Annotated in this window: 58 protein-coding genes and 2 other annotated features (1 of these 60 running past the window's edge); of the genes, 8 read left to right on the forward strand and 50 right to left on the reverse strand. The window is 42.9% G+C overall.

The features are described from left to right. Positions 1-32: 32 nt before the first annotated feature. The 3 genes from aspS to ACY8D0_RS20540 form a co-directional block, all read right to left on the reverse strand. Positions 33-1,802, reverse strand: a complete 1,770-nt coding sequence (aspS, locus tag ACY8D0_RS20530) for an aspartate--tRNA ligase (RefSeq protein WP_462412528.1) — start codon at positions 1,800-1,802, stop codon at positions 33-35. Between the two features lie 14 nt (positions 1,803-1,816). Then, complete coding sequence (hisS, locus tag ACY8D0_RS20535) at positions 1,817-3,088, reverse strand: histidine--tRNA ligase (RefSeq protein ID WP_462412340.1); 1,272 nt, start codon at positions 3,086-3,088, stop codon at positions 1,817-1,819. Between the two features lie 125 nt (positions 3,089-3,213). Beyond that, positions 3,214-3,455 (reverse strand) — a binding site (T-box leader). A gap of 60 nt (positions 3,456-3,515) precedes the next feature. Next, a complete protein-coding gene (locus ACY8D0_RS20540) occupies positions 3,516-3,692 on the reverse strand; it encodes a hypothetical protein (protein WP_462412341.1) in 177 nt (58 codons plus the stop codon). Positions 3,693-3,869: 177 nt separating this feature from the next. On the opposite strand from ACY8D0_RS20540, the gene ACY8D0_RS20545 reads away from it, so the two are divergent. Next, positions 3,870-5,615, forward strand: coding sequence for an N-acetylmuramoyl-L-alanine amidase family protein (locus tag ACY8D0_RS20545; RefSeq protein ID WP_462412342.1), 1,746 nt, complete (start codon positions 3,870-3,872; stop codon positions 5,613-5,615). A 32-nt stretch (positions 5,616-5,647) separates the two neighbouring features. Here the strand turns inward: ACY8D0_RS20545 and dtd are convergent, their stop codons facing one another. The 6 genes from dtd to ACY8D0_RS20575 all read right to left on the reverse strand — a co-directional run bounded on the left by dtd (position 5,648) and on the right by ACY8D0_RS20575 (position 14,315). Continuing rightward, positions 5,648-6,091 (reverse strand): D-aminoacyl-tRNA deacylase, encoded by a 444-nt coding sequence (dtd, locus tag ACY8D0_RS20550; protein ID WP_462412343.1) that lies wholly within the window; start codon positions 6,089-6,091, stop codon positions 5,648-5,650. A gap of 12 nt (positions 6,092-6,103) precedes the next feature. Then, a complete protein-coding gene (locus tag ACY8D0_RS20555; RefSeq protein ID WP_462412344.1) occupies positions 6,104-8,302 on the reverse strand; it encodes a RelA/SpoT family protein in 2,199 nt (732 codons plus the stop codon). Between the two features lie 294 nt (positions 8,303-8,596). After that, a complete protein-coding gene (locus ACY8D0_RS20560; RefSeq protein ID WP_462412345.1) occupies positions 8,597-9,109 on the reverse strand; it encodes an adenine phosphoribosyltransferase in 513 nt (170 codons plus the stop codon). 2 nt (positions 9,110-9,111) lie between these two features. Next, positions 9,112-11,463: a single-stranded-DNA-specific exonuclease RecJ gene (gene recJ / locus ACY8D0_RS20565; RefSeq protein ID WP_462412346.1), complete on the reverse strand. Its 2,352-nt coding sequence runs from the start codon at positions 11,461-11,463 to the stop codon at positions 9,112-9,114. Between the two features lie 103 nt (positions 11,464-11,566). Continuing rightward, positions 11,567-13,825, reverse strand: coding sequence for a protein translocase subunit SecDF (secDF, locus tag ACY8D0_RS20570; RefSeq protein WP_462412347.1), 2,259 nt, complete (start codon positions 13,823-13,825; stop codon positions 11,567-11,569). Between the two features lie 193 nt (positions 13,826-14,018). After that, a complete protein-coding gene (locus tag ACY8D0_RS20575; RefSeq protein WP_462412348.1) occupies positions 14,019-14,315 on the reverse strand; it encodes a post-transcriptional regulator in 297 nt (98 codons plus the stop codon). Positions 14,316-14,444: 129 nt separating this feature from the next. Between ACY8D0_RS20575 and spoVB the strand changes: the two genes are divergently transcribed. Next, complete coding sequence (gene spoVB / locus ACY8D0_RS20580) at positions 14,445-15,995, forward strand: stage V sporulation protein B (protein WP_462412349.1); 1,551 nt, start codon at positions 14,445-14,447, stop codon at positions 15,993-15,995. A 251-nt stretch (positions 15,996-16,246) separates the two neighbouring features. On the opposite strand, the gene ACY8D0_RS20585 is transcribed toward spoVB, so the two are convergent. Further along, complete coding sequence (locus ACY8D0_RS20585) at positions 16,247-16,906, reverse strand: DUF421 domain-containing protein (protein WP_462412350.1); 660 nt, start codon at positions 16,904-16,906, stop codon at positions 16,247-16,249. Positions 16,907-17,147: 241 nt separating this feature from the next. Between ACY8D0_RS20585 and ACY8D0_RS20590 the strand changes: the two genes are divergently transcribed. Further along, a complete protein-coding gene (locus tag ACY8D0_RS20590) occupies positions 17,148-17,516 on the forward strand; it encodes a TIGR04086 family membrane protein (RefSeq protein WP_462412351.1) in 369 nt (122 codons plus the stop codon). A 32-nt stretch (positions 17,517-17,548) separates the two neighbouring features. On the opposite strand, the gene yajC is transcribed toward ACY8D0_RS20590, so the two are convergent. From yajC to safA, 10 genes are all read right to left on the reverse strand, one after another. Continuing rightward, complete coding sequence (gene yajC / locus ACY8D0_RS20595) at positions 17,549-17,881, reverse strand: preprotein translocase subunit YajC (protein ID WP_462412352.1); 333 nt, start codon at positions 17,879-17,881, stop codon at positions 17,549-17,551. 32 nt (positions 17,882-17,913) lie between these two features. Beyond that, a complete protein-coding gene (tgt, locus tag ACY8D0_RS20600; protein WP_462412353.1) occupies positions 17,914-19,053 on the reverse strand; it encodes a tRNA guanosine(34) transglycosylase Tgt in 1,140 nt (379 codons plus the stop codon). Positions 19,054-19,082: 29 nt separating this feature from the next. After that, complete coding sequence (queA, locus tag ACY8D0_RS20605) at positions 19,083-20,111, reverse strand: tRNA preQ1(34) S-adenosylmethionine ribosyltransferase-isomerase QueA (RefSeq protein WP_462412354.1); 1,029 nt, start codon at positions 20,109-20,111, stop codon at positions 19,083-19,085. Positions 20,112-20,129: 18 nt separating this feature from the next. Then, positions 20,130-20,336, reverse strand: a complete 207-nt coding sequence (locus ACY8D0_RS20610; RefSeq protein WP_462412355.1) for a DUF2905 domain-containing protein — start codon at positions 20,334-20,336, stop codon at positions 20,130-20,132. After that, the gene (gene ruvB / locus ACY8D0_RS20615; protein WP_462412356.1) at positions 20,333-21,334 is read right to left on the reverse strand and encodes a Holliday junction branch migration DNA helicase RuvB; all 1,002 of its coding nucleotides are present in this window, start codon (positions 21,332-21,334) and stop codon (positions 20,333-20,335) included. The genes ACY8D0_RS20610 and ruvB overlap by 4 nt, the downstream gene beginning before the upstream one ends. Positions 21,335-21,343: 9 nt before the next feature. Beyond that, positions 21,344-21,958: a Holliday junction branch migration protein RuvA gene (gene ruvA / locus ACY8D0_RS20620; protein WP_462412357.1), complete on the reverse strand. Its 615-nt coding sequence runs from the start codon at positions 21,956-21,958 to the stop codon at positions 21,344-21,346. Between the two features lie 290 nt (positions 21,959-22,248). Further along, on the reverse strand, positions 22,249-22,788 hold the full coding sequence (locus ACY8D0_RS20625) for a BofC C-terminal domain-containing protein (protein WP_462412358.1): 540 nt from the start codon (positions 22,786-22,788) through the stop codon (positions 22,249-22,251). A gap of 118 nt (positions 22,789-22,906) precedes the next feature. Beyond that, positions 22,907-23,593 carry a YhcN/YlaJ family sporulation lipoprotein gene (locus ACY8D0_RS20630; RefSeq protein ID WP_462412359.1) on the reverse strand — a complete coding sequence of 229 codons (687 nt, stop codon included), beginning with the start codon at positions 23,591-23,593 and terminating at the stop codon, positions 22,907-22,909. A gap of 100 nt (positions 23,594-23,693) precedes the next feature. Next, the gene (locus ACY8D0_RS20635; RefSeq protein ID WP_462412360.1) at positions 23,694-24,677 is read right to left on the reverse strand and encodes a phosphotransferase; all 984 of its coding nucleotides are present in this window, start codon (positions 24,675-24,677) and stop codon (positions 23,694-23,696) included. Next, on the reverse strand, positions 24,661-26,415 hold the full coding sequence (gene safA / locus ACY8D0_RS20640; RefSeq protein WP_462412361.1) for a SafA/ExsA family spore coat assembly protein: 1,755 nt from the start codon (positions 26,413-26,415) through the stop codon (positions 24,661-24,663). The genes ACY8D0_RS20635 and safA overlap by 17 nt, the downstream gene beginning before the upstream one ends. Positions 26,416-26,623: 208 nt before the next feature. Here safA and ACY8D0_RS20645 point away from each other — a divergent pair, with 208 nt between their 5' ends. Beyond that, complete coding sequence (locus ACY8D0_RS20645) at positions 26,624-27,160, forward strand: transcription repressor NadR (protein WP_462412362.1); 537 nt, start codon at positions 26,624-26,626, stop codon at positions 27,158-27,160. Between the two features lie 453 nt (positions 27,161-27,613). Here the strand turns inward: ACY8D0_RS20645 and pheA are convergent, their stop codons facing one another. The 28 genes from pheA to ACY8D0_RS20785 form a co-directional block, all read right to left on the reverse strand. After that, positions 27,614-28,468, reverse strand: coding sequence for a prephenate dehydratase (gene pheA / locus ACY8D0_RS20650; protein WP_462412363.1), 855 nt, complete (start codon positions 28,466-28,468; stop codon positions 27,614-27,616). Between the two features lie 58 nt (positions 28,469-28,526). Further along, positions 28,527-28,976 (reverse strand): ACT domain-containing protein, encoded by a 450-nt coding sequence (locus tag ACY8D0_RS20655; protein WP_462412364.1) that lies wholly within the window; start codon positions 28,974-28,976, stop codon positions 28,527-28,529. Positions 28,977-29,005: 29 nt separating this feature from the next. Continuing rightward, on the reverse strand, positions 29,006-30,298 hold the full coding sequence (gene obgE, locus ACY8D0_RS20660) for a GTPase ObgE (RefSeq protein WP_462412365.1): 1,293 nt from the start codon (positions 30,296-30,298) through the stop codon (positions 29,006-29,008). A gap of 64 nt (positions 30,299-30,362) precedes the next feature. Next, positions 30,363-30,899 carry a Spo0B C-terminal domain-containing protein gene (locus ACY8D0_RS20665; RefSeq protein WP_462412366.1) on the reverse strand — a complete coding sequence of 179 codons (537 nt, stop codon included), beginning with the start codon at positions 30,897-30,899 and terminating at the stop codon, positions 30,363-30,365. A 189-nt stretch (positions 30,900-31,088) separates the two neighbouring features. Further along, positions 31,089-31,391 carry a 50S ribosomal protein L27 gene (gene rpmA / locus ACY8D0_RS20670; RefSeq protein ID WP_462412367.1) on the reverse strand — a complete coding sequence of 101 codons (303 nt, stop codon included), beginning with the start codon at positions 31,389-31,391 and terminating at the stop codon, positions 31,089-31,091. Between the two features lie 16 nt (positions 31,392-31,407). After that, entirely contained in the window at positions 31,408-31,737 is a 330-nt protein-coding gene (locus ACY8D0_RS20675) for a ribosomal-processing cysteine protease Prp (RefSeq protein WP_462412368.1), read from the reverse strand. A gap of 15 nt (positions 31,738-31,752) precedes the next feature. Beyond that, positions 31,753-32,061, reverse strand: coding sequence for a 50S ribosomal protein L21 (gene rplU / locus ACY8D0_RS20680; protein WP_251549362.1), 309 nt, complete (start codon positions 32,059-32,061; stop codon positions 31,753-31,755). Positions 32,062-32,075: 14 nt separating this feature from the next. Continuing rightward, positions 32,076-32,158: a sequence feature (ribosomal protein L21 leader region), on the reverse strand. 46 nt (positions 32,159-32,204) lie between these two features. Beyond that, the gene (locus ACY8D0_RS20685) at positions 32,205-33,668 is read right to left on the reverse strand and encodes an Rne/Rng family ribonuclease (RefSeq protein ID WP_462412369.1); all 1,464 of its coding nucleotides are present in this window, start codon (positions 33,666-33,668) and stop codon (positions 32,205-32,207) included. 49 nt (positions 33,669-33,717) lie between these two features. Beyond that, the gene (locus ACY8D0_RS20690) at positions 33,718-34,584 is read right to left on the reverse strand and encodes a M50 family metallopeptidase (RefSeq protein WP_462412370.1); all 867 of its coding nucleotides are present in this window, start codon (positions 34,582-34,584) and stop codon (positions 33,718-33,720) included. Beyond that, positions 34,577-35,365 (reverse strand): peptidoglycan DD-metalloendopeptidase family protein, encoded by a 789-nt coding sequence (locus ACY8D0_RS20695; RefSeq protein WP_462412371.1) that lies wholly within the window; start codon positions 35,363-35,365, stop codon positions 34,577-34,579. Before ACY8D0_RS20695 ends, ACY8D0_RS20690 begins: the two co-directional genes overlap by 8 nt. Positions 35,366-35,495: 130 nt before the next feature. Next, positions 35,496-36,299, reverse strand: coding sequence for a septum site-determining protein MinD (gene minD / locus ACY8D0_RS20700; protein WP_462412372.1), 804 nt, complete (start codon positions 36,297-36,299; stop codon positions 35,496-35,498). 1 nt (position 36,300) lies between these two features. Next, complete coding sequence (gene minC, locus ACY8D0_RS20705) at positions 36,301-36,981, reverse strand: septum site-determining protein MinC (protein WP_462412373.1); 681 nt, start codon at positions 36,979-36,981, stop codon at positions 36,301-36,303. A 127-nt stretch (positions 36,982-37,108) separates the two neighbouring features. After that, positions 37,109-37,627 carry a rod shape-determining protein MreD gene (gene mreD / locus ACY8D0_RS20710; protein ID WP_462412374.1) on the reverse strand — a complete coding sequence of 173 codons (519 nt, stop codon included), beginning with the start codon at positions 37,625-37,627 and terminating at the stop codon, positions 37,109-37,111. Next, a complete protein-coding gene (gene mreC / locus ACY8D0_RS20715) occupies positions 37,624-38,505 on the reverse strand; it encodes a rod shape-determining protein MreC (protein ID WP_462412375.1) in 882 nt (293 codons plus the stop codon). The genes mreD and mreC overlap by 4 nt, the downstream gene beginning before the upstream one ends. A 100-nt stretch (positions 38,506-38,605) precedes the next feature. Next, the gene (locus ACY8D0_RS20720; RefSeq protein WP_462412376.1) at positions 38,606-39,628 is read right to left on the reverse strand and encodes a rod shape-determining protein; all 1,023 of its coding nucleotides are present in this window, start codon (positions 39,626-39,628) and stop codon (positions 38,606-38,608) included. Positions 39,629-39,792: 164 nt separating this feature from the next. After that, positions 39,793-40,482, reverse strand: a complete 690-nt coding sequence (radC, locus tag ACY8D0_RS20725; protein ID WP_462412377.1) for a RadC family protein — start codon at positions 40,480-40,482, stop codon at positions 39,793-39,795. 39 nt (positions 40,483-40,521) lie between these two features. Next, the gene (locus ACY8D0_RS20730) at positions 40,522-41,094 is read right to left on the reverse strand and encodes a Maf family protein (RefSeq protein WP_462412378.1); all 573 of its coding nucleotides are present in this window, start codon (positions 41,092-41,094) and stop codon (positions 40,522-40,524) included. Positions 41,095-41,318: 224 nt separating this feature from the next. Beyond that, the gene (locus tag ACY8D0_RS20735; RefSeq protein WP_462412379.1) at positions 41,319-42,359 is read right to left on the reverse strand and encodes an SPOR domain-containing protein; all 1,041 of its coding nucleotides are present in this window, start codon (positions 42,357-42,359) and stop codon (positions 41,319-41,321) included. 118 nt (positions 42,360-42,477) lie between these two features. Beyond that, a complete protein-coding gene (locus tag ACY8D0_RS20740) occupies positions 42,478-43,308 on the reverse strand; it encodes a hypothetical protein (protein ID WP_462412380.1) in 831 nt (276 codons plus the stop codon). Then, entirely contained in the window at positions 43,305-44,123 is an 819-nt protein-coding gene (locus ACY8D0_RS20745; protein WP_462412381.1) for a PilN domain-containing protein, read from the reverse strand. The genes ACY8D0_RS20740 and ACY8D0_RS20745 overlap by 4 nt, the downstream gene beginning before the upstream one ends. Further along, complete coding sequence (gene pilM / locus ACY8D0_RS20750) at positions 44,123-45,118, reverse strand: type IV pilus biogenesis protein PilM (RefSeq protein WP_462412382.1); 996 nt, start codon at positions 45,116-45,118, stop codon at positions 44,123-44,125. Before pilM ends, ACY8D0_RS20745 begins: the two co-directional genes overlap by 1 nt. 22 nt (positions 45,119-45,140) lie before the next feature. Further along, positions 45,141-45,887, reverse strand: coding sequence for a prepilin peptidase (locus tag ACY8D0_RS20755; RefSeq protein ID WP_462412383.1), 747 nt, complete (start codon positions 45,885-45,887; stop codon positions 45,141-45,143). Next, a complete protein-coding gene (locus tag ACY8D0_RS20760) occupies positions 45,887-46,330 on the reverse strand; it encodes a type II secretion system protein (protein ID WP_462412384.1) in 444 nt (147 codons plus the stop codon). Before ACY8D0_RS20760 ends, ACY8D0_RS20755 begins: the two co-directional genes overlap by 1 nt. A gap of 140 nt (positions 46,331-46,470) precedes the next feature. Then, on the reverse strand, positions 46,471-47,676 hold the full coding sequence (locus ACY8D0_RS20765) for a type II secretion system F family protein (protein WP_462412385.1): 1,206 nt from the start codon (positions 47,674-47,676) through the stop codon (positions 46,471-46,473). Beyond that, positions 47,669-48,718, reverse strand: coding sequence for a type IV pilus twitching motility protein PilT (locus ACY8D0_RS20770; protein WP_462412386.1), 1,050 nt, complete (start codon positions 48,716-48,718; stop codon positions 47,669-47,671). The genes ACY8D0_RS20765 and ACY8D0_RS20770 overlap by 8 nt, the downstream gene beginning before the upstream one ends. A 10-nt stretch (positions 48,719-48,728) precedes the next feature. Further along, the gene (locus ACY8D0_RS20775) at positions 48,729-50,390 is read right to left on the reverse strand and encodes a GspE/PulE family protein (protein ID WP_462412387.1); all 1,662 of its coding nucleotides are present in this window, start codon (positions 50,388-50,390) and stop codon (positions 48,729-48,731) included. 15 nt (positions 50,391-50,405) lie between these two features. Further along, positions 50,406-51,713, reverse strand: a complete 1,308-nt coding sequence (locus tag ACY8D0_RS20780) for a VanW family protein (RefSeq protein WP_462412388.1) — start codon at positions 51,711-51,713, stop codon at positions 50,406-50,408. Positions 51,714-51,768: 55 nt separating this feature from the next. Continuing rightward, entirely contained in the window at positions 51,769-52,593 is an 825-nt protein-coding gene (locus tag ACY8D0_RS20785) for a hypothetical protein (RefSeq protein WP_462412389.1), read from the reverse strand. 203 nt (positions 52,594-52,796) lie between these two features. Here ACY8D0_RS20785 and ACY8D0_RS20790 point away from each other — a divergent pair, with 203 nt between their 5' ends. Genes ACY8D0_RS20790 through ACY8D0_RS20805 form a run of 4 tightly spaced genes read left to right on the forward strand, consistent with a single transcriptional unit; the run spans position 52,797 to position 55,056 of the window. After that, positions 52,797-52,937, forward strand: coding sequence for a prepilin-type N-terminal cleavage/methylation domain-containing protein (locus ACY8D0_RS20790; RefSeq protein ID WP_462412390.1), 141 nt, complete (start codon positions 52,797-52,799; stop codon positions 52,935-52,937). Beyond that, positions 52,934-53,269 carry a hypothetical protein gene (locus ACY8D0_RS20795; RefSeq protein ID WP_462412391.1) on the forward strand — a complete coding sequence of 112 codons (336 nt, stop codon included), beginning with the start codon at positions 52,934-52,936 and terminating at the stop codon, positions 53,267-53,269. The genes ACY8D0_RS20790 and ACY8D0_RS20795 overlap by 4 nt, the downstream gene beginning before the upstream one ends. Before the next feature lie 13 nt (positions 53,270-53,282). Next, on the forward strand, positions 53,283-53,759 hold the full coding sequence (locus tag ACY8D0_RS20800; protein WP_462412392.1) for a pilus assembly FimT family protein: 477 nt from the start codon (positions 53,283-53,285) through the stop codon (positions 53,757-53,759). Positions 53,760-53,772: 13 nt separating this feature from the next. After that, positions 53,773-55,056, forward strand: a complete 1,284-nt coding sequence (locus ACY8D0_RS20805) for a hypothetical protein (RefSeq protein WP_462412393.1) — start codon at positions 53,773-53,775, stop codon at positions 55,054-55,056. Between the two features lie 74 nt (positions 55,057-55,130). On the opposite strand, the gene ACY8D0_RS20810 is transcribed toward ACY8D0_RS20805, so the two are convergent. Both ACY8D0_RS20810 and ACY8D0_RS20815 read right to left on the reverse strand, forming a co-directional pair. Further along, positions 55,131-56,855, reverse strand: a complete 1,725-nt coding sequence (locus ACY8D0_RS20810; protein WP_462412394.1) for a sensor domain-containing diguanylate cyclase — start codon at positions 56,853-56,855, stop codon at positions 55,131-55,133. A gap of 79 nt (positions 56,856-56,934) precedes the next feature. Continuing rightward, positions 56,935-57,671, reverse strand: the 3' portion of a protein-coding gene (locus tag ACY8D0_RS20815; RefSeq protein WP_462412395.1) for a bifunctional folylpolyglutamate synthase/dihydrofolate synthase. The gene runs 547 nt beyond the window's last position; 737 of the gene's 1,284 nt are visible here — the last part of the coding sequence; its start codon lies off the right edge, out of view — the gene reads right to left on this strand; its stop codon occupies positions 56,935-56,937.

Genomic DNA, 57,671 nt, shown 5'->3' on the forward strand with positions numbered 1-57,671 from the left:
GCCATCAAGATGCCCAGGAAAAAGTATGCCAATTATTTAGGAACATTTAGTGACAAATTTAATTCTTTTAATTGGGCCTCTGATACCTCACCAGGTGCATCTGTCAGCAGGCAGCTCGCACTTGCTGTTTTAGGGAAGGCAATGGTATCTCGAAGGTTGGTGCTTCCAGCAAGCAGCATTACCAAACGGTCTAAACCAATCGCAATTCCACCATGCGGCGGGGTGCCGTACTCAAATGCATTCATCAGGAATCCGAATTGTTCCTGTGCCTGTTCAGGGCTGAAGCCAAGGACTTTGAACATTTTTTCTTGAATCGGCCGCTCGAAAATCCGCAAAGAACCGCCACCTAGTTCATAGCCGTTTAAAACAATATCATAGGCTTGGGCGCGGACTTTGGCTGGGTCAGTATCCAACAGCTCAAGATCCTCGCGGAACGGCATCGTGAATGGGTGATGGGCTGCATAATAGCGTCCTTCTTCCTCATCATATTCAAGCAATGGCCAGTCCGTCACCCATAAGAAGTTGAATAAGCTCTGGTCGATTAATCCTAACTCCTTGCCAAGCTTAAGTCTTAGTGCCCCTAATGCATCGGCCACAACACTCTTTTTATCGGCAACAAACAGCAGCAAATCGCCCTCTGAAGCTTCCAAAGTAGCTTTCAGTGCTTGACCATCCTCTTCAGAGAAGAACTTGGCGATCGGCCCTTTAAGACCATCTGCCTCGACTTTTAGCCAAGCCAGTCCCTTTGCTCCGTAACGAGCGGCATGTTCTCCCAAAGCATCGATGTCCTTGCGGGAGTATTTCTCAGCAGCGCCCTTCACATTAATTGCTTTAACCTGTCCATTGTTTGCAACAGCACCGGCAAATACCTTGAAATCAGAATCCTTCACGATTTCGGAAACATCAACCAGTTCCAGTCCAAAACGTGTATCCGGTTTGTCCGATCCATAACGGCTCATCGCTTCATGGTAGGTCATTCGTGGGAACGGCACAGGAACATCAATGCCTTTTACTTCCTTCATTAACCCAGACATCATCCGTTCCATAAGCGCGATAATGTCCTCTTGGCTCAAAAAGCTTGTTTCGATGTCGACTTGAGTAAATTCCGGCTGACGGTCTGCACGCAAATCCTCATCACGGAAGCAGCGGGCAATTTGGTAATACCGTTCAACGCCGCCGACCATCAGCAACTGCTTAAACAATTGCGGCGATTGTGGCAGGGCATAAAACTCACCAGGGTGCACCCGGCTTGGCACTAAATAGTCACGTGCTCCTTCCGGGGTGCTTTTTGTTAAAATTGGTGTTTCAATATCCAAAAATCCCTCAGAATCCAAGAAATTTCGGATTTGTCTGGTCACGTGTGCACGCATTTTCAAGGTTTCAAAAATCACCGGACGGCGGAAATCCAAGTAACGGTACTTCAAACGGACATCCTCTGAAGCATCCGTTTTGTCTGTAATCATAAATGGCGGCGTTTTAGCTTCGTTGATAATCGTAACAGCTTCCGCTTGGATTTCAATCGTACCTGTTTTAAGATTTTCATTAATGGTCCCGGCTTCACGAGCAACCACCGTACCAACCACATCCAAAACAAACTCATTTCTAATTTTCTCGGCCGTTTCCAATGCCTCTTTGGAAACATCCGGATTAAACACAACCTGAACAATCCCTGTGCGGTCACGTAAATCGATAAAAATCAATCCGCCTAAGTCACGGCGTTTTTGTACCCAGCCTTTTAAGGAAACTTTCTCTCCTACAGCTGCTTCTGGAACTTCACCACAAAAATATGATCTGCCATACAACATGATAATCCCCCTTACCTTTCCATCCCCTGAATGTACTCAACAAAACCATCCAAATCAACTTCAACTTGCTCGCCAGTTGCCATGTTTTTAACATTTATCTTATTTTGATTAAGCTCTTCATCGCCAAGAACCGCAACATACTTTGCATTTAATCGGTCTGCAGCTTTGAACTGGGCTTTAATTTTTCGAGCTAAATAATCACGTTCTGCTGAAATCCCTGCCAATCGGAGCTTTTGCAGCAAACCGACTGTGTAATCCTTGGCTTCTTCGCCAAGGGCAGCTAAATAGCAATCGATTCCTGGATTCACTTCTAGTTCGATGCCTTCTGCTTTCAGAGCTGCGATAAAGCGTTCAATACTGAGGGCAAATCCAATCCCTGGAGTCTCAGGGCCGCCAATTTCCTCGGCTAAGCCATTGTAGCGGCCGCCGCCACAAAGCGTGGTGATCGCTCCAAAGCCTTCCGCATCACTCATGATTTCAAAAGCAGTGTGGTTATAATAGTCCAGTCCGCGAACTAGGTTCGGGTCCACCTCAAATGGAATATCAAGCTGGGTTAAATATTTTTGAAGTTTATCAAAATACGCTTTTGATTCTTCATTGAGGTAATCGATAATGGATGGGGCCGATTTCATTAATTCATGATCCCGGTCCACTTTACAATCCAGAATCCTTAGCGGGTTCTTTTCCAAGCGGTTTTGACAATCCTTGCAGAACTCGCCGATTCTCGGTTTAAAGTGATTAATTAATGCCTCGCGGTGAGCTAGGCGGCTTTCTTTGTCCCCTAGGCTGTTAATGATGAGCTTTAATTTTTTCAAGCCCATTTCTTTGTACAGATTCATCGCAAGGGATATCACTTCCGCATCAATGGCCGGATCATGGCTCCCTAATGCTTCAACACCGAACTGAACAAACTGGCGGAACCTGCCTGATTGCGGCCGCTCATAACGGAACATAGGTCCCATGTAATACAGCTTGACGGGCTGGTTGGCGTTACCATACATTTTTTTCTCCACAAACGCTCTCACCGTGGATGCTGTGCCTTCTGGCCGTAAAGTTAAGCTTCGGCCTCCCCGGTCTTCAAACGTGTACATCTCTTTTTGGACAATATCGGTCGTATCGCCAACACCACGGGAAAACAATTCCGTGTGTTCAAAAATCGGTGTCCGAATTTCTTGATAATGATATTTTTCACAAAGATCCCTGGCTTTTTTTTCAATCAGCTGCCACAGCTCTACCTCTCCCGGCAGTATGTCCTGTGTGCCTCTTGGGATGTTAATTGACATATGGGAATCCTCCTTTATTCACTTAATAAAATTTATTTGGCAAACGCGTCTGCCATTGCGCGAAAAAGCTTGCCTAAAGTTATGTAGGCTTGAAAAACAAAAAAACTCCCATCCCTTGTTATCAAACAAGGGACGGAAGTTTAATCCGCGGTGCCACCCTAGTTGAAGAGCTTGAAAATTCAAAAGCTCTTCCTCTCAAACAGTTAACGCCTGCTACGTTCTTCTCCTACTAGAGCCGGACTTTTTCAGAGAGAAGCCTACGGAGTGTTCTTTCATTAAGATTCATGCAGAAATGCTTTCAGCCTGGGACATTTCCTCTCTTTTCATGGAATGTGACTTAACTACTATGCTCCATCATTGGTTGCTTCAATATTAGTATTTTATTTATATAATGATACGGAGCATCGATACCAATGTCAAGAAGGATTTAAGCACGGCCTAAGTGTTTTTTTAACTTTTTGACATCTCCCATCGTCAGCCCGAATTCAGAAGCCAGTTCAAATGTCGTTGAATCATGTTCTCTCTGCATAAAGTCATGAAAATCAACCCCAAAAAGCCTTCCGTCCAAGGATTGGACATTTCTTCCTTTTTCACTCATTCGCATCGCTGCATCGCTCCTCAAGTCTCAACTTTATTCTTAGTATGTCCATCCTGAATGAAGAAATTGCACCGTGATTGTCTTTTTATAGTTTTATTGGACTAATTTGCTAAATGAGGAATGATTTTCACATCCTTTTCCGTTAAAATAGATACTGGACGTTTTAATATAGGAGGGTTCTATTTGCGTAAAACTAGCATTCTATTAATCTGTATCCTTCTTGTTACAGGAACCTTTCTGCCTTTCGGGGATACAATGGCATCCAATGGCTCGATTGCTATCAATACGGATATGGTGAATGTCCGGAGCGGACCAGGATTGAGTTACTCTTTAGTGAAGCAGGCAAAACGCGGGGAAACCTATCCTATCATCAAAGAAAAGGGTGACTGGATTCAAATTCAGCTTTCAACCTTCAAAACAGGCTGGGTGGTAAGCTGGCTCGTATCAAGAGAAAATGGTGAATCAAAGAAAGAGGCCGCCATTACAACAAATACGAAGGCAAAAGCACAAACCGACCAATTAAGGATCCGCTCTGGGCCTGGGACAAGCTTCCAGATTATTGGATTGATCAACAAAGGAGAGCAAGTACAAATCCTCGACCAAAATGAGAATTGGTATAAAGTCGATTCCCAGTATGGTCAAGGGTGGGCCTCAAAGGAATTTTTCGAGGTATCCGCAAACACCAGCAGCAAGACAGCAACATCCCAGTCCAATATGATGGGGCAAGTGACTGCTGATATTGTAAATGTCCGGGAAGAACCGTCCGGCAAAAGCACCGTCGCTGGCAAGCTGACAAAAGGAACAAACGTAACCATCCTATCGCAAAAATCTGATTGGACAAAGGTCAGCTATTCCAATTTAACTGGATGGGTCAGTTCTGAGTTTATTTCCAAAGAATCAAACTCATCGACCGCTACAGCTAAAAAAGAAGCGAGTAACTCGGTGGGAACGATAACAGCCGACAGCTTGAATGTCCGTTCCGACACCTCCTATAATTCAAAAATAGTGGGGACTGTGTCAAAAGGAGAGAGTTATTCAATTAGCGAAGAGAAGAACAGCTGGGTGAAAATCGAATATCAACCCGGCAGCTACGGCTGGGTAGCCAGCTGGTATATCCAAAAAGGCTCTGAAAAAACGAGCGACTCCTCGCAAACAACAAAGGTAAGCAAGATTACCATATTGCAAGATGGCACCAATATCCGTGTTTCCCCGGAGGTCCAATCAGATGTCCTGCTTCGTGCAGATGAAGGGGATACTTTTTCGGTAACCAGTATCCAAAATGATTGGTACCAAATAACATTAGCAAACGGGAAAACCGGTTATGTCGCTGGCTGGGTGGTTAGCGCGGATGGTTCGGCCCCAAGCATCGTGAAGTCAGGTGCCGGAGACTATCTGAAAAACAAAACGATTGTTCTTGACCCTGGCCATGGCGGCGGGGATAACGGAACCACCGGAGCCAACGGAACATTGGAAAAGGAGCTGACACTCCGGACGGCCCGGCTCTTATATGACAAATTAACCTCAGCGGGAGCAAATGTCTATCTGACGAGAAGCAGTGATACCTTTATTTCACTGCCATCCAGGGTAAGGGCGGCCCAAGTTTACAGTGCGGATGCCTTTATCAGCTTGCACTATGATAGCAGCGTGGACCGGAGTGTCCGGGGAATGACCGGTTATTATTATCATGACTTCCAAAAACCGTTGGCCAATACTGTTTATACGGCAACAGTAGGACAAACCAAAATGAATAACCGGGGTGTGCAGTTCGGCGATTATCATGTCCTACGGGAAAACAACAAAAACGCGGTATTGATTGAGCTTGGATACTTGAGCAATCCTGAGGAAGAAGTGACATTGAAATCACGGGGTTTTCAAGAGAGTGCAGCGAGCGGTTTGTATGAAGGCTTGGCACGTTATTTTAAACAATAAAAATGCTTGGTCCCGATTGGGCCAAGCATTTTTTACGCTCTACTCTCCACTATTAACGTAACCGGTCCGTCGTTGGTCAATTGGACATCCATCATCGCACCGAAAATCCCGGTCTCCACATGGATCCCTTTCTCCCGAAGCAATTGATTGAATCTGTCATAAATCTGAATGGCATGCTCCGGCCGGGCTGCCTCCGCAAAGCTGGGACGACGTCCTTTCCGGCAATCCCCGTATAGGGTAAACTGCGAAACGGACAAAATTTCGCCGCCTACATCCAGAAGGGACAGGTTCATCTTTTGGGCTTCATCTTCAAATATCCGGAGGTTTGGAATCTTTTCGGCCAAGTAAGCGGCATCCTCTTCGGTATCATTGTGGGTGACCCCAACCAGCAGCACAAGCCCTTTGGTAATTTGTCCTGTGACTTCCCCGTCCACGGTGACCCGGGCGGCTTTACTCCGTTGAACAACAATACGCATATTTCAGACTCCTTAATTCATCATTCGGCGAACTGAATAAATATCCGGGATTTGTTTAATCCGGTCTACCACTTTTTGCAGATGCGTGACATTATGAATCGCAATGGTCATGCTAATGGTGGCCATTTTATTGCGGTCGGTTTTACCTGTCACAGCATTAATATTGGTCTTTGTCTCATTGACGGCCTGAAGAACTTCATTTAACAAGCCTCTCCGGTCAAAACCGCTGATTTCAATATCGACGTTATATTCTTTGCGGTCATTTAACGACGATTCCCATTCCACCGGTATCAGACGCGATTGGGCATCATTCGAATCGATATTCGTACAGTCTGAGCGGTGCACCGAAACCCCGCGTCCCTTTGTAATATATCCGACAATTTCATCTCCCGGCACCGGGTTGCAGCATTTCGACAGGCGGATCAATAAGTTATCAATTCCTTGAACCCGCACACCGGATTCGCGTCTTTTCGAAGGACCCGGAACGGCCTTCAGGTCGGTAATCACATTGGTGATATTTGAGGATTGTTCCTGGTCGCGCTTTTTACGCCACTTTTCAGTCAGCCGGTTGGCAACCTGCAGGGCGGTAACCCCGTTATACCCGACCGCTGCATACATATCCTCTTCGTTGGTAAAATTAAACTTCTCAGCGACTTTTTTCAAGTTTTCCGGAGTCAATATTTCCTTCACGTCAAACTCCATGCCGCGGATTTCTTTTTCTACCAGTTCTTTGCCTTTTTCAATATTTTCATCCCGGCGCTGCTTTTTAAAGAAGGCACGGATTTTATTTTTTGCTTGGGAAGTTTGCGCCAGCTTTAGCCAGTCCTGACTAGGCCCATAAGAATGCTTGGAGGTTAAAATCTCTACGATATCACCAGTCTTAAGCACATAGTCAAGAGTGACCATCTTGCCGTTGACTTTTGCACCTATTGTCTTATTGCCAATTTCAGAGTGAATCCGGTAAGCGAAATCAATAGGAACAGAACCGGACGGCAATTCAATGACATCGCCTTTTGGTGTGAACACAAACACCATGTCAGAAAACAGGTCAATCTTTAATGACTCCATAAACTCTTCGGCATTGGCCGTATCGTTTTGGAACTCAAGAATTTCCCTAAACCAGGTAAGCTTTTGCTCAAAGGTGGAACTGTCGTTGACAGCCTTCCCTTCCTTATATGCCCAGTGGGCGGCAATCCCGTATTCAGCAATCCGGTGCATTTCAAAGGTCCGTATTTGGACTTCCAAAGGATCTCCCTTTGGCCCTATAACGGTCGTATGCAACGATTGGTACATATTTGGCTTTGGCATCGCAATATAATCTTTAAAGCGTCCAGGCATCGGTTTCCAGCAGGTATGGATAATACCTAAAACCGCATAACAGTCTTTTATGCTATTAACCACGATTCGGACAGCCAGCAAATCATAAATTTCACTGAATTGTTTATTTTGCAAAGCCATTTTTCGATAGATGCTATAAATATGCTTCGGACGCCCGGAAATTTCGGACTTAATGGAAACTTCGCCTAAACGGTCTCTTACCTCGTCAATGACATCATCAAGGTATTGTTCGCGTTCTTCCCGCTTCTTTTTCATTAAGTTAACGATCCGATAATATTGCTGCGGATTCAAATACCGTAAGGCGGTATCCTCCAGCTCCCACTTAATTTTTGAAATACCCAGACGATGGGCCAAAGGTGCGAAAATCTCAAGTGTCTCATTTGCAATTCGGCGCTGCTTTTCCGCCGGCAGATGTTTAAGCGTCCGCATATTATGCAGCCGGTCAGCCAGTTTAATCAAAATGACCCGAATGTCTTGGGCCATAGCGACAAACATTTTTCGATGATTTTCTGCCTGTTGTTCCTCGTGCGATTTATATTTAATTTTTCCTAATTTTGTTACTCCGTCGACCAGCATGGCCACTTCTTCATTGAACTCAACCTCAAGGTCTTTTAAGGTCACATGGGTGTCCTCAACAACGTCATGAAGAAATCCAGCCGCTACTGTTGCCGGGTCCATCTCCAAATCCGCCAGAATTCCGGCAACCTGAATGGGATGAATGATGTAGGGCTCGCCTGATTTTCGATATTGGTCACGATGGGCATGTTTAGCGTATTCGTACGCCTTTTTAACTAACTCCACATGCTCTTCATTTAAATATTTTTTGGTTTTGTCAAGGACTTGGTCGGCCGTTAACACTTGATCATTCGCCATGAGATCACCTTTATTTTCTATCTCAATTTAGTCTGCCAAGGCAAACTAGTGTCTGCCTGATTTGTCCAAATAGGACGCCGGGTGGCAGTGATATTAATATATAATTTCATTCTAGAAAAAATTGTTACTATATTAGAATGATTGTTACTATTATCGATAAAAATAACCAAGATGTAAAGTAATTGAGACATATTTTCCATAAATATTGAAAAAATGTGTCGAATACACTAAATAAAACTCTAAAAGAATAGAACAAAGAGAGCACTCTAAAAACCGAGTGCCCTCCCTGATAAATTAATACTGCATGAGTGTTAAAATATCATATCCGTCTAGTTTGCTCCGGCCTTCTAAATAAGTTAACTCCACTAGAAACGCAATACCGGCCACGACTCCGCCTAGCTCTTCCACTAATTTAATGGTGGCATCAATGGTACCACCGGTTGCCAGCAGGTCATCCGTAATCAGAACACGCTGTCCAGGTTTAATGGCATCCTTATGAATGGTTAAAACATCTTTTCCATATTCCAGCCCATAACTGACTTTAATCGTTTCACGGGGAAGTTTGCCTTCTTTGCGAACGGGTGCAAATCCCACACCAAGCGCATAGGCCACAGGGCAGCCAATAATGAACCCCCTTGCTTCCGGTCCAACAATTATATCAATTTGTTTATCTTGGGCATACTCGACTATACTGTCGGTTGCGAATTTATATGCCTCGCCATCATTCATTAGCGGCGTAATGTCTTTGAAAACGATTCCTTCTTTCGGATAGTCCGGGACAATGGCGATAAATTGTTTTAAATCCATTCTTAAATTGCCTCCTCAATTTCGACCGACTCATGAATGACTTGATCAAACCAATCTTTTAACTCTTGATAAGAGGACAATAATAACTCTCTTTCAAGGGCATATTGAAGATGTTTAGTTTGGTAAATTTTCGAGTCAGTTAAATCACGCTTTTGCGATTGTTTATTTAGACTGATAAATCCATTGTTTATTGTAACAAAATCCAGTTCAGAAAACACCTGGGACATAAAAACAATTGTTTCCCGCTTCCAGCCCCGCCGTTTGGCGATATCATCCGCGTACCGCTTTAAATCAAGCGGTCCAAACTTCATAAGAAATGCATAATACCATTTAAAGTGATCGCGTGAAGGGATCATACTAAAGAAATCACTCGATTCTTTGTAAAAACATGCATAGATTCTTGAAGGCTTTACTCCTTGCAGCAGATGGAGCAGGATGTCTTTTGAAGGAGGAAAGTCGGCCAGTACCAGGTTTATGTCTACAGCATGGAAGCTTTGCGCTGCTTGGACGTCTTGTATATAGATTGCTTCTTCCTTCAGATTCCTATCTATTTTTTCCAGATTTTCTTTGTTAAAAACAATGATTTTCCGGTTTTCGGCGGGTACAATCCGGCCTAAGCTGCTTAACTGAGCTTGACCTCGATAATCAAACAGCTGCCAATCGGCAACAGCAAGATCCTGAACAAAAATTTGCGGTTTACGTATATTGTTCCATTCATTAATGGACAATTCTCCGATTAATGAAATTTTTGCGGCAGGTGATATTTCATCCACCAAAGATCCCAGGCCGAACCCAATGCCATCAAGATTAGCCCCGTTGTCATTTAGTAACACTTTTAGATGGCTTTGGTCGCTGCCGATTTTTTTAATGCTTGAGATTTCTGCATTGCTAATTAAGACCTTTGGCTTTGCGTTATCCATCCCAAATGGCGACAGCGAATTCATTTCCTCGAGAGTCTTTAAATCGATTTCCCCTAAGCCTACCTCTTGGTCCAAATAAGTGACCGGAACGAAGTCTTCGTCCGTTAACACGGTTTCGGCCAGCTGATTAAGCCGGTTTCGGAGCCCATCCACGTCATCCAAGCTTAAAGTCATTCCCGCAGCCATCGGATGTCCGCCGAAATGGGGGAGAATGTCCCTGCAGGTGGAAAGGTTTTGGAACATATCAAATCCGGCTATGCTGCGCGCGGAACCTTTTGCTACCCCCTTCTCTTTGTCAAAACTTAACACAATTGTAGGGCGGTAATACTTTTCCACAAGCCTTGAGGCGACAATCCCAATTACCCCGGCGTTCCAGCCTTCTTTTCCGACAACCAGAACCTTGCTGGAGGCATCCGAATAATATTTGTCCACCTCTTCCATCGCTTCTTCCGTAATGGTATTCACAATGGACTGGCGCGTTTTATTCAGGGCTTCCATTTCTTCTGCCATTTGCCCCGCTTCAAGCGGGTCTTGGGTAAGAATAAGCTCGACCGCCAAATCGGCGTCCGCTAACCGGCCGACAGCGTTAATGCGCGGGGCAACGGAAAAACCGATTGTCTCTTCACTTATCGATAATGGGTCCACACCGGCAGTCTTAAGCAACGCCCTAAGGCCGATATTGCCAGTGTTTTTTAAATTTTGTAATCCCTTTTTCGCAATCAGGCGGTTTTCATCCTTTAAGGAAACTAAATCGGCAATCGTCCCGATTACGGCGATCTCTAACAGATGGTTTGGCAACTTACCATATAAGGCATGGGCTAATTTAAAGGCTACCCCTACACCTGCCAGTTCACGGAACGGGTATGTGCTTCCGGGAAGCTTGGGATGAATGATGGCCAAAGCTTCCGGCAACACGGGCCCTGGCTCATGATGATCGGTAATAATTAGGTCAAGCCCGAGTTCCTTGGCCACTTCGGCTTCATGAACGGCTGCAATCCCTGTATCGACCGTGACAATTAGTTTGATGCCGGTTTCCGCGGCATGCCGGAACGCGGCTTCATTTGGTCCATACCCTTCTGTAAACCGGTTAGGTATGTAAAATTGCACATCCGCACCTAGTTCACGAAGCGTAATCATTAAAACTGATGTACTGCTTACTCCATCAGCATCATAATCTCCATATATAAGAATGGGTTCTTGCCTGTCAATGGCAAGACGGATTCTGCCAACCGCAGTATCCATCCCTGTTAGTAAATACGGATCGTGGAATTCATCTTTTCCAAATAAAAAATACCGTGCAGAATCAACGGTATCCAATCCACGATTGACAAGAAGCGATGCAGTTAGAGGTGTAATGTTTAATTCCGTTTCCAGTTTTCCAACTAGATGTGGTTCGGGTTTTCGGACAACCCATCTTGTTTTTGACTTTAACATAGTTTAAGTTCACCTCTTTAGACTTTCTTATTATACAGGAGCGTTAGGCTTGTTTCAATAAGAAAAGCGGAAGCACCCCTAGAGGCACTCCCGCTTCAATTCATTATACTTGCGGCTGATCGCTGTAATTTTTCTTTTCTTTCACAGTCTTGATCGGGCCGTTCTTTTTCAATTCACGTACCTTCAAAACATACCATACCGGGCCGGCAATACAGACGGAGGAATAAACCCCAACTATTAAGCCCACAAATAACGCGATGGAGAAGTTGCGAATCGATTCACTGCCAAAAATAATTAAAGCAATTGTGGTAATAAGTACCGTCAAAACTGTATTTATTGAACGTGTCAAGGTTTGACGAATACTTACGTTCATCACTTCAGCAATATCCTCAACTGTTTTAAGCCGGCGTTTCTTATGCATGTTTTCACGCATCCGGTCAAAGGTAACGATCGTATCGTTGATGGAATAACCTACGATGGTCAATACTGCAGCAATAAACGTCAAGTCGACTTCCAACCGGGTCAGACTGAAAAACGCAACCATAAAGAACGCATCATGCAGCAAAGAGGCAATTGCGGCAATCGCCATTGAAAACTCGAAACGGATCGTTGTATAGATAACAATACCAACAGATGCAATCAGCAGGGCAATCATTGCATTTTTGGCCAGTTCTTTTCCTACTTGAGGTGACACCGTACTAACGTTTGGCTCATGGCCAAATTCCTTATTCAGTCCCTTTTTAACCTCGGCGATTTTATCCTTAGACAGAACCCCGATCATTCTCGCGGCGGCATGAGTTTTGTCACCGGACAATACAATATCGTCCGAATTCACATCTAGTTTTTCTAAAGCAGATTGGACCTGGTCCGTTGTCATCGCTTTGTCGGATACCACTTCAATCCGAGTCCCGCTTGAAAAGTCAATCGACAAATTCAATTTCATCACAATCAGAATAATCAACCCAGCAACCAGAAGGAGACCGGAAATAGTAAAGAATTTCTTTCTGGGCTTAGCAAAATCAAGTTTATCAAAGCGGGTTGGCAAATCTAACGTATCGACATTATCAGAGATATCTCGGATGTCAGACTTCTTAACACCAAACCAGCCTAGTTTATTCTTCAAGAGACCGCTATGAACAAAAAGTCCAAGTAACAGACGAGCTAAGTAAACAGAGGTTAAGAAGCTCATTAGAATACTGATAATTAACATTGTGGCAAACCCTTTAACCGAACTGTTTCCATAGAAGAATAAAACAGCTGCAGTCAAAATCGTTGTCAGGTTCGAGTCGAGGATGGAGGTAAACGCATTTTTCTCTCCAGCCTGGTACGCGGCTTTAAGCGATTTTCCGACCTTCAGTTCTTCTCTTATCCGCTCGTAGGTGATGATATTGGCATCGACAGCCATCCCGATACCAAGGATAATCGCCGCAATCCCCGGCAATGTGAGAACCCCATTCATCCAATCGAAAATTAGCAGAACTAAATAAGTAAAAATGCTTAAGGTAATCGTCGCAATGAATCCTGGGAAACGATAATAGAAAATCATAAACAAGAAAATAACTAACACACCGATTATACCGGCGTAGATTGTGTCATGTAAGGCTTGTTCCCCAAATTTCGCCCCAACAGAAGTGGAGTAAACCTCATGTAACTTCACAGGCAGTGCGCCGGCATTTAATAGGGAAGCCAAGTTTTTTGCTTCTTCAGCTTTGAAATTACCGACAATGGACACTGTGTTTGAATTGAAGACTTGATTTACAGTTGGAGCTGATAGATATTTAGGGTCTTTTTTAGTAGCCTCTGTTTTAAAAGAATCCCCTTTTTCATAATCAAGCCAAATAACCAAAACATTGTTGGGTGCCATATTCAATATATCTTGTGTGACTTGTTTAAATTTATCGCTGCTCTTTAATGTAAGGGAAACACTCGGATTTCCATTCTCGTCGAACGTTTGCTTGGCACCGCCTTGTTTTAAATCCGAACCATCCATCATTAACTTATCGTTGGCATCACGGAAAGTCAGATTTGCCTGCGTGGAAAGGATTTCCCGGGCTTCATTTTGGTCCTTTACCCCAGCGAGCTGGACACGAATCCGGTTGTTTCCTTCAATTTGAATAACCGGTTCACTGACACCAAGGACGTTGATACGACGATCTAGTGCTTCGGCAGTATCCGCCAAAACATCTTTATCAATTACCTGGCCCTTTTTGGCAGGCTGTACTTCGTATAAGACCTCAAATCCCCCTTGGAGATCCAGCCCCAGTTTAATGTTATTTAAGATATTCTTGGTGGTTACTCCCATCGAGCTGGCAAATAACACAATCAGCAAAATGAAAGCAACAATTCTACTGCGCTTTACCATTATGTATTGTCCTCCTTAAAAATGCACGTGCTTAGCACGTTACCAAAAAGCTCCTTATCCCGCTATAAAAAAATTACTGCTTTCATTATGGAATAGTTAAATAGGGCTGTCAATTTCAATATTAGGAAAATGATTGCGGTCAATCCTGCATTTTGTAAGCCTCGAATCTAATACCTGCTTGTCCCAATTACCCTTATTTTAATAGTTCTCTTAATTCATTTTCATCATCGAGAGAGAATTCGGACGTTTTATAGGATTCTATGGCTGCAAAATTCATATAATCGCCGATCTTTACCGAGAGAATATCATCAACTATTTGGTACAGTTTAACTTCGTCCGTGACCTTTCTCCACTTTTTCTTTGTCAAAAAGTCCCAAAGCCCGGATTCCGAGACCGAATCATAACCCAAAAGGCGAAATTCCTCGAGTTTACTAACCATTGCAGGCTGTACTTGGGTGCGAAACTGATCAAAATTCAGGATATTATCCATCTTAAACCTCCTAAAGGAGAAACCCCTCCAATTATTTAACTATCCAACAACTTGTCATGCTTTGTCCATCATGATGCATATAGTTAATTGTATATGATATCGCCTATTTTGAGAAGGTGGGAAGAAGGTATGTCAAAGTTTTTAAAAGGGACGGTTATTCTTTTAATTGCCGGCTTAATCACCCGGGTTCTCGGGTTTATTTATCGGATTGTTCTCGCGCGCAGTATCGGGGAAGAAGGCGTTGGGCTCTATATGATGGCTTATCCCACCTTTATTCTCGTGGTAACCATTGTCCAGCTCGGGCTGCCAGTCGCGATTTCAAAGAATATTGCTGAAGCGGAAGCCAGAGGAGATTATAGTGAAATAAAAAAAATACTGGTCGTATCACTGGCAACGACCGTAAGTTTGGCTGTCATCCTTACTCCCGCTTTACTGCTGCTTGCCCCGATTCTGTCCACTACCTTGTTTACGGACCAAAGGACGGTTTATCCTTTATTGGCGATAGCTCCGGCCATCCCAATTATTGCGGTTTCTTCCGTCATCAGGGGTTATTTTCAAGGGCGGCAAAATATGCGTCCGTCAGCTTTGTCCCAAGTTTTTGAACAGGTGGTCCGGATTACCTTGATTGCCGTCATGACCAAAGCGTTTTTGCCATATGGGATAGAATATGCGGCTTCCGCCGCCATGGCCGCCTCTGTTCTTGGTGAGCTCGTTTCACTAATTTATCTGTTGACCACTTTTAAGTTAAAGAAGCGATTTAAGCTGAGAACAAATTTTTTTCAATTTATGCAAAAAGGAAAGCAGACCTTCACAAATTTGATGGAGATTGCCTTACCGACGATGGGAAGCAGAATGATTGGCTCGGTTTCTTGGTTTTTTGAACCCATTGTGGTTGCCCACAGCTTAGCGCTTGCCGGCGTACTGTCGGTGGATGCGACCAAACAATACGGGGCCCTGACCGGTTATGCCATGCCATTGTTGATGCTGCCGTCTTTCGTTACCTATTCATTGGCTACCTCATTGGTGCCGGCGATCAGCGAAGCGAATTCCCATAAAAACAGTAAGTTGATTGGATATCGGATCCAACAAGCCTTGCGTTTTACGTTTTTAACAGGTGGACTGGCTGTCATTGTCCTGTACGTTTTAGCAGACCCGCTGATGGAGCTGATGTATGGTTCCAACAAAGGTTCCTATTTTATCAGGGTAATGGCCCCGTTCTTCTTGTTCTACTACTATCAAGGCCCGTTGCAGGCCGTCCTGCAGGCACTCAATCTCGCTAGGGCCGCGATGGTTAATAGCTTGATTGGGGCAGTCGTGAAAACAGCGGTTATCTTTGCGCTTGCTTCACAGCCTGCCTTTGGTATAACCGGTGCGGCATTAGCCATTGTGACCGGCTTTGTTTTAGTTACCATTCTGCATTTTGCCACGGTACTAAAAAGAATTGCCTTTCCCTTTTATATTCGCGATTACCTAAAAGGGTTTTTGGTAATGGGGGCTGCCGGGTGGTTTGGCTTTTGGTTATTTGGAAATGTGTTCTTGTCAGAGGGGTTAGTCATCCGGACTTTGACGGCGATGACGGGTATGACAGTTTCCTATTTGATCTTACTGCTCGTGTTTCGACTAATTAAACGGAACGAATTAGAAAAGATTCCTTGGATTGGGCATTTTTTTGCGATGTAAATATGTGAGGGCATTTTATCACGAACAATGGGGTCAGGTTATGGCAGCTTTTACAAAAGCGTGCTGACCTGACCCCTATTTACCTCGGTGCTGTTTTTTTGGGCCGCTCGGATTTTTGAAGCCTTCCCTATTTACCCTGAAACCACTTTTTGGGGCCACTCGGGAGTTTGCCGCCTTCCTTTTTACTATGACACCACTTTTTTGAGCAACTCGGGATTTTGGCGCCTTCCCTATTTATTTGTTCATTCTTTTTATGTTTCATCTTTCAAATCGATATAAAATTTCCCACTTTCGTAACTACAAAAAGAAATCTTCTTAATATCACGGTACCCTTGCTTCTTCAGTTCTTGGCGCAGCCAAAGGTTGGTCTTTTGAATTTTTTTCAAATTCTCCTCATCAATATTGCCATCCAATATTAACGGTATCGTGATGTCCCCGTTTTTTTGGTTTTTTTGGCTGCTAGGCTTTTCGATAACGGATAAGCTCCCCGACGATTCCAGAATCGCAAACTCGACGTCAGCAATACTGCGGATATCTTTTTGCCTCAACTGGGTCATTAAATCATCAAAATTATAACGTTGCTGCTTCATGGCCTTTTCGTCAATCTTTCCTCTGTTGATGATCACACTTGGCTTGCCGTCCACAAAATCCCTGAACCTCTTACTTTTTAGCGAAATAATCGAGGAGGTAACTTGAATGGCCATCAATAATAACATGGGTAGGACGGTGTGAATCAAGGAACGTTGATAGTCCTCGATTGCAATAATGGCCATTTCACCAATCATGATAAACACAACTAGGTCCAGCACACTCAATTCCCCTATTTCTCTTTTGCCCATTAACCTGAATATTCCTAGAATCAATATATAGAAAAATATCGTACGAAAAATGATATTTAGATATTCCTCCACTTGTATACCTCTCCTTTAGTTGCATTCTGTTTTATTTTGACCAAGAAGAGCGCAAATCATGAAAGGTAAAATCTTCAAAAGCCATGGGGTTTTGGCAAATTTTTATTCTACTTTTATTTGCTGGTGAATACGCTTGTACTAGGTAACAAATGTTGTCTAAGGGGCCGGCAGAATAGCTTGCGGCGCTTCGTCCCTTAGATAGTCAAAGGGGGAGAGAAAAATCGAATCAAAAAGTCTTGGAATGTCGATTGTTTATGGCCTGATCTTCATTTTTGCCTTTGCGATCGTCTGCAGCTTGATATTTTCCTTACTCTTGAGATTTACTTCCGTCCAGGAATCTTCACTTCAATACGTCGTAACGGCATTATCCTTTATCGGGCTGTTCGGGGGCGGCTTTTTGTCCGGCGGCAAGCGTAAAGAAAAAGGCTGGCTGATTGGCGGGTTAACTGGACTAGTATACTCGCTGATTATCTTCTTATCCCAATACTTGGGCTACGACCGCCTGTTTTCAGCCGAGCAATTCATCTATCATACCTGCTATGTTCTCATAGCCATGATGGGCGGAATCTTAGGCGTGAATATCTCAACCGGCAATTCTCGATCTGCATAAAAAAAGGAAGCCTGCGGCTTCCTTTTTTTGCGTTATTTCTCAAGGTTAACTTCTTTCGTTTCAGTTGTTTCTTTTGGCTGCTTTGGTTCTTTTGGAGCTTCTTTGCTTGGTTCAGTTACTTCCCGAATCGCATTACGGTCGTATGTAAGACGGCTGCCATCTCCGCATTTAATGACGACTTTGTTTTCATCAATGGAATCAATAAAGCCGTGCAATCCGCCGATGGTGACAATCTTATCACCTTTTTTCAAACTGCCCTGCATGTTCTGAACAGACTTTTGACGCTTCTGCTGCGGACGGATTAACAAGAAATAAAATAACACAAACATTAATATTAATGGAATTAATCCACCTAATCCTGACATTCTATCGTTCCCTCCTTTCAAACGGTTCTTCTTTAGAAATTTTTCGCATTTGGCTTGTTAAAACCATATTGCTCAAAAAATTCTTCCCGGAAATCACCAAGCCGGTCTTCCCTGATGGCTTGTCTGACCTTCTCCATTAATCTTAACAGAAAATAGAGATTATGGTAAGACGTTAATCGAATTCCAAATGTTTCGTTACAATGAATCAAATGACGGATATAGGCGCGGCTGTAATTCCGGCATGTGTAGCAGTCACATTCCGGGTCCAATGGCCCGAAGTCACGGGCGTATTTGGCATTTTTCACAACCAGCCGTCCTTGGCTCGTCATCAGGGTGCCATTTCTGGCAATCCGGGTAGGCAGAACACAGTCGAACATGTCAATTCCCCGAATGGATCCGTCTATCAGTGAATCAGGCGACCCCACTCCCATGAGATAACGCGGCTTATTCGCCGGCAACAACGGTGTGGTATATTCAAGCATACGATTCATGATGTCTTTTGGTTCCCCGACAGACAGCCCGCCAACCGCATACCCTGGAAAATCAAGCGAAACAAGGTCCTGCGCGCTTTGTTTTCTAAGCTCTTCGTATTCCCCGCCTTGGACAATTCCAAATAATCCTTGGTCCTCCGGGCGCTGGTGCGCTTTTAAGCAGCGTTCTGCCCATCTGGAGGTACGCTCCACTGATTTTTTCATGTACTCAAAGGTGGCCGGATATGGAGGGCATTCATCAAAAGCCATCATGATATCCGAGCCAAGTGCGTTTTGGATTTCCATTGACTTTTCTGGTGATAAAAATAATTTTTCGCCGCTAAGATGATTGCGGAAGTGAACCCCTTCTTCTTCAATTTTCCGGAATTCACTTAAACTGAATACCTGGAAGCCGCCGGAATCGGTCAAAATGGCGCGGTCCCAGTTCATGAATTTATGCAGCCCGCCTGCCTCCTTGATGATTTCATGACCCGGGCGTAACCATAGATGATACGTATTGCTCAAAATAATTCCGGCACCCATTTCTTTTAAATCTTCTGGTGCCATCGTTTTGACAGTGGCCAATGTACCAACCGGCATAAACGCAGGGGTCTCAAAAGAGCCATGCGGAGTGTGGACTCTCCCCAGCCTTGCCCCTGTTTGTTTACATGTTTTTATAAGCTCATAACGAATTGCAGTCAAATTGTTTTCTCCCTTCTGGCACCAGCAGACTAAATGATGAACATGGCATCGCCAAAGCTGAAAAAGCGATATCGTTCTTTTACAGCTGTATTATAAGCATGCAAAATATGTTCCCGGCCCGCCAACGCACTGACCAGCATAATCAACGTCGACTTAGGTAAATGGAAATTGGTAATCAATCCATCAATGGCTTTAAAGGTATATCCTGGGTAAATAAATATACTGGTCCAGCCGCTGCCGGCTTTAAACTTACCATCATGGGCCGATGCAATTGTTTCTAATGTCCGTGTGGAAGTCGTACCGACGGTGATGATTCTTCCACCCTTCTCACGCACTCCATTGAGCAACTGCGCCGTCTCTTCGGTCATCATATAAAACTCCGAGTGCATGTCATGTCCTTCAATATCATCCACATTGACCGGCCGGAATGTTCCTAAGCCGACATGGAGAGTAATAAAGGCGACATGAACACCCATTTCCCTGATTTCATTTAGCAGTTCTTCAGTAAAATGAAGTCCGGCCGTTGGGGCAGCCGCTGACCCCGGTTCTCTGGCGTAAACCGTTTGGTAACGATCCTTATCTTCCAATCTTTCTTTGATATATGGAGGCAGAGGCATCTCACCTAGCTGGTCAAGTACCTCGTAAAAAATCCCACTGTAGCTGAACTCCAATATTCTGCCGCCATGTTCCAATGTTTCGGTGCAAACTGCTTTTAGAAGGCCATCGCCAAATTCAAGTTCGGTTCCTTCTTTGACCCGTTTTGCGGGCTTCACCAAGGTTTCCCACCGGTCGCCTTCAATCTGTTTTAACAGCAATACTTCAATATGGGCACCCGTATCGGTTTTAACGCCAAAAAGGCGTGCAGGAAGGACCTTGGTATCATTCAATACAAGGCAGTCCCCCTCATGCAAATACCCGGTAATATTTTTAAATATTTCATGCTTTATTTCGCCTGTTTCCTTATTCACCACCATTAACCGGCTATCCGCCCGGTTTTTCAATGGTACTTGGGCAATTAATTCTTCAGGCAACTCAAAATCAAATAAATCCAGTTTCATTTTTAAACATCCCTATCTTTAACGAAATCTGCCGACACAATATAAAATGACCGATAAGATGATGCTTACAACAATCGACGTGACCACCGGAAAATAAAAGGTGGTATTTCCCTTTTTTATGAAGATATCACCGGGAAGTTTACCGAGATGCAACAACGGCATCAGCAATCCAATCAGAAAAATAACGCCTCCGATTAGCATGAGCGCTTTCGATAGACCACTCACGGTGCCGGCACCTCCATCCCAAAATGGTGATAGACAGCCGGGGTCACGATTCTTCCCCTCGGAGTCCGTTGAAGGAAACCAATTTGCAGCAAGTATGGTTCATAGACGTCTTCAATCGTTTCCGATTCTTCCCCAATCGAGGCAGCGATGGTATCTAGTCCTACCGGACCGCCGCGAAACTTTTCAATGATTCCTTTTAACAGCTTATGGTCGATATGATCAAGGCCAAGCCGGTCTACCTGAAGCAGTTCCAACGCTTCATTTGCAAGAGATAAGTCTATCGTCCCATTTCCCTTCACTTGAGCAAAATCACGTACCCTGCGAAGAAGTCGATTGGCAATCCTCGGGGTCCCCCTTGCCCGTCTCGCGATTTCTGCCGCGGATGCATCATCGATTTCGGTTTCAAATAATTCGGCAGTTCTTTTCACAATATTTTTTAATTGGTCTTCTTTATAATACTCAAGCCGGCTCAAAACTCCAAATCGGTCCCTTAATGGCGCTGACAATGAACCAGCCCTTGTGGTAGCTCCGACGAGGGTAAACGGCGGAAGATCGAGACGAATCGACCGGGCGCTCGGTCCTTTGCCAATCACGATATCAAGGCAAAAGTCCTCCATAGCCGGATACAGCACTTCCTCAATCGACCTTGGCAGCCGATGTATTTCATCGATAAACAACACATCGCCCGGCTCAAGAGCGGTAAGAATGGCCGCCAAATCACCCGGACGCTCAATCGCTGGGCCCGAGGTAGTTCTGATGTTTACTCCCATTTCGTTTGCAATTATTATGGCCAAGGTCGTCTTTCCCAATCCAGGCGGGCCATAAAGCAGAACATGGTCCAAAGTTTCCTTGCGAAGTTTGGCCGCCTGAATAAAGATTTCCAGGTTTTGTTTCACTTGGGTTTGGCCGATATATTGCTTTAACGTCTGCGGCCTCAAAGACTGCTCAAAACTCATCTCACTCTCGGTCGCTTCGCCTGATATAATCCGGTCTTCCATTAACATCACCTATTTCAAAAGCCGCTGCAGGGCTTTTTTAATATACTGGTCTGTGGAAAGCTGTTCTTTCCTTAGTTCCGGTGAAATCTTTTTTATTTCTTTTTCCGAATAACCAAGTGCCTTTAAAGCAAGAATGGCTTCATCAAATTCTGAATGATGCCCTGCGGCTGCTTCCAGCTGGAACTGGTCGGCATTGAAAAGGTTGGGAAAATAGTCGGGCACAATGTCTTGCAATTTCCCTTTTAAGTCGAGAATCATTTGCCGTGCCGTCTTTTTGCCGACTCCTGGGAACTTGACCAGGAAGCTTTCATCCTCTCCCTCAATCGCATTGACCACCTGCTGCACTTCCCCCGAGGCCAAAATCGCCAACGCACCTTTTGGGCCGATTCCGGAAACGTTCAATAATTTGGTAAACAGCCGTTTTTCTTCCCTCGAGTCAAAACCATATAAGGCCATGAGATCCTCACGAACATAATGGTAGGTATAAACTGTTACCATTTTCCCCATTCTGCCGGAATAAATAAACGGATTGGGCGTTCCAATTTGATAGCCAATCCCATTGTTTTCAATGACAATATACTCGGGTCCGACAAATTCAACCGTACCCTTAATAAATTCAAACATCCTCTTCTCTCCTCTAGTATCCTGCACCCGGATGCTTCATTCCACACTGTATCTCATTCTATCATACAATTTCGCAGGAGATGAAGAAAATAGCACATGCCAGAAATATTCGAAAATATAGGATGCGTCCTCTACCATGAGAAAGGATTTTCGGATTCGCAAATAAATCCAGGTAATTCGCAAATAAGCCTGCAAAATCCGCAGATAAGTTTCAAATTCACCTGCCAAACTACTGGCAGGCGCAAAAAAATCAGGCTGATAGGGACTTCAGTCTGATTTATGTGAGTAAACTATTCAATTTTGACCGAATAGGGTTTAAAAGTTTCCAAAACCTCCACATATCGGTCTTTCGTTTTAATCGGGATTCCTTCAATCAACTGCTGTTGGGTTTTACTTTCCAGTTTCTTTATGTCAATTTGGAAAAACGATTGAATGATTTTTGACCGGTCCGGCCGTCCATTATAAATCGTTAAAATCCCATCATCCGTCACGCCAAAGAATCCATTAGCTTTTAGCAAAGGCGATATATCATCCACCTGCTTCTGAAAAACAAACGTGGTTTCATCGATATCAACCAGTCGCCACTGGTCATATTTCGCCCAAAAATTTTCGATGGACCAGCATGTCTCATCCACAACCTCTTGGCTGATTTCCCCATCCAAATACATTCTTTCTAAAATGACCGTAAAGTGCAGAGGTTCTGTCTTCCTTTGATCATCCAATGGGGCGGCAGAGCCAGTCATGGTAATTCCGGCCGTAATGCCCAGAAACGCAAAGAAAACACAAAAAGCTTGTCGCAGTAGGGATATCCTCATCGTATTGAACCTCATGCTACTCACCTCTTATAGTAAAATATAACTATTTACAATTCTAGTTTAGCCGATAATTCCCTTTTTATCCTGTTAACTACATGAAAAGGGCAAAGCATGATGCTTTGCCCTCGTTTTTCTATTTTCCATCCGGTTCCGGCTGGCGCTGCTGATTGTTGATATTGCGGTCACGCCCAAGAGAACCTTCATCGAATATGACTTGAACCTGCCGCCCGTTTGCATATGGCTTAACGGCATCCTGAATGGCCCGCTTTGTGTCTGCCGCCTTACTGTCATCTTGCAATTTTACCGAAACAGTGATGGTATTGCCATATGAAACGGAACGGATACTCCTGACATTGTCCACATCAGCGACTTTGTTTCGGATGTTATCCGTGACATTTTCCTGATAACCGGGGGAAGTTGAGACACCTGCATTACCGATTTGTTTATTCAAGTGGCCATGGTAATTCATATCACTTGTACTAAAGCGATTATCACGCTGAAAAAAATTTCGGTCTGTCTTCGCAAGAGGTTTAGTCGGATTGTATGGATTTCCATTTTCATCTTTTGTCTGCAGCTTATTTCTTGTGTTTTCCTGATCTTCATCACCAAAGGTATGGTCTAGGAAATCAACCATCGGTCCATCATTGTCTCTGAGAACTTCATAATTTTTATCTGAATGGTTCTCATTCGAATAATATCCGAGGGGCCGTCCACCATTGTTATCTACGCGATTTCTGCCGATTTCGTCGTTATTGGCACAGCCAGCAGCCCCTGAGAGCATTAGGACTGAAAAAGGAATCATCCACCGTTTCTTGTTCAAGCGAAAAACCCCCTCTATACATCATGAGCATTTTTATTTGCTCATGATTAGGTTGTTAATTTCGAGGGGGTTTCATTCTTCCATAAATTGTACAGACGCATTAATCCACCAGCCGTTGAATTTGTTGCACAAACCTTTTCCGAAAATAATATTGTCCAACCGATAAATCAATCACTTGCTTTAATTTGTGTTCATTTGTATAAGCTTTTTCCCGCATGAGCCGGTTCCATTCCCGAAAAATATCGGCAGGATAGGCCAGCGCATGTAAAAATGCCTTATCTTGATGAAAGGCTTTCATTTGTTTATGCTGCCAAAGTCCCGGCAGCGACCAGTCGAGATGATACAGAATCCGATTGGCATATTGCAAATAGTCATATATCGGAGGGCCGATGGAGATTAAATCAAAGTCAATTAAATATAAATCACCACTCCTTGCCCTCAAGAAATTATGGTGGGCCACGTCACCATGGAGGATCACTTTGGGTTCATTCAACACCGCTTTATGGCTGTCACTCATTTTTTTTAACGACCAGTCCCCCCAAGCGATTATTTCCGAAAGCAAGGAGTGATCGACAAATCTTCGCAGAAAAGGACGATGATGACAAAAAATATCAAACCTTTCCTTCCATTTGCCAAGCAAATCCGCTTGTGGAAGTAGTGTTTGGTAACGGCTTACAAATTTGGAGGTAGTATCATGGAAAGTTTCCAGCAAATCCAATCCTTCTTGGCGATTTCTTCGGGATTGAAACGAAAAGGCAGTTTTATGTGGGGGAATATATTCCATACAGCCAAAATAATTACCGTTAAAAAATAGAGTCTCCCCTGTTTGCGAGGAAAGAAACTTATAGGTTTTGGAAAACCCTTCTTTCTTTAAAGTGGCCGTAAAAGCTTCCTGCAGCTTCAGTTTGTTAACGGAGTGGTACCCCTTGATGATAAAGGACCGTTTGGCTGTTTTGACCAGGAACACATGATTCCGGATTGGAATTCCTTCAAGGATTTTTAGGGAAAACTGCGACTGAAAATAAGAGAAGAGACGATTAAGATAATCATCGTCTCCTTTGTTGGCGTTATGAGCTGCTCTCATCGTGATACCCCTGTACCCCTTGGCCGACAGGTCCCATGCCATATGGGTTCATGAATGGGGGCTGAGCGGCACCCATCGGTACGTTATAAGGCGCACTGTAGATTGGCGGTGTGGGCGGTACAAAATTTTGTTGCACTGGAGTCCCTCCACCGCAGCCGCAATCCCCACCTGAAATGGTTGGCGGATTAAGCTCAGGCATATAAGCCATTTGTGAGCCAATGGTCATGTCTGGTGCTGTCATCCCAAAACCTTGTGGACGAGGCCCGACCATTTGCGGATAACCATAGGATGGGCCCGTGCCGTATGGATTTAGCCCAGGGTTGACAAGTGAAGGGTCCGTTGCAGAAGGTGTACCTGCCGGATACGTTCCAATCGGGCCTCCTGCAGGCTGGCCTGTAAATTCCGACATTTGCTGCATTGGCATTTGACCATAACCCATCGGCATTTGGCCTTGGCCCATTGGCATTTGACCTTCACTCATCGGCATCTGGCCATAGCCCATTGGCATTTGACCTGGACCCATTGGCATCTGACCATAGCCCATTGGCATTTGACCTGGACCCATTGGCATTTGACCTTCACTCATCGGCATTTGGCCGAAGCCCATTGGCATTTGACCTGGACCCATCGGCATCTGGCCATAACCCATTGGCATTTGACCTTGGCCCATTGGCATTTGGCCATAGCCCATTGGCATTTGACCTGGACCCATCGGCATCTGGCCTTGGCCCATTGGCATCTGGCCATAGCCCATCGGCATTTGGCCTTCACTCATTGGCATATGGCCGAAGCCTGCCGGAGTTTGGCCATAAAATCCCGGATCCATTCCCATTGGCTGCTGAAAACCTGTTTGAGCCCCCATGACAGCCCCACCAGGATTAAAGCCCGGAACCGGCGGGATAAAGGATGATTCATCCTCAAAGTGCTGCGGGATAAAAGCCGGGCCTGCTGGTACCGGTGGCATATATCCTGGCATAGCCCCCATTCCCGGAAAGCCATCCATACCTGCTCCCGGATGGTAAGGCATATACGGTTGGACAGGAAAGCCTCCGAATGGCGGGCAAAATCCCGAGCCAGGGAGAATCGGTGTAACCGGCACACAGTAGTCCTGTTGCTGCGGCATAACCATTGGTGCTTCCATAGGCGGTGGAGTTTGGATGGGCATTTCTTTTGCCGGCTGCATTTGAACGGGCGCTTCTTTAGGTGGTACAGGCGGCAGCACAGGCATTTTCACAGGCACTTCCTTTTTCACTTCTTCCTTTACTTCTGGAAGAATGTTCGCCTTTGGCGGAACCTGCGGCTGTTCTACTTTCACGTTTTGCATGTTCATCATATAATAATTGTTTACGTCAATTTCTGGGATAATTTGCAGGGGCATTTTGGGAGTATAAGGGACTTTCGGTGCTTCCACAACTGGCTGCTCTTTTGCAATTGGCACTTCTTTTACAGGAACCTCTTTGATCGGGACCTCCTTTATGGGAACCTCCTTCTTTGGTACTGGCATCTCTTTGATAGGCTGTTCCTTCAGCGGAAACTCTTTTTTGACTCCTAGATGTGAAACAGGCCCTTCTTTTTTTATCGTTCCACCTGTCGTTGGGACTTTTATTTTCATACCGGGCATAATCATATCAGGATTACTGAGCTGGGAGTTTAATTTTTTCAGCTCTTCAAAGTTCACGCCGTACTTCTTGGCGATCTTCCAAAGAGTATCCCCTTTCTGTACGATATGGATTTTCACTCTGATTTCCCTCCTATGCATAAGTCCATATAGTCTATGTGAGATTGGGCAAATTGCTAATATTCTTCAAAAAAACTTATGCTCTATTTTTAAAAATTATGTTTGTACAAGTCGAAAACTGGTCAAGGTCAGGGTTTCGCTGTTTTCTAATTTTCTATTGATATGATAAAATGGTTCATTATCCAACTGTTAGGGAGCGTTTTACCAAATGGAGCAAAGAAAAATTCTTGGGGAAGAACGGAGAACATTAATTTTACAATTATTAAAGGATAGCAGCGCGCCGATTAGGGGAAGTGAATTGGCGGAAAGAACTAATGTCAGCAGGCAGGTGATTGTCGGGGACATTACTCTGCTGAAGGCCAAAAACGAACCGATAATCGCAACAAGCCAAGGATATATGTATTTGAAACAAGCTATGGGTTCAACGGTCTATGAACGGACGGTGGCTTGTAAGCATGCGCCGGAGGATACGGAAAAAGAGCTGCTCCTCTTTGTCGACCATGGGGTCACGGTGAAAGATGTCAAAATCGAGCATGCGGTGTATGGCGACTTGACCGCGTCGATTATGGTTTCCAATCGCCAAGAAGTGCTGCAATTCATGGAAAAAATCAGAAGAACCCGGGCAGCGTTTTTATCTGAATTGACCGGCGGCATCCATCTCCATACCATTTCGGCCAGCAACGAAGGTGCACTGGGTAAAGCAGAAGCGGCTCTAAGAAAAGAAGGATTCTTAATGGAATACTAAACAACGTGGTTGGATGGGTGGGTGGGTCACTTTAGAGCCATCTACGTGACCCAGACTCGTTTTTTTACCTGTTCCTGGTCACGTAGAGCCTCTTTACGTGACCCTAATTCGTTTTTCCACCTGTTTCCCGGTCACGTAGACCCTCTTTATATGACCCAAACCCGTTTTTCCTCCCGTCCCCGGTCACGTAGAGCCTCTTTACATGACCCAAACCTGTTTTTCCTCCCGTTCCCGGGTGACCCTCTTTACGTGACCCTAATTCATTTTTCTACCCGTTCCCGGTCACGTAGAGCCTCATTACGTGACCCTAATTCGTTTTTCCACCCGTTCCCGGTCACGTAGAAGCGTGGCAGGAACAGAGATAAATTTCTCTTATTCCATTTGCCATTCATGGACGCATTGAGTTGTGCGAAAGGAATAATATAAAACGGACCCGAAAATAGGTCCGTTTTTTTAGTCAAATGTAATATTTAATTTAGGATAACTGCCGAGCAGCGTCACTCCGCAGCCTAATGCCTCCAGCTCAGCCATCGCTCCTGGAATTAGAACTTCATCCAATTTCATTTCCACATCAATAATAAAGAAATAATTGCCGATTCCCGTTTTCATCGGTCTTGATTCTATTTTGGACAGGTTAATTTTTCGCCAAGCAAAAGCCGACAGCACCTGATGCAATGAACCTGCCTGGTCAGAAGGAAGAGTGACCATCAAGGTGGTTTTATAATGCGAGGCACCACTTACCATTTGAAAATCCAGACTGTCGACCGATAACACCACAAATCGGGTATGGTTGTAATCAAAATCATGGATGTTTGGTTTAACTATTGTCAGCCCGTATTCCTCGGCGGCGAGCTCATTGGCAATGGCGGCCGCATCCCATTCAGGATTCTCCAAAACCATCTTCGCTGCTGCCGCCGTTGATGACACCGCTTCATACGGGACCCCTTTAAAATGATTATGTAAGAATTTGTGGCATTGGGCAATCGCGTGAGAATGGCTATAGATTTTCGTAACATTCTGCCAATTTGCGGCATTATCAGGGTGTACCATTAAATGCTGTTGAATCGGCAGGGTAATTTCCCCGACAATGGGTATTTGAACAACTTGAGTTAAATAATCCAGAGTGATATTGACAGATCCCTCTAATGTATTTTCCAGCGGGACCACCGCTAGGTCGACTTTCTTCTCGACCACCGCATCCATGCATTCCGGAATGGTTCTAAATGGATTTAATTCACACTCAGGAAATGCGTTTCTAACTGCAAATTCACAAAAAGTTGCCTTGGGTCCCAGATAACCTATTTTCACGTTTCTTCTACTCCCTTTCTAAACGAAAAGCGCCAGACAGGGGCAGCGGAATCTCCGCTTATGCCCCTGTTCCCAGCACTTCCACTTTCTCTACGAATTCAAGCTTTTTCAGTTTGGCAAGCAGTTCATCCATATCATTGGTCATACCTGAAGTATGTAAGGAAAGGGTGACGTTTGCCCGGCCTTGCAGCGGTATCGTCTGGTGAATGGTCAGGACATTACAGCCGGACTCCGCTACAACGCTCAATAATTTTGACAGGGTACCGGAACGGTCTTCTAGATGAAAGAACAAGGAAACCAGCCGTTCTTGTTTAATCGTTGAAAAAGGAAACACTGTATCTTTATACTTATAAAAAGCACTGCGGCTCAAATCGACTTTTTGCACTGCTTCCCCAATGGACTCTGCTTTTCCCCTTTCAAGCATTTCTTTTGCCTGAATGGTTTTTCGCATCGCTTCCGATAATACATCTTCCCGGACTAAAAAAAACTTTTTTTCTGAGTTATCCATTTCTCTCCTCTACCTCTTTAAGGCCTGTCTTATTCTACAAACTCAAACTCAAATTCCAATAACCTGACGATATCGCCGTCTTTTGCTCCTCTTTCCCTTAGGGCATCATCCACTCCCATGCCGCGAAGCTGGCGAGCGAAACGACGAACCGATTCATCTCTTGAAAAATCAGTCATCTTAAACAAACGTTCCAGTTTTTCGCCAGAAAGCATAAACGCCCCATCCGGACCTCTTGTAATCTTAAACGAATCTGGACCAGCTTCGTGTTTATAGAGAACACGATTAATTCCGGTTTCCTCTTCTTCCTCATGCTGCAATGGAAACTCTGGTGTTTCCTCGAGTTTATCAGCTACAGAAAATAACAACTCTCTTAGACCTTTTCTGGACAGAGCCGAGATTGGAAAAATAGGATAATCCTCTTCCATCTGCTCTTTAAACTTCTTCAGATTTTCCTCTGCTTCCGGCATGTCCATTTTATTGGCGACAATAATTTGCGGACGTTCAGTTAACCGCAGATTATATTCCTGCAGCTCCCGATTGATCGTCTGATAATCCTCAAACGGATCTCTGCCTTCCATAGCCGCCATGTCAATCACATGAACGATAACCCTTGTCCGTTCAATATGGCGGAGAAACTGATGCCCAAGACCGACGCCTGCATGGGCCCCTTCAATCAGTCCCGGCAAATCGGCCATAACAAAGCTTCTTCCATCCTCTGTTTCCACCATGCCTAAGTTAGGGACGATTGTGGTAAAATGATATTCCGCAATTTTTGGCTTAGCGGAAGAGACAACCGATAATAAGGTGGATTTACCCACGCTTGGAAAACCAACAAGCCCTACATCTGCCAAGAGCTTTAACTCCAGGATGACGTCTCTCTCCTGACCAGGTTCCCCATTCTCGGCAATTTCAGGTGCCGGATTGGATGGTGTCGCAAAACGGCTGTTACCACGGCCGCCGCGGCCGCCTTTGGCAATGACTGCCCGATGCCCATGCTCGACAAGGTCGGCGATGACTTCATTGGTTTCAGCATCCATGACGACAGTTCCTGGCGGTACTTTAACAATCATATCCTTGGCATTTCTGCCGTGCTGATTCTTGGACATGCCATGTTCGCCGCGGGGCGCCTTAAAATGGTGCTGGTAGCGGAAATCCATTAGGGTACGCAAGCCCTCTTCTACCTGGAATACGACATCCGCGCCCCTCCCGCCATCCCCTCCGGCAGGGCCGCCTTTTGGCACATATTTTTCGCGGCGGTAAGCGACCATTCCATTGCCGCCATCTCCGCCTTTTACATAAATCTTCACGCGATCAACAAACATTGTATTCCTCCCGTCGAATGTGTTGAAAATGCTGATTGCGACGAGAATCGCTGGGTTTAGCCGCCTAAAGAACCGGCATAAACACCTCTATTGCGAGTTCGTTTTCGGAAAATTCCTTAACGCTTACATCCATCTCAGTTTGTGGTTCAGCAAGGAATTTTTCAATCAGTTCACTATTCTTTATTATTCCGCTAAAATCAAAAAAGAAACGAAATCCCTCTGACTGCGGATCAATGGTGATTGATAAGTGATGTTCTTGGTACACATCAACTGCTTGGTCCAAGCATAAAAAAAACGAGTCCGACCATTTGGTCAGGGCTGAATCATCAATAGCAACAGGTTTATCATCTTCAAAGACTTCATATTCCAGTATAAAAGCATGGGCTTCCCAATTGGCCTTTAACAGCAATTCCGTAAAACGGGGGATTCCCAAGTTGGACAGTTTTGTCTCATGTTGTGCTTCATTGACAATTTTTTCAATGACCACTTTGACCCGGTCGATTCGATTTAAATCCAAGTTCCCCTTAATCAGCTGCAGCTTGTTTAACCAGTCGTGGCGTGAATGCCGCAGCACTTCAATAATATCCCATTGTTTTTCCATACATACGCTCCCAATAAAAAATTTGGAAAAGTGTTTGGTGTTAGTATATCAAAAAAACAAGCTATCGTAAGCTTTTTTTCTGAAGGATAAGAAGATTGGGGAAAATCTTTATTGAAGGACATGGAAGGTTTTTCCTTTTTGCAGCTAAAAAGAAAACTCTAACCAAACCGGTTAGAGTTTTCTAATGGCTTATGCCTCTTGAGCTACTTCTTGAGCGACTGGATATACGCTCACTTTTTTGCGGTCACGGCCGAAACGTTCGAATTTCACAACGCCGTCAACTTTCGCAAATAGAGTGTCGTCTCCACCACGGCCCACGTTTTCACCTGGATAGATCTTTGTACCGCGTTGACGGTAAAGGATCGAACCGCCAGTTACGAATTGGCCGTCTGCACGCTTAGCACCAAGGCGCTTTGCGATAGAGTCACGTCCGTTCTTTGTAGAACCTACTCCCTTTTTAGAAGCGAAGAATTGAAGATCAAATCTTAACATCTGTTTCACCTCCCGGCTATTTGAAAGTGATTTTTATGTGCTTACCGGAAACTCTCTCAATCTCCTGCAAGGAAAGGACCATTGCTTCAAGAAGCAATTGCACCTTCTCATCTGTTTCATCCGGCAAATTGTCAGGATAAACACATTTGAGGTATCCTGATTCACCCTGTTCCGCATCAGCTGCAACGCCCGTTAAGGTTTCGATTGCATTGACCGTGCCCAGTGAAACAGCGGATACTCCCGCACACACGATATCCTCGCCGTGGCCGGCGAAATTAGCGTGGCCCGTCATGGTAAAAGATTGAACTTTTCCGGAATCTGTACGATTAATCGTAATTCGAATCATCTATAGCTCAACACCTTACGCGTTGATTTTTTCGATGACTACTTTAGTGTAAGGTTGACGATGACCTTGTTTCTTACGGTTGTTTTTCTTAGCTTTGTACTTGAAAACAATGATTTTCTTCGCACGGCCTTGTTTTTCAACTTTAGCTGTAACAGTTGCGCCTTCAACTACAGGGCTGCCTACTTTCACAGTTTCACCGCCAACGAAAAGAACCTTGTCAAAAGTAACTGTTTCACCAGCTTCTGCATTTAATTTTTCAATGTAGATCGCTTGGCCTTCTTCGACTTTCAATTGCTTACCGCCAGTTTCGATAATTGCGTACATGAACTGCACCTCCTTAATTAACTCAGACTCGCCAGATGGCAGGCGTTTTGCCTAAAAGCAAAATCTTACTACCTGTTCTGTGCGGTTGTAGCACGGGTGCTACAAACATAACGTTAAAATATTAACATAGCAAATACATTGTGTCAATAGAGTTCACTTGCTTTTTGGGCAATCCCGGCCGCATCACCGAATTGCTTGACCACATAATAGGGCGCTGCGGCAGGCTGCAGTGAAAAATGGAGTTTCAAGCCGACCATTTGTTCAAGCGGTCCGCGATGTTCCTCATTTCCCCCGAGCAATGCTGTTTTCACCTCTGGGGTTGTTTCGATGAGAACCGCTTCAGAATCTGAAAAACGATGTTCCATCAGTTCCCGCTCAAGACGGAACGCCACTGTCTCGGGACTTAAAATTTTCCCAGTGCCATCGCACACCGGACACTTGATTTGCATGGCTTCGGAAAGAGCGACCTTCGTTTTTTTCCGTGTTAGCTGCAGGATTCCCAGCGGTGTAAAACCAATGAGCTTCGTCCGTTTCTCATCACTTGCGATTTCCCGCTTCATTAGTTCAAGGATTGCCTCTTTGTCCTGGTCCCGGCCCATATCGATAAAATCAATTAACACAATCCCACCAATATCACGGAGGCGCAGCTGGTGCATAATTTCTTGGGCGGCCAGCTGGTTTGTTTTTAAAATGGTATCCCGATAATCCGCTTTTCCGGAAAATTTGCCTGTGTTTACATCGATAATCGTTAAGGCTTCAGTTTCATCAAAAATCAGATACGCCCCATGATCGAGCCAGACGATCCGCTTCAATGCCTTTTCCAGCTTCTGTTCAATATTGTGGGCCGAGAAGATGTTTTCTTTTCCATTATAAAAAGTGATGGTGGCACTCGAATCTTTTTGTCCGAGCCATCTTTTCAGGTCCAAGTCATCGACGATGATTTCCCCTGAATCCATTTTTGCCATTTGGTCAGCCACCATTTCAAGAAAGGTGTCCTGCTGATAAAGGAGGCCCGGTTTGGTGAAGGAAGCCGCTTTGCTGAGCATTTCCTGATATTTGTGGCGCAAGGACTCAAATTCTTCCTGTATATCCTCATCCTTACTGTTAATGCTGGATGTGCGAAAGATAAGCCCTTCTTCCTTGTTTGTTAACTTGCTGCCCAACTTGCGGAAACGGGCTTTTTTTTGTTCGTCGGCAATCTTTTTCGAAATCGATATGTATTGTCCATTTGGCAGGTAAATCAAATTGTCCCCTTGAATTTCAATGAGGCCTGTTACCCTGGGCCCTTTGGTGCCAGTGGCATCCTTGTTGACCTGAACCAGCAGTTTTTCCCCTTGATGGGCAAACGATGTAACGTTTTGCTGTTTGTCAGCTGATAGTTGATAGGATGGCAATTCATTTCGATGCAAATAAGCATTCTTTTCTTCGCCAATGTTAATAAACACAGCATTCATTCCGGGCAGCACCTTGGTGATGGTCCCATAATAAATATTGCCGACCAGAGAATGCTGCTCCGGCCGGTCAATGATGATTTTTTGTATTTGGTTGTTTTTTAGGTAAGCAAATCTTTTTTCTCTTGATAGGTAATTGACGATTAGTGTTTCCAAACTCAGCGTCCTCACTTTTTAATCGATAATATTACCATTATATATCGATTTAGTATAAAAAAAGAAGGTCGCTGATTTTATCGGTTAACCGTTTCTCAGTAAAGTAGGCGTGCAACAGTTCATTTTCGTCCAATGTGTGTTTCTCCCTGTCGCCCGCGTGTATGATGATGGGATGCTTGCAGCCACGCTGGAATTTTTCTAACACTTCAATCAATAAATCCTGCTCGCTGGCAAGGATCGGCTTCAGGGCATGTGGATTGGATTTTTTCCCGTAATACCGTTCTAGTAAAAACCGCATAAAAATAAACCGGCGCTGTTTCCATTCATAGTGCAACGAGAAAAGCAAGAAGACGATGATTACCCATACATTTAGATGCATGGGCGCATTCAATAAAACCAGGACGGAAAAGATCAGCAAGCCTGCGAATGAAATAATAAGAGTGCGCCTGTGTGCTTCTGGAAAGGACTTCTTTAGGGAAAGAACCAGGAATACCATTTTCCCCCCGTCAAGCGGCCAGATGGGGAACAAATTGAAGATGAGAATCATCAAGTTATATTGGATGAATAGGTGAAAGAGATCCTCTGGCAGAAGCTGTAGGGACAGCAATCCGTAAGCAGCTGCCATCATCCAAATATGCTGCAGAGGGCCTGCCAAGACCACAATGGCTTCTTCCTTTAATGGGCGATTCCCATGCTCATCCATTTCGGCTACCCCGCCAAATGGCAGGAGCGTGATTTTCTTGATCCTCCAGGAAAAAAAAGAAGCCGCCGCTGCATGCCCCATCTCGTGGATAAAAATAATCCCCAATAGTAAACAGACATCCACGAATCGGGCGGTGGCAATGGCGAGGGCAAGGATAATCCATAATAATGGATGAATTTGAACAAGTCTGAGTAACTCAATCGCTTTATTCAACTCGTATCACCTTTATAGGATCGATGAAAGAATCGTCTTTTTTCACTGCAAAATAGTATTGGCCTTTGCTCGTGTCATCACCGGTCGAATCGGATACTGTCCCAACAACCGTTTTGTTTTCGATATATTCATATAGTTTCACCTTGATATCCGCCAAATTGCCATACCAGGTTTCGGTTTGGTCAGCATGCTGGATCACAATGGTTTTTCCCAGTCCTTCTTTGACCCCCGCGAAGGTGACAAATCCGTCATTGATAGCTTGCACTGGCGCCCCCTTTCCGGTCTGGATCATGATGCCCTGGCCATTTTTCTCAAAGTTCTCAAGGATTTTTCCGGTTACTGGGACTGCTCCTTTTTGAACGACGTCCTGTTGTTTGGTGTCAGTATTGTCTTTTTCACTAAATGGAAGAAGAGCGAGCGGTTTGCCGAACTTTTCTTCGTACCAGTTGGATACCACTGCAAACTTGAAATCCGTATCCATCGTTTTAGCAATAAAATTCCTGGCTGAATCGAGTCCGGCAGTTTGGTTGCGGAACAAAACCGCTGTCCCTAAAAAAAGCAGGATCGAAGCCAAGATTTTGAAAAAGAAAACCTCTTTTTTGAATAATGGGTGCCCGTCCTCATGATGGCCGTTTGTCGAAGGAGGCGAATAATTCCAATCAAATGTTTCATCGTTACCCGGCCAAACTAAAGGCCGTTCGTTTCCCTTTGCAGTTGTTCCTTGTTCCCGTTTTCTTTTGGCGATTCGCCGCCGTATTTCATCCGGAGTAGATCGCGCCATACCCATCAACCCTTTTCTTACTGTTTGTACAAGTTTATGATGGGGGTGGACAGAGTATGACTTAGCCATCAAGATAATAAAATGGATAAAAAAAGTCCGTCCAGAATATATATGGACAGACTTTCGAACATTATCGAACCCCAAAAAACTTCTTAAGTTTTGAAAATACGTTCTTGTTTTCTTCCTCCAGCGGCTGAAGCGGAATCGATTCACCGAGAATTCTGCGGGCAATGTTCCGGTAAGCAATCGATGCCTTGCTATTTGGATTCAGGGCAATCGGTTCCCCGTGGTTCGAAGCCCGGATGACTTCTTCATCGTCTGCCACGATACCAATCAATTCAATCGATAAATGCTGGGTAATTTCATCAAGATCGAGCATGTCACCGCTTTTCATCATATGATTCCTTATACGGTTCACGACTAATTTCGGTGATGCCATATGTTTTTCTTTTTCCAGCAGCCCGATAATCCGGTCCGCATCACGGACGGCAGAGACTTCAGGAGTGGTGACCACAATCGCCTTATCGGCCCCGGCTACAGCATTTTTGTAACCTTGCTCAATACCGGCAGGACAATCGATAATGATATAATCATAGTCTTGCTTTAATTCTGTGATCAATTCTTGCATTTGCTCCGGTTTTACGGCTGATTTATCAACCGTTTGCGCAGCTGGAAGCAAGTATAGGAGACCATCAAAGCGTTTATCTTTCACTAACGCTTGGTGGATTTTACATCTGCCTTCTACTACATCGACCAAATCATAAATAATTCTATTTTCCAGACCCATCACGACATCCAAGTTTCGGAGGCCGATATCAGTATCTACCAAGCATACTTTTTTTCCTTGGAGGGCCAGTGCAGTGCCAATATTGGCTGAGGTTGTCGTTTTTCCCACGCCGCCCTTACCTGATGTAATTACGATTGCTTCTCCCACATTAATGTCCCCCTTCTAATCTCGTTAAATTGGGCCTCATTTTCATCAATGTTTGTAATCTATCGAAAACGATTTGCCGGTTCTCATTTATGTACGCGCATTCCATTTCATGATTGTCTTCACTATGCCATGCCTCAGAAACACGCTTGATGCAATCACTAATCCGCAATTGGGATGGTTTCATGTTTGAAGCCGCAATGACTGCCTCATCATTTCCATTACAGCCGGCATGGGCCAGTCCTCTTAATGTTCCCATCACAAAAATATTTCCTCCAGCAACGACGGTCCCTCCTGGGTTCACATCGCCGATCAAGAGCAAATCGCCGGAAACACTCAAGACTTGGCCGGAGCGTACGATGGTTGTAACGGTTACAACTTCGTTCTCTTCCCTCAGCCGTTTCGCTTCGTCTTTTGTCATGACGTTCGATTCAATATCTTCGACTACAAAATTTTTCTTTTGGCGGATTAACTGTTTCAATTCTTCGAGCTGCTCTTCAGTTAAATATCGATTGCCGATATTGACGGTAACGGGGACCAAATGGCGTTCGTCTTGCGTTCGGGTATTGGCTGAAAGCTTTTCATCCAGTTCCCGCTTCAACTCCTGATAGGAACAGTTGTCATCCAGATGCAGGACCAAACCGCCCTTTGTCCCCTTTATTGTAACATTTTGCCGTTTTTTCATGGAGAATTTTTCACCTCATAAATTAGGAAAACAATCTCGGGAACAGCATGTACATACGGATTCCCTGTTTAGACACACACTAACTAAGAATAATTCGACATGCTGTGTCCATTCTCCTTTTTTTCAGTTATTCATCTTTTATGGCGTCGGAATACCTTTCAAAGTAGCGCTTAAACAACCATCCTGATAGTAAAATAAAAATCGCATTCAAAATAAGTGTAGGATAAAACCTTAAATTAATAAAGCCCATAAAATCCAAATCCGTAACATGAATTAAAAAATTCATTTCATACACGCCGATTTCCAACAGGGCAATCCCGACCAACGAAACAATGGAAGTCACAATTAGGTTGGACTGCATCACCTGCATCACTTTCGTAATGAGCCAGGCTATGAACGCGAAGAGGAACAGATAAATCCCCAGGACTTCCACGTATACAATGTCAAATAGCAAGCCGAAAATGGCCGAATAGAGAATCCCTTTGTTTTTCCCGACATAGATCGTAAAAAAAAGCAGGGCAGCATATAAGAAATGCGGAACTAGTATTTTGCTTTGCCCGAAAACCGTCTCCGGCATAAATTGAGTAAACACGCTTTCACCTATGAATAACGCAAAAAGCAAAAGAGGAAGAAGGAATTTTCTCACAAGTCCTCCTCCTTCCCATCTGACATATCGCTTGTTTCCGGCTCTGTCATTAGTCGTTTAATCACCAGGACGTTTTCAATATCATAGAAATCAGCACCCGGTTTGACGGAAGCTGTTTGGTTCAGCCCGTATTGGTCAGGCTTTACATCAACCACTTTACCGATTAACAATCCTTGCGGAAAGACCCCGCCAAGACCCGATGTAATGACAGTCTGGCCCTTTTCCACTTTGGCTCCGGAAGGGATGCCTTTTACTAATAAAACTTTTTCTTTATCGTCGTACCCTTGCACAAAACCGTAAACATTGGTATCAGACTGAATCATGGCGGAAATCCGGTTTTTCGGATCCATTGCGCTTAAAAGCTGGACCGTGGAACTAAATTGGTTCACACTTTTGACTTTACCGATTAATCCGGTGGCCGTTACCACTGCCATGTTTTTCTTTATCCCTTTCAGGCTGCCTTTATCAATAATCAGCATTTCATGCCAGCGGTCTGGATTTCTGCCGATAACGGTGGCAGGAGTCGGGTCAAGGTCCCTTAACGTTTTTGCTTCCCCGTTAATATCCCGTAAATCTTCATTATCTTTTTTCAGTGCCTGAATTTCCGCTTCAAGGCTGGCGATTTTTTCTACCCGTGATTTTAATTCTTTATTCTCATTGTATGTATTCTGCAAATCCTGGAGATTTTCAAAAAAGCCTGCTACGTAGTTGGCAGGCTTTGAAACCAGGGATTGAACCCAGCCGGTTGTGTCTTTGACAAACTGTTCCGGCCAGGTTAATTTACTTCTCTCCCTTAATGAAAACCCAATCAATGCCACGAGAATAATAATGCTGACGAGCAAAATGATCAGTCGTTTATTCAAGAAGAACTGTGGCATGATGAAACACCTCTATTTTTAGTAAGGACTTCACTCGTTTTATTTCTAGCACCAGCGTCCAGCAACTAGTGTCCTTCGCGGCTAAACGGACGCTTCCGCTTTAACGTGAGTCCTTCGCTTTATTTTTAAATAAGTGAATATGGTCTAACGCATTGCCTGTTCCAATCGCCACGCAATCAAGCGGGTTCTCGGCGATTAAAACAGGCATTTTAGTTTCTTCACTAATAACCCTGTCCAAATTGCGAAGCAGAGCCCCGCCGCCTGTCAGAACGATTCCCCGGTCCATAATGTCCGCTGCCAGTTCCGGAGGAGTTTTTTCCAATGTGTTCTTAACCGCTTCGACAATCGCAAATACCGTATCGTTTAATGCCGCAGCGATTTCTTTCGCGGTAATTTCAATCGTTTTTGGAAGGCCCGTCAATAAATCACGGCCGCGGATTTCCATGTTGTCAATTCCTTCCGGAGTTCCGGCAGAGCCAACTTCCATTTTCACCATTTCCGCAGTACGGTCACCAATCAATAAGTTATAGTTTTTGCGGATAAATGAAATGATTGCGTCATCCATTTCATCACCGGCGATGCGGATGGATTGGCTGGTGACAATTCCACCTAGGGAGATAATCGCCACTTCGGTTGTACCGCCGCCAATATCGACTACCATGCTGCCGGTTGGCTCCCAGACAGGAAGATTGGCCCCAATCGCTGCCGCAAACGGCTCTTCGATGGTATAGGCATCTTTGGCCCCGGCTTGTCTAGTGGCATCAATAACCGCCCGTTCTTCCACTGCGGTAATTCCCGAAGGAACGCATACCATGACATGTGGTTTACCGGCGAAAACGCCTTTCGACTTTTGGGCTTGGCGAATCAAATGTTTCATCATCGCTGCGGTCGTTTCAAAGTCCGCAATGACCCCATCCTTCATCGGGCGTGTCGCTACCACGTTTCCAGGTGTCCGGCCAATCATATTTTTTGCGTCATTACCGACAGCAACGATTTGTTTTGTATCAGTCTGCAGGGCCACTACCGATGGCTCGCGTAAAACAATTCCTTTTCCTTTTACATATACAAGGGTATTGGCGGTTCCCAAATCTATCCCAAGATCTTTTGTTCCAAATCCAAACATACTTATGTATCTCCCTTTCTGATACGAAATGCAAAAAAATTCCTGACGGCAGGTGATTACCTTTTATATCCTGCCAATTTCATATTACTTTTATAGATTATTCGACAGCATTCTTCAAAAATCATAACCACTATTATAACTCAACGTCCCCAAAAATCATAGTATCATAAATACCCTTTTTCCTTTAGACTCACAAACTTATTTTCGCCGATGATGAGATGGTCGAGAATATCGATGCCAATCAGCTTTCCACACTCGGCCAGCCGCTTGGTCACGTCGATGTCTTCACGGCTTGGTGCGGGGTCTCCGCTGGGATGATTATGCACTGCAATAATCGAAGCAGCGGAGCGCTTTAATGCCTCGCGAAAGACCTCCCTCGGATGCACTATGGAGGCATTGAGACTTCCGATAAAAATAGTCTGTTTATGAATCACCTGGTTTTTGGTATTTAGATACAAACAAACAAAATGCTCTTGGGTCAAAAAACGCATGTCGTTCATGACATAGTTGGCCCCATCTTCCGGGGAGCGAATGACATAGCGCTCGTTAAAACTTAAATTGGCCATTCTGCGGCCAATTTCAACAGCAGCCAAGATTTGAATCGCTTTGGCGGAGCCAATCCCTTTTATTTCTGTAATTTCTTCCAAAGTGGCGCTCTTTAGCTGCCTTAGCCCTTCGAAGTGGGTTAGCAGACGATTGGATAGCTGCAATACAGACTCTTCCTTCGTCCCTGTCCGCAGCAAAATCGCGATTAACTCATGATTCGATAGGCTCTGCGGACCATGCTGGATAAATCGTTCCCTTGGCCGTTCGTCTTGCGGGAAATCACGGATCATTAATGTATTCGTGGACATTGTTTTCCTCCCTCTATCCGGGAGTCATGCCGGAGGGGGTTAATACGGCAGTTGAAATCCTAACCGCCTTAATTCCCGGAGGGTCCTGGCAACCGGCAGGCCGACAACGGCAAAATAGTCACCGCTGATTTTTTGGACAAGCATGCTTCCCAGCCCCTGGATGCCGTAGGCCCCGGCTTTATCAAGCGGTTCACCGCTGTTCACATATGACCGTATTTCTTCATCCGTTAACTCCCAAAACCATACTTCTGTTTTTTCAAAAAAACGGGTTGAACTTTCCGGAGATACAATGGAAACACCTGTGTACACTTCATGCTGACTACCTGATAAACCTTTTAACATTTGAAACGCTTCCGCCTCATCAGCAGGTTTTCCTAAAAATTGGCCGTCCGCCACGACAATCGTGTCCGATCCAATGACATAGGATTGAGGGTTTTCTTTGAAAATAGCCTGCGCCTTGCGGTTGGCCAGCTCCATGACGACCTCATCAGGCGAGAGGTCCGGGTTAAAGCTTTCATCCACATTACTGCTTGAAATTGCGAATGGAATACGGAGATTTTCTAGAAGTTCTTTTCGCCGTGGAGAAGAAGAGGCTAATATGAGGTTTTGCATTTCATCACCATACCTTTTTTACCCGCGTATTGGGAGATACACTTAAATGGTATCAGAAATTGGCGGAGCAAACAATTTTTATACAGTTAAATTTTGATGAAATATGTAAAATTATGCAACTTTATTTGTTTTTAGGAAATGAAAAATGCCTGCAGGATTTAGCAAGCATTTTTGTAAAATAATTTCCCAGGAAAATAGTTTGACTGGCATGTCTAAGATTTTTGTTACATAGAATAGTATTGGGCCAAAAAATCCAGTAAATTTTGTTGAGCCTCATTCAGTTTTTTCTTATCTTTTGATTTTTGATACGACTGGATGTTTTCATGAGCGTTTGATAGTTCCGTCTTTAGTTTTTGCACCTTTTCATTTTTTAAGCCGCTTGTTTTTAGGGACTGCTCTGCCTTGCCTAGCGATTCCTCTGATGGATTAGTTATCGCTTGCGTTAAGGTTTGATAGATTGCTGGGACTGATTCCAGAAATTCTTTATCACTCTCTGTGATATCAGAAACTGTCTTCTCTTTAATGGTCAATGGTTTGGCAAATGCATCTTTCACGCCATCGGCTTTATATTGTCCGCCGAGAGTTTTAGCTGCTTCCAAAGAATCTCCCGCTCCTAGGAAAATATATTGTTTTCCTTCCATTTCAAGTATTTGGGCCGGAATCCCCTTTGACTTTAATTGGGCAGCTACATCCTTAGCACTATCTGTTGAGGTAAAGATCCCGCCCTGAACAAGATAGGTTGCTATTTCTTTTATTGTGGCAGAGGTTTTGTCTTCTGTATCGGTGGTGCCTGATGCTTTTTCTTCCTCTTCTGTGATCGTACCCGTCACTGGTTTGTCATCCGATTCAACAATGACCAATTTCAGCATAAATAAGCCAATGGTAGTACCAATAAGGATCGCAAAAAATGCGACGGTCACGATGGAACCGATGGGCCTACGGTTCTTTTTGAAATAGGGGGTAAATGGATTTGCTAGTTTGCTACCACTTTTTATTGTTTTTTCACTTTTTGCAGGAATTTCCTCGAAATTTTGATCAGAGGATTCCGGGATAATCCAGTCAAAGCTTTCTTCGGCAGTCTCTTGGGCGGCAGCTGTCTCTAGTATAACTTCTTGTTCTGCCTCGCTGGCACCTGTTTTTATCACTTTTAGTTTTGGGGTGGGGTTAGCCTCCGGTTCCTGTTTTTTCGGTGTTTCCTGAAAGGGTTTTGGATCCCCGTTTATTTTAACCGTGATGGTATTGCCTTTTTTTCTGGGCTTGTCCACGTTTCGCTCTCCTTTCTGACTAGACAGTAATTTGTTCCATCCTATCATAGAGTGCAAAAAAAATAACAAGACTTTTGTCGTCTTGTTATCGTAGACTTTCGCCAAATTATTTAATAGCTTAATTTTGATCTATTATGGTTGGAGTGGTGACCGAAGGAAACTGGAATAACGGATTGTCTTTTCCTGCTGGTGCAGGTGCATCGATTTTCGGTACGTCTACTTCCAAGTCTGCCAAATCCGGCATGTAGAAGGCCGATACCGTCAGTGTATACGCTAGCTTCTGATTTTCCGTTTCAGTTAAAGTATCGGTAATCTCTTTGCCTCCGGAATAGTTGATCGCCTCAACCACGACAATCCGATTCAGTGCTTCGAGAGTATCAACAAATTTTTCAAATTCGGTATAGCTCGGTGATTCGACTGACAATTGGACCGTTAGCTTTTTAATTGCTGGTGTCGTTGTCTGGGCAGCTTGGTCATCAGTCGTTTCAGCTTGGTTTGTGGATTCCGACTGCGTTGTTGTATCCTGTTGGGTTTGTTCTGTTGCCTGTCCTTCGGTAGTGGCTTGCTGGGCGTTCGTGTTTTCGGTTGTTGTTGTTGTATTCTCAACCGTTACAGTGCCGTCTTGCGAAAAACCCATTGAGAGTATTTGACTGCTTGAAACAGTTTCCGCCTTCTCCAAATCCAGAATAATTTCTTCCTGCAGTGGTTTAATTGGAAGCTTTTTCTGGAGTTCCCTTGTACTCTCCACTACTTTGTTACTGGTATCCTGCTGTTTCTTTGTAACGACTTCTAAAAGTTTTTTTTCAGAATCTAGTGTTTGCTGTTTGGTCTCCAAATCCGTTTTTAGCGGTGACAGCATAAAAAATTGTGCATACACGATGAGGAGAACAATCACGAGAGCTGCAATGGCTATGATAATATTGTTCTTTTTAGAGAGATTTAGCTTCATGAACCGCTCCCTCCTTGCTCATCGGTATTCTCTGAGTTGGCTTGTTCCTTTACCACCGCTGTATTCAGTTTAATTTCAAACTGGCCCGTGTAACGTGGCATTAAAGAACTTGTATCCGCCGCTACGGTATTTGTCGAAGCCGTAGCCGCATTCGGTGTTGTCGTACTAGTCGTTGCCGCTTGTGTTGTTGTCTGGGTTGATTGACCAGTCGTACCTGTTGACGATTGTGCTTGATTGGTAGAGTTATCTGTTGTAACAGTACCTTGTGTTGTTGTAGCTGTACTCGTTCCAGTGGTTGTGTTTGTTTGTGTTGAACCAGTGGTAGATGTATCTTCCTGCACTGCTGCCGTTAAAGAGCTTAAGCTAGCATCTTCAATCCAATCTGAATCGTGAAGACTATTTAAGAAGTAAGCTGCTTCTCTGCTACTGTCAAATTGTACTGTTAACGATATAGTCCCAGCCTCTGTATAGCCAAATGATTGAATAAACCCTCGCTCAGGCAAAAGTGATGTCAGCTGACGCATGACGGGAATTGTTTGGATAGGGTATGTGTTGGCCCATTCAATAGCAGTTTTAAGTTTGCTGACTGAATCCGTTGATGCAGAATCTTGAAGTTTCTTTTCCTCAGCTGCGCGAAGTTTTTGAGTCACTGTGATTTCACGGTCGACAGCCGTAATATCAGACTTCACTGAACTAATCTGAAAATAATAATAAACTCCGGCAAATATGAAAATTAATAGAAAGCCAATTAATACTATTAATAGTGATGATTTGGTTTGTTCTTTTTGAGGGAGCAGGTTAATTTCAACTAACATTATTGCACCCCTTTTAAGGCAAGACCCATGGCGAGTAATAGATTTGCCGGTACTTTCGCTTGCTTGTTCTTTTCGTCTGGGTCAAATGAAAGAAGTTCAACAGGGATCTCGTATCTCTCTTTCATTTCATCAAAAATTGCCATAAGCATCGGATGGTCACCATGTAATAAAAACTTGGTCACTTCATGTTTTTCACTGTTGAGCGTATAACGATAAAAATCCAATAGTTTATTAATCTCTTTAAATATATCTTCAAACTGGGTAACCAATTCATTGGGATCCCCGGTATATTTACAAACCATTAACCCCAATACGTCATGGTTAATTTCCCAGTCATCTATATTAAATGGTAAGGGAAATTGCCTCATAACGAGTGGAACCGAATTATCGAAAATGCTTAAATTCACACTTGTTAAATCAAACTGAATCGAAAACAGGAGGTCATCCTTGCCAACCCTGTCCATATGGTAATACACCCGATACAGTGACAATGGGGAAATATCCGCAGCAACTGGATGGAGTTTTATCTTCGATAATAAATTCACATAGTCTGATACATATTGTTCCGGTGCAGCAAATAACAGCAAATCTTTGGTTTTGCCGTTATTGGAAAGCAAGTAATAATCAAATACCGGCTCTTCAAATGGTAAATGGATGCTAGATCCCATTTCCAAATAAAGATACCCTTTGATTTCATCATCTTGAACATCTATCGGAATCGAGACTTTACGAATGATCACTAGCGGGTCAGGAACAATAAACCGGACTTGGCACCGATTGATTTTCCATTCATCCATGCATTCCTCTAGAATACTGGAGAATGAATCATGGTCAACGATTTTCCCGTCGACGATAATTCCAGGCGGCAAAAACCGTTCGTTCCAGCGTTGCGGAATAGGGGGCTTCGCTTGTTTCAGTTCCAACAAACGAATCGAGTGGTCATTGATCACCAAATTAATTATTCGATTGTGTGTGGAAAACAGGGAAAACGCCATATAATAAACCCCTTAACAATTCTTAAGATAGAATTTGAAAATATAAATTAATTAGTTCATTGCCATAAAAATAGGCAGTTAGTGTTCCGGCTGCAATAAATGGACCGAATGGAATCGGCTGCTGGCGTTTGACGATTTTAAACACCATAGCTAATCCGCCAATCACTGCACCGAACAATGTCGATAAAAAGAAGGATAGCAAAACCAATTTCAATCCAAGGACAAAGCCAATCAGTGCATATAGTTTTACGTCACCAAAGCCCATGCCGCCCTTGCTTACTATAGCAATAATCAGAAGGAGCAAAAATCCTGTTACGGTACCAAGTAAGCTATTCCACCATGGATCTAACGGCCAAATAATTCGTTCCAATAAAAAAAACCCTGCAAACCAAATTAAAATTTTATCAGGGATGATCATATAATGAATATCAGATACGGTGATAATCATAAATAATGAAATTAACGTTAGAGCAACGACTAGTTCTCCAGACCATCCTGTAAAGTATGGTGCAGCTGCAAATAATATTCCTGTCAACAATTCAAATGTTGGATAGATAGGGGAAATCCGCGACCCACAGCCGCGGCATTTCCCTTTTTGGATTAAGTATGAGATTACTGGTATTAATTCATATGGTTTTAACTGGTGCCCACAGGTGGGACAAGAAGAACTAGGCTTTAATAATGATTTCTTCTCAGGCACTCGAAGACCTACCACATTAAAGAATGAACCAAAAACAAGACCGTATACAAAACCTATACTATAGAGCATTACGGTGTCTCAGCGGTTATACTTTCCCCATTTGCTAAATCAATAAGATCTTGTTCAGTTAAAGAAGTATGTTTAAAGGTCGTATTAGCAGGATGATTTTTAAGAGCAAATGTAAATTTGCCTCCTGTACCTGCTGGCTGGCTAACCAAAACAGTAAATGTATCTGCCTTAACGTGATCTAAATAGTCCTTAAAATCAGTAGTTGACTGTGTCAAAGTTGTACCTGCTGTGACACTAGAATGTTCAGCCACATACATCTTTGCTGCATTAATAATGGCAACTCCTTCTTGAGCCTGAGCCTTATTTTCAGACTTATTAATAACACCTGCGATTGCAGGAATAGCAATTGCTGCAATAATTCCCAAAATAACAATTACTGCAAGTAATTCAATTAAAGTGAAACCTTTTTGTTCTTTCATTTTTTGCTTAATCATTTGTAACATCTTATCGCCCCTTCTGGTTCTATGAACCTAGTATGATTTCTCTATGAGTATACAATAAATGTAAGTAATAGAAAAGATATTTTTTGTGGCTTTTTGTATATTTTTTAAAGAAAATGTAATCTTTTGGAATTTACAAAAAATTACATCATTTGATCATACAACGAGAACATTGGCAGCATGATGGCCATGACGATCACACCAACAATTCCCGACAAAAATACGATCATAATAGGCTCAATTAAGGATTTTAATCGGTCTGTACCAGCCTCGACCTCTTGTTCATAAAAATCGGCAATTTTCGAGAGCATCGCGTCCAATGCACCGGTTCCCTCACCAATAATTATCATCTGGGTTACTAATGGTGGAAACGCCCAGTGATTCAACATTGGTTCCGTCATCGATCGCCCTTTTTCCAAAGAGTCACGCGACTGTCGAATTACTCTGGAAATAACTTCGTTTTCAACAACCTTTTCGACAATTGACATGGCTTGTAGAATGGGAACGGAACTTGAGAACAACGTGCTTAATGTCCGCATCATCCTCGCCAATTGTGCCTTTTGGACCATTTTTCCGAAAATAGGCACTCTTAATGCTGCATAATCCAGATAATATTTCGACCGTCTATTTTTCTTTGTGAATACAAAACCTATTACAAATACCAAAACTATGATGAGGATAAGCCACCATTTAGATTGCATAAATCCGCTCGCCGCCAATACAAATTTGGTGATGGCAGGGAGTTCCGCTCCTTGCTGCTCGAACATATCTACAAAAGTAGGAACAACAAATATTAATAGAAAGATAACAGCAGCAATTGCCAGGATTCCGATAGCTGCTGGATACGTTAACGCTGACTTGACCTTTTCCCTTGTCTGATGCTGCTTCTCAAAATCATCTGCAAGCCTCTCAAGAGTAGTATCCATATTACCGCTGACTTCCCCGGCTTTTACCATGTTGATAAACATCGAATTAAAAATTTTATTATGCTTTGACACTGCCTCAGAAAAAGGATTTCCTTCGCGCAATTCTTGCTCTACGTTCAGTAAAGCACGCTTTAATGCTTTACTTTCAGTTTGGGCTGCTAAAACTGTCGTTGCCTCAACGATAGTTACCCCCGCTTTCAAAAGAGTTGCGAATTGCCTTAGGTAAATAACAAAATCCTGCATTTTGACCGGATTCCCAATGGTCAGTTCCATTGTCATTAATGTTTCTGGCACTTCGTTCATTTCAACGACCCTAATACCATCTTCTTTTAGCTTGGTCATGGCCTCTCTTCTTGAGGAAGCGGTAACTGTCCCTTGAGTCTTACCGCGTCTGTCACGACCGGAATACTTAAATTTAGGCATCCATCATCATCTTTTCATGTAGATATTTACTTGCCGCTTCTTTGTGTATCTGGTTGCGGTCAAGCAGTTCACGAATGCTCATCTCAAGGGTGTGCATCCCTTGAGCACGGGACGTTTGCATCGTGCTTTGGATTTGGTGAATTTTTTCATTACGGATTAGGTTGGCAATTGCCGGACTATTAACCATTATTTCTGTTGCTGCTTTACGTCCTTTCCCATCATTCGTAGGGAACAGCCGCTGGGAGATGACCCCAACCAAAACAGAAGCAAGCTGAATCCGAATTTGCGGCTGCTGTTCCGCCGGGAACACGTCAATGATCCGGTTGATCGTTGATGGTGCACTGGATGTATGAAGTGTTCCTAGCACAAGGTGCCCTGTTTCCGCTGCCGTTATTGCGATCCCCATCGTTTCTAGGTCACGCATCTCCCCTACTAGAATGACATCAGGATCCTGCCGAAGTGCCGCTTTTAAACCATTGGCATAGCTCTTTGTATCAAAGCCAACCTCACGCTGGTCAATTATTGAATTTCCATGTCTATGAAGATATTCAATCGGGTCTTCCAGAGTAATAATATGCTTTCGCATGGTCCGGTTCATATAATCGATCATCGCAGCCAATGTCGTTGATTTACCACTTCCCGTAGGACCTGTGACCAGTATTAAGCCCTGGGGTCTTTCCATAAACTCAGAAACAATCTTCGGCATGTCCAATACCTCAAGAGTAGGGGTTTTGGATGCTACAACCCTGAGGGCAATCGCCACGCTTTTCCGTTGATGATAGGCGTTGACACGAAAACGTGACACTCCAGGTATTCCGTAGGAAAAGTCTAGTTCCCCTTTTTCTATAAAGTCATCGTAAAGATTCTCCGGAATAATTAACTTGGCAATTTCTTCTGTATCATTGGGCATCAATATGTCCTTTCCATATCGTTTAATGTCGCCGTTGATCCGAAAAATGGGCGGCACGCCAACAGTTAAATGGATGTCAGATGCTTTAAATTCGATGGCTGCCCGTAATATATTCTCAATTCTTTCTCTCATGTTCATACCCCTATTCCAGAATGGCTACACGCAATACTTCTTCGGTAGTGGTTAGACCCTGTTTCACTTTTAATAGGCCATCATCAATCAGGAAGATGGTTTTATTTTTAATGGCATTTTCACGCAATTTTTGGACAGAATTGTCATTCATAATAATTCTGCGCATATCATCGTTTAGAACCAATACTTCATGAAGGGCGATCCTTCCCTTATAGCCTGTCATATGGCAGGCAGGACAGCCTTTACCGCGAAAGATTTTATCTATTTTCAGTCCCCTGCGAGCAAAAATTTCTTTCTCCCTTAAGGACGGTTCATGATATTCCCCGCAGTCACGGCACACTTTACGAACCAGCCGCTGAGCGACGATGCCGCTCAATGACGAGGCAATCATAAATGGTTCCACCCCCATGTCGACCAACCGGTTTACTGTGGCAATGGAATCGTTGGTGTGGATGGTACTTAATACCAAGTGACCGGTTAGGGAAGCACGGATGGCGATTTCGGCGGTTTCTTTGTCACGAATCTCCCCGACCATGATAATATTTGGGTCCTGTCGGAGAATAGCACGAAGTCCTGCCGCAAACGTCATTCCAACATTGGAGTTTACTTGAATCTGATTAATTCCTTCCAATTGATACTCAACCGGGTCTTCGATGGTAATAATGTTTACTTGTTCACTGTTTAATTTATTTAGTGCCGCATAAAGGGTCGAGGACTTACCTGAACCCGTTGGTCCTGTAATTAAAACAATCCCTGTCGGTTGTTCAATCAGCTCATTGAATCTCTTTAAATTAAGGGCATTGAAACCTATTTTATTCAAATCGTTTAAAGCGGCCCCCATATCTAAAAGACGCATAACAATCTTTTCTCCATAAACGGTCGGCAAGGATGACACCCGGAGGTCGATTGGATGAAAGTCAAGGTTTAACTTAATCCGGCCGTCTTGAGGAATTCGATGCTCAGTAATATCCAAATTGGACATAATTTTAATCCTGGCGGTTAAAACCCCCAGCATATTCCGAGGAAGTACTCGTTCAATTCTGAGAACACCGTCCACCCTGTAACGGATGACGACCTTTGTTTCTTGCGGGTCAATATGGATATCACTCGCTTTTTGAATGGCCGCGTTTACTAAGAGCTGATTGACCAGTCTGACGATGGGGGAATCCTGATTGGTGACATCTTCATCCCGGTTGTTGTCACCTGCTGGCAATTCATCAAACAGTTCCTCCAGACCCACTTCATCATCATAATATTTGTTAATGGTACGCAGGATATCTTCCCTTGTAGCAATCGCCGGTTCGATTTGGAATCCGGTTGACAAGCGTAAGTCATCAATGATGATAAAGTCCATTGGATTGACCATGGCCACAAACAGCTTATTACCTTCCCTTTTTAAAGGGACAATCAAATTTCGCCTTGCCGTTTGTTTTGAAATTAACGAAAACAGACTTTTATCAATCTGATATTGGAATAGATTCACAAATGGGATTCCTAACTGTTTCTGCAATACTTCGGCTAACTGTTGGTCCGTTATATATCCTCTTTGCAGCAAGGCCTCCCCTATTTTTTCGTTACCATCTTTTTGTTCCAAGGTGTTTTGAAGCTGTTCCGCTGAAATGATTCCTTCTTCGACTAATAGATCACCCAGACGTTTTCGTGTCTGTCTCATTTTTGATCCCTGCTTCTATTTTGCTTCTTCATTCGGCTTCCCCCAAATATCGCTTTCTGCTGTTTCCTGTTGTTGTGTTACAGAGGATGCTTCTGTATTGCTAGTGGTTTGTGCAGATGTATTCGTTGCAGTTGTTGCAGTTGTTGCAGTTGTTGCAGCCTGCTGTGCGTCCGCAGCCAAGCCATGAATTTCAATCTGATGGACAGGTGGATAATAGTCCTCAGATATTAACGCACTCTTTAACAACTGTTCTCCTTGGTACTCATCGCGATAAACTTTGACCACTTGACCTTCGATCCCATAAGTTTGTATCTTTATTTTCCCTGGAAGAACAAGTGGACTGTATTGTACAATCGTTTTTGGCTTTAATTTTTGTTCATCTTTTTTGGTTACTTTATACGTGTATAGCAGCTGCTGCCCCTTCAACGTTACTTGTAACTGATTACCGTCCACATGTAATTCCAAATAATAGTTTCCTTTATTCGGATTCGTAAACGCTAAATCCTTTTTAGTTGTTTGGTCAACCCGCGCTTCCGAACCAATACTTGAATAAGCAGGAAGACTTGTGCTGATATTTCTTTCATCAATTGTAAAATTTGATGATAACACTGCTTGATAGATTCCGGTCGCCAATAGATTGAGAGCATAGGAATCACTTAATTTATTTTTCTCTGCAAATTCTAATAGAGAAAATTTAGCCCCTGCCGGAAGATCGACTTTCGGACTTTGATTAGCAATGGACTCCAGTTCTCCAGGCAAATCATTAGCTTGAACAATTGCTTGTCCAATAATGGCGTCCTTTTGAACGGCGTTTGCTAAAAGAAAGTCATTATATAGATCAAACGTATATGAACCTGCTTGGAAACTTGAAACCGCACTAATTAAACTTTGTGAAAGTTTATCAATATCAACATCGCTAACACTTAATTCGGGGAATAAAATTCCTAATTGATCCTTTATTTCTGCTTTATCCACTGTAATGGTTGCCGGATTATTTTGACCGTCTACTACTGCAGCAACGGTCTGGTTCGCATCTAAATCAAAGGCATTCATATCAAAAGCTGCTGTTTTATCGCCATATTGCATTTGAATGGAGGTACCTTTCATCCAGTCAACATATTTCTCTTCCAAAAGTGATACCGCTTCTTCTTTCAACCTACCTGAAATATCCAAAGAACCAATCGTGGTTCCTTCGGAAAATTTGCCATCAGCGGCTGATAACGTTTCAAATGCTTTTGCACCAAAATGTGAGAAACTAAATATAAATGCGGTACTCAAAAATATGACAGCAAACAATTTCAACAGTTGCGCATTTTTACCCAATGTCCTGCCCCCTAATCAACACGTTCAAACCCATAAAAATATAGACCTTATTTTACTACTTTTGTAGATTGACCTTTTCTTTTTTTTCTTCTAGAAATGCATCATCATCTAATACAAATTTCTCATCTTTTCCTACTGCAACTTGTTTTTGGGCAAGAGAAAAGTCCAATAGCAGATCATCCAATTCTTCTAATTCATCAGATTCTGTATCAAGTTCTTTTACTTCCATTGAATCTTTTCGAACAGCAGCACTTTCTTGAGGTAAAACATCTTTTTCGAGTTCCGATTCAATTTCTAGCAAACTCTCTATATCTGATAAATAGCCAGTTTCAAGGTTAGTTTCTTCTTCTTTTTTTTGTACAGGGGCTTCAGTACTCCTATTAAGGAGGAATGAAATGTCATCATCGAGCATTGGCACATCATTAAGTTCTAATTCTTCTGGTTCATTTACAGCAGTTGATACATTTTGAGCCAAAACTAATTCCTCTTCCAGATTAGGAATAGACGATGATTCAGGCGAAGAAATATCCTGGTCACTTTCCGCTAAAAGAGGCTGACTGCTACGATTGACTTTGCTATAATTCTCTTCTTGTTCTGTAAACTCATCATCCAGTTCATTTTCGTAGAAACTGGGCTCTTTGATTAGCATGGTCTCAAACCGATTGTTAATAAAGTAAGCTGAAAAGAAGCTTAAGGCCAACATCATTAAAGCCGTCAGCCATATCGAAAAAGATGAAACTGCAGCCACCCCAATTAGAGATAAAAGAAAACTAACGAATACAACCAACACTTTCCCTTTTTGCGAGTAACCCAATGGTAAAAAAGATACAATTAACATAAGTACCGCCATAGAACCTATGGCCCAAATAATGGACTGCATTGTTTCACACCCCTTAACTAGACTAATTATCCTACAAATTCTACATTTTTTTGCATTTTTAAAATAATTTTGATGACAATTACAATTTTTAGACAAAATTCGCCTACTAAATATTGTATAATACTATTAAATATTTTAAAAGAACACAGTTAATGTTTTTAATGAAAACTGGGTAAATATTCATACGAAACCAAGGTGATAAAATGATTAAAAATAACCAAGCTGGTTTGACACTAGTTGAGTTAATAGCTTCTCTAGTAATACTGTCCTTAATTTTACTATCAGCAATTCCGAAATTATTACTAATAGTTTTCAATATAATTCAGTCTCGAAAAATAAATTGAATGCAACCAACGTTGCAAGATTAACCCAAGAGGAATTTAAAATACAGTCCACTGGGCCTAATTTAAAGAAACAGGATCTGAAGAAGCTTTTAAATTCTATCACCGATGGGACACCAAATTATAGCAAAGGAGATTATGTAAACTTAAACTTAAAAAATGACCTTCAAAATACCGAAGATGTAATCAAGATGGAATTAAACAATCCTGATTACGATGTCATCGTCTACTTTTATACCATCCCTGTATCGAAATCATTATATAAATTGCACATTCAAGTATTAAAAAATGGAAAACTGCTTTCAGAAACATACACATATACTGATTTAAAGTAAAGGAGGAAAAAAAATGCAGAGATGCCCTTCTAAAGAGAGTGGGGTCACATTAATTGAAACTTTAGCTGTATTAACAATACTATCTATTGTCATTGTATTAGCATATAATATTTTTTTCAGTGGAATAAGCAACTCAGATAAAGCAGAAAGAACTGTTCTTTTACAACAGGAAATGAACCTTGTAATCCAAAGTATTACTGAGTCTCATGAAACACAGGATTCCTATGATATTGTTGTAGATACAACACCATTCGCTTCTCATATTATCTTAAAAGGGATAAAGGATGGTGTTACTAGAACAACTGAAATCTCAAACCCTAATTTTGAATATGCCTTGTACGATATAAGTGGCACTACAGGAAAAGTAATGGATAACCCCAAGAAGATTACTAATACATCTAGTCAGCCTTTATCAATTAAAGTAATTATTCGGAACAAACAACATCCTAGTGAAAAGTACGAAGTATCAACCATCATTTCAAGACTTTAAGGAGCCGATTAGAATGAAATCAATAAAAAGTGAAAAAGGTATGACACTTGTTTTAGTTTTACTCACTATCGTTGTGTTCTCAGTAATTGGGTTGGCAGTGGTTGGATCTTCAATTAATAATATGAAACAAGTTAAAAAGTCTGAAACAGTTATACAAACGACAGATATTGCTGAAATGGGAGTGCAAGATTATCAATCTAGGCTATCTAATTTTTTTACGGAACAAGTTAACATAAAAAAATTAAGATATTATTATATTATTACTGATGATTATAAAGCTAAAAATACTATTACTGATGAAATCATTAAAGAATACAGGAGGTTGCTTGTAGCTGATATTTTAGATACATTTAAATTACAAGCTGATTTATATCCTTCCTCATCAAATGGTTACTCTGAAGAAATTCCAGTTGATGATACTACCAACAGTTACTATAAAATTAAGGTGGATAAAACAAACCCTGATATTGTAATTAAATGTACCACATGTGAGGCAAATACAAATGATGGAAAAGTTCAATTAGAGGTCCAGTATGAAAGTTTTGGATACTATGATAACAATCAAGAAAAAAATTTAAAAGGAAAATTTGCTTTTTCTTTTACAATTGATAAATCTAAGATAGAAAAAATCATAACGGAATCTAGTGAGTATTCGGGCGATTTTACTCGTTTCATTCCGAGGCCCATTGACCTTGACCCCTGTTCTCCTATTGATTCTGGAAAAGACTTTGTTGGATTAAATTGTCAATTCGATCAAAAAATAAATATTGATAAGCCCGTGATTTCGGGCGCTACACTAATATTTGACGGCGGAGTCTCATTCAATAAAATTAATCAAGGGATAATGAATGCTACAACACTCTATATTAACGGAGACACTACTGTGGATAGTCATATTAATGGTATTGATGATTCCTTTATCTACATTAATGGAACGGCTAATTTAGGCATGGTTAACCAGGGGATACACGACTCAGTTATTGTAATAATTGGAACGGCAAAATTTAAAGACCAGATAAAAGGGTTAACAGGGACTACCATATATGTTGATGGTACTGCAGACTTTTCAGATATTGATTTAAATAAATCAGATAGTACAGCTGTATTTTGTGTAAAAGGAGAAATTATCCCTCCTTCCGGTAAGAAAAGCAAGGATATTCCCAATATATATACTCCAAGCGATACTGAATTTACAGACAAGTGCTATCGAACGATTACAGAAAAGAACCCAGACTTGAATTTCTTAGAAGACTTCCTAAACTCAATGAACACCCTTTCCCCAGAAATTATCTATTAATCATTTAAAAAAAGCTGTCCATCTTTGAATGGACAGCTTTTTTGTATTCAAAGGGAAATCTTGACATCTTTTTATTAGTTAGAAGAATACTCTGCCACTCGATTTCTCCCAGCCCTTTTCGCACCTACATATAGCGCCCGGTCCGCATGTCTCACCAATGCCAATGCATCTTCAGCATCCTCTGGTGCAGTTGCCACTCCAATCGAAACCGTAATTTTAACCTGCAGCTTCTTTTTGTCATAATCCAAAGCCTGGTATAGGGTAAATGGCCAGTTGGCGATGGACTCCCTGATGTGCTCGGCTACTTGGTATGCCTCGCGTTTTTCAACGTCGGGCAACAGCACGACGAATTCTTCTCCGCCATAACGGGCTACCGTTCCCCGACTTGCCACCAGCTTACTGATTCTTGCGGAAATATCTACTAAAATCTCATTGCCACTTTGATGACCGTACGTATCATTAATGTTTTTAAAATGATCTATATCAAGAATGATTAACGAAAGATCCTTCCGTTCAAAGCGCGTTAATTTTTCAAACTCTCTTGTCAGCACGCTTTCAAAGTAACGAAAATTATATAATTTGGTAAGCGGACACCGCTCGCTTTGGTTCTTGGTTCTTTCATAGTGCCTGGCATTTTCAATAGCCACGGCAAAGTAGGAACAAAGAATGTCGACAATATTAAGCTGGAATTTTTCATAGGCCCTTTTTTGTTTTGAAGCGAGTACTAAGACCCCAATGATCTTTTTGCTTCTGACAATCGGAACACTTAAAATGCTTTCGGCATTTTCGGGAACATAGCTGTTTGTATATTTCCGCCATTCTTTCCGGGAGCCGAAAAGATAAGGCTTTTGTTTCGCCCAAACCATGCCGCTAATACCTTCATTTTTCTTTAGGGTAGGAAGATTGCTGGAAACTACTTTTCCATGGTCAATCATTCTATCTACTATTAATTCATCTCCCTGAACATCAAGGATATAAGCATAATCAACTGGAAGCATTTCACTCAGCTTCTGGATAAATAAATTGACGACATCATCCATGTTTAGCCGTTCCGCCATTTGATGGCCAATTTCTGCTGCCATTTGCAAATATTCATTCATTTTTTGGCTGGAATAATAGAGGTTAAAGATCATCGATAAGCTGACAAAGGGAATCCCGACAAAAAATATCGCCAATAAGCCTACCTGGTGATAGAGTATATACAAAACAAAACCAACGGGAAAAGTAACGACTGTGGTGACGGTTTCAACAAACAAATCCTTGCTTAGGAAAGGTTCTCTGCTTTTATAAATATAGTAAAGATTAAATGAAACGATAATTTGATTCAGCAAATAGTTCAGTACAGCATAAAAAGCCGCAAACCATAAAGTTTTAGGTTCTGTTGATAATGATGGTTCTAAACGTCCTCCGATGAAGTAATAAAACGTCCCGCTGATAAAAGAAACGAGAAAGAACATGATTAAATTCAGTGGCAGACGGAACCATTCACCCCTGCGCAGCACTTTTAACCGGACCAGTAAAACGACAACAGAAAACTGAGCAAACATCATTTCGACAAATAAGCCGAATTTTAAGAAGACAACCAAGGTGACCCACTGAATCAAGAAAATGAACATCTCATTCACAACAATTGGCATAGAGGCGACAACCGAAGTTAGCAGCAAAAATGCCAAAATATCCATCCATTGGGCCGCCGCTGGAGGAGGATAGGACTGATACGTATAGTATATTCCCGCTGGAACCAGCAAGAGCCACACCATAAAAATGCCCCGCTTTGTTTTCGGGTTAACATCATTCATCACAATCCCCCTCCTTCCGCCAAAAAAGTATTAATTCAAGATAAATTTATTTTATCAAATTGTGAAATGCTTGTCATAACTAATTTGTTATATTTTTCAAATTTTCTTTCACTTCTGACAAAAGGTATAAGGAACCGGTAATAACTAGTATCCCTTCTATTTTAGTTCTGTTGTTTGCTTCTATTAGAGCTTCCTGTAGATTACTTATAACTTTCTTATTAGAAAGTGTACAGATTTCCGCCAAATCCTGTGCTGAAGCCGCCCTCGGATTGGGAAAGTCAACAAAGATGAAATCACTGGCAATGGGCTCCAGCATCGAAAGCATTGATCTAGTGTTTTTATCCTTTAAAGCCCCGAATAAAAACGACACTTTTCGATTCGGGTATTCCTCTTTTAACGTCTCTACCAATCGTTTGACCGCATCCGGATTATGGGCCCCATCTAAAATAATTGTGGGGTTTTCGGATATCATTTCAAATCTGCCCGGCATACTTGCCTTTTGCAGACCTTTGATTATTTGGTCGACTTCTAATTTAAAATGGCCACGGGAATTTAATATTTCAGCCGCCTTAACAGCAAGTGAACTGTTCTCCTGCTGATGACGGCCTTTCATCTTCAGCCGCAGGTGTTTATAGGAGCTCCTATTCGTAACAATATCAAAATGGTGGCCGTTCTCAACTAGGGAAAAGTCCTCATTCAATACGTATAAATCTGATTGCAGTTTTTTAGCGTAATTCTTAATGACCGATAAGGCTTCCTGGTTTTGCACCCCAGTAATACTCGGGGTATTCGGTTTAATAATCCCCGCTTTTTGAT

This window comes from Neobacillus camarae, from assembly GCF_054950115.1.

What these genes read in the sequence shown, in the direction of transcription:
- hisS (WP_462412340.1), bottom strand. Translation starts at nt 3,088, where the DNA reads ATGTCAATTAACATCCCAAGAGGCACACAGGACATACTGCCGGGAGAG.
- ACY8D0_RS20540 (WP_462412341.1), bottom strand. Translation starts at nt 3,692, where the DNA reads ATGCGAATGAGTGAAAAAGGAAGAAATGTCCAATCCTTGGACGGAAGG.
- dtd (WP_462412343.1), bottom strand. Translation starts at nt 6,091, where the DNA reads ATGCGTATTGTTGTTCAACGGAGTAAAGCCGCCCGGGTCACCGTGGAC.
- ACY8D0_RS20555 (WP_462412344.1), bottom strand. Translation starts at nt 8,302, where the DNA reads ATGGCGAATGATCAAGTGTTAACGGCCGACCAAGTCCTTGACAAAACC.
- ACY8D0_RS20560 (WP_462412345.1), bottom strand. Translation starts at nt 9,109, where the DNA reads ATGGATTTAAAACAATTTATCGCCATTGTCCCGGACTATCCGAAAGAA.
- recJ (WP_462412346.1), bottom strand. Translation starts at nt 11,463, where the DNA reads ATGTTAAAGTCAAAAACAAGATGGGTTGTCCGAAAACCCGAACCACAT.
- secDF (WP_462412347.1), bottom strand. Translation starts at nt 13,825, where the DNA reads ATGGTAAAGCGCAGTAGAATTGTTGCTTTCATTTTGCTGATTGTGTTA.
- ACY8D0_RS20575 (WP_462412348.1), bottom strand. Translation starts at nt 14,315, where the DNA reads ATGGATAATATCCTGAATTTTGATCAGTTTCGCACCCAAGTACAGCCT.
- spoVB (WP_462412349.1), top strand. Translation starts at nt 14,445, where the DNA reads ATGTCAAAGTTTTTAAAAGGGACGGTTATTCTTTTAATTGCCGGCTTA.
- ACY8D0_RS20590 (WP_462412351.1), top strand. Translation starts at nt 17,148, where the DNA reads ATGTCGATTGTTTATGGCCTGATCTTCATTTTTGCCTTTGCGATCGTC.
- yajC (WP_462412352.1), bottom strand. Translation starts at nt 17,881, where the DNA reads ATGTCAGGATTAGGTGGATTAATTCCATTAATATTAATGTTTGTGTTA.
- queA (WP_462412354.1), bottom strand. Translation starts at nt 20,111, where the DNA reads ATGAAACTGGATTTATTTGATTTTGAGTTGCCTGAAGAATTAATTGCC.
- ruvB (WP_462412356.1), bottom strand. Translation starts at nt 21,334, where the DNA reads ATGGAAGACCGGATTATATCAGGCGAAGCGACCGAGAGTGAGATGAGT.
- ruvA (WP_462412357.1), bottom strand. Translation starts at nt 21,958, where the DNA reads ATGTTTGAATTTATTAAGGGTACGGTTGAATTTGTCGGACCCGAGTAT.
- ACY8D0_RS20625 (WP_462412358.1), bottom strand. Translation starts at nt 22,788, where the DNA reads ATGAGGTTCAATACGATGAGGATATCCCTACTGCGACAAGCTTTTTGT.
- ACY8D0_RS20635 (WP_462412360.1), bottom strand. Translation starts at nt 24,677, where the DNA reads ATGAGAGCAGCTCATAACGCCAACAAAGGAGACGATGATTATCTTAAT.
- ACY8D0_RS20645 (WP_462412362.1), top strand. Translation starts at nt 26,624, where the DNA reads ATGGAGCAAAGAAAAATTCTTGGGGAAGAACGGAGAACATTAATTTTA.
- ACY8D0_RS20655 (WP_462412364.1), bottom strand. Translation starts at nt 28,976, where the DNA reads ATGGATAACTCAGAAAAAAAGTTTTTTTTAGTCCGGGAAGATGTATTA.
- obgE (WP_462412365.1), bottom strand. Translation starts at nt 30,298, where the DNA reads ATGTTTGTTGATCGCGTGAAGATTTATGTAAAAGGCGGAGATGGCGGC.
- ACY8D0_RS20665 (WP_462412366.1), bottom strand. Translation starts at nt 30,899, where the DNA reads ATGGAAAAACAATGGGATATTATTGAAGTGCTGCGGCATTCACGCCAC.
- rpmA (WP_462412367.1), bottom strand. Translation starts at nt 31,391, where the DNA reads ATGTTAAGATTTGATCTTCAATTCTTCGCTTCTAAAAAGGGAGTAGGT.
- ACY8D0_RS20675 (WP_462412368.1), bottom strand. Translation starts at nt 31,737, where the DNA reads ATGATTCGAATTACGATTAATCGTACAGATTCCGGAAAAGTTCAATCT.
- rplU (WP_251549362.1), bottom strand. Translation starts at nt 32,061, where the DNA reads ATGTACGCAATTATCGAAACTGGCGGTAAGCAATTGAAAGTCGAAGAA.
- ACY8D0_RS20695 (WP_462412371.1), bottom strand. Translation starts at nt 35,365, where the DNA reads ATGGCGCGATCTACTCCGGATGAAATACGGCGGCGAATCGCCAAAAGA.
- minC (WP_462412373.1), bottom strand. Translation starts at nt 36,981, where the DNA reads ATGAAAAAACGGCAAAATGTTACAATAAAGGGGACAAAGGGCGGTTTG.
- mreC (WP_462412375.1), bottom strand. Translation starts at nt 38,505, where the DNA reads ATGCCACAGTTCTTCTTGAATAAACGACTGATCATTTTGCTCGTCAGC.
- ACY8D0_RS20720 (WP_462412376.1), bottom strand. Translation starts at nt 39,628, where the DNA reads ATGTTTGGATTTGGAACAAAAGATCTTGGGATAGATTTGGGAACCGCC.
- radC (WP_462412377.1), bottom strand. Translation starts at nt 40,482, where the DNA reads ATGTCCACGAATACATTAATGATCCGTGATTTCCCGCAAGACGAACGG.
- ACY8D0_RS20730 (WP_462412378.1), bottom strand. Translation starts at nt 41,094, where the DNA reads ATGCAAAACCTCATATTAGCCTCTTCTTCTCCACGGCGAAAAGAACTT.
- ACY8D0_RS20740 (WP_462412380.1), bottom strand. Translation starts at nt 43,308, where the DNA reads ATGAAGCTAAATCTCTCTAAAAAGAACAATATTATCATAGCCATTGCA.
- ACY8D0_RS20745 (WP_462412381.1), bottom strand. Translation starts at nt 44,123, where the DNA reads ATGTTAGTTGAAATTAACCTGCTCCCTCAAAAAGAACAAACCAAATCA.
- pilM (WP_462412382.1), bottom strand. Translation starts at nt 45,118, where the DNA reads ATGGCGTTTTCCCTGTTTTCCACACACAATCGAATAATTAATTTGGTG.
- ACY8D0_RS20755 (WP_462412383.1), bottom strand. Translation starts at nt 45,887, where the DNA reads ATGCTCTATAGTATAGGTTTTGTATACGGTCTTGTTTTTGGTTCATTC.
- ACY8D0_RS20760 (WP_462412384.1), bottom strand. Translation starts at nt 46,330, where the DNA reads ATGTTACAAATGATTAAGCAAAAAATGAAAGAACAAAAAGGTTTCACT.
- ACY8D0_RS20765 (WP_462412385.1), bottom strand. Translation starts at nt 47,676, where the DNA reads ATGCCTAAATTTAAGTATTCCGGTCGTGACAGACGCGGTAAGACTCAA.
- ACY8D0_RS20770 (WP_462412386.1), bottom strand. Translation starts at nt 48,718, where the DNA reads ATGAGAGAAAGAATTGAGAATATATTACGGGCAGCCATCGAATTTAAA.
- ACY8D0_RS20775 (WP_462412387.1), bottom strand. Translation starts at nt 50,390, where the DNA reads ATGAGACAGACACGAAAACGTCTGGGTGATCTATTAGTCGAAGAAGGA.
- ACY8D0_RS20785 (WP_462412389.1), bottom strand. Translation starts at nt 52,593, where the DNA reads ATGCAGTCCATTATTTGGGCCATAGGTTCTATGGCGGTACTTATGTTA.
- ACY8D0_RS20790 (WP_462412390.1), top strand. Translation starts at nt 52,797, where the DNA reads ATGATTAAAAATAACCAAGCTGGTTTGACACTAGTTGAGTTAATAGCT.
- ACY8D0_RS20800 (WP_462412392.1), top strand. Translation starts at nt 53,283, where the DNA reads ATGCAGAGATGCCCTTCTAAAGAGAGTGGGGTCACATTAATTGAAACT.
- ACY8D0_RS20805 (WP_462412393.1), top strand. Translation starts at nt 53,773, where the DNA reads ATGAAATCAATAAAAAGTGAAAAAGGTATGACACTTGTTTTAGTTTTA.
- ACY8D0_RS20810 (WP_462412394.1), bottom strand. Translation starts at nt 56,855, where the DNA reads ATGAATGATGTTAACCCGAAAACAAAGCGGGGCATTTTTATGGTGTGG.